Here is a 57,671-nt window from a genome sequence, read left to right on the forward strand (position 1 = left end):
TAAGATCCCTGAAAGATGATCAGGTTGATAGGTTCGAGGTGGAAGCGTGGTGACACGTGGAGCTGACGAATACTAATAGATCGAGGACTTAACCATATAATATGAAGCAAATGTTATCTAGTTTTGAAGGAATATACCTTCATAAGTCTGGTAATGATGGCAGAGAGGTCACACCCGTTCCCATACCGAACACGGAAGTTAAGCTCTCTAGCGCCGATGGTAGTTGGGACTTTGTCCCTGTGAGAGTAGGACGTTGCCAGGCTTACAATATTCCGCAGTAGCTCAGTGGTAGAGCTATCGGCTGTTAACCGATCGGTCGTAGGTTCGAGTCCTACCTGCGGAGCCAATTGGAGAGCTGTCCGAGATGGCCGAAGGAGCACGATTGGAAATCGTGTATACGTCATAAGCGTATCAAGGGTTCGAATCCCTTGCTCTCCGCCATAAAAAATTTGGCCCGTTGGTCAAGTGGTTAAGACACCGCCCTTTCACGGCGGTAACACGGGTTCGAATCCCGTACGGGTCACCACTTTGGAGGATTAGCTCAGCTGGGAGAGCACCTGCCTTACAAGCAGGGGGTCGGCGGTTCGATCCCGTCATCCTCCACCATATAAAATAATGAATAGTATCATCGCGGGGTGGAGCAGTCTGGTAGCTCGTCGGGCTCATAACCCGAAGGTCGCAGGTTCAAATCCTGTCCCCGCAACCAATGGTCCCGTGGTGTAGTGGTTAACATGCCTGCCTGTCACGCAGGAGATCGCCGGTTCGACCCCGGTCGGGACCGCCATTTGTATAAAGGCTCGGTAGCTCAGTCGGTAGAGCAGAGGACTGAAAATCCTCGTGTCGGCGGTTCGATTCCGTCCCGAGCCACCATTTTAAAATAAATAAGCCGGCTTAGCTCAATTGGTAGAGCAACTGACTTGTAATCAGTAGGTTGGGGGTTCAAGTCCTCTAGCCGGCACCATGTAAGTTTCGGAGGGGTAGCGAAGTGGCTAAACGCGGCGGACTGTAAATCCGCTCCTTCGGGTTCGGCAGTTCGAATCTGCCCCCCTCCACCATTTATATTTTATATAGGGGCATAGTTTAACGGTAGAACAGAGGTCTCCAAAACCTCCGGTGTGGGTTCGATTCCTACTGCCCCTGCCAACACAATATGGCGGCTGTGGCGAAGTGGTTAACGCATCGGATTGTGGCTCCGACACTCGTGGGTTCGATTCCCATCAGTCGCCCCATTTTTAAATATAACTTTACAAAACAAATTGATTGTGATAATATACTAAATGTCCGGTTCGGATATTTTAAGGAATAAAATAATTAATGCATCATATAATGTATTAATAACTCGGTGGGCTATAGCCAAGCGGTAAGGCAACGGACTTTGACTCCGTCATGCGCTGGTTCGAATCCAGCTAGCCCAGCCATTTTTGCGGAAGTAGTTCAGTGGTAGAATACAACCTTGCCAAGGTTGGGGTCGCGGGTTCGAATCCCGTCTTCCGCTCCAAATTTAATATGGCGGCATAGCCAAGTGGTAAGGCAGAGGTCTGCAAAACCTTTACCACCGGTTCAAATCCGGTTGCCGCCTCCATATTATGCCGATGTGGCGGAATTGGCAGACGCGCACGACTCAAAATCGTGTTCCGTAAGGAGTGTCGGTTCGACCCCGACCATCGGTACTGTAAATAGCTTTAAATCAAGGCTTCTCATATGTGAGGGCTTTTTTATTTTGTCTTTTTTTACACGACAGAAATAAGTAAAAATCGTGTGCATCGAATCAGACGCATAGGAGGTTTTTATAATGAGACGTCGTGGAGAACTGACAGATACTGAATTGAATTTAATCACACAAAAAATAAATGATGAAGAAGCATTATCTTTCTTTATTAAAGATTGCCACTTAAGAAATCTAAGACCAGCAACTATACAGTATTACCGAAGCGAGCTTTCGGTCGCAAAGAATACTTTAAATAAAGAGCTGGTGGATCTCCAACAGAAAGACATTGAGAATCTAATCCTCCAAAGTAAACAACAAATATCCATTACAACTATTAATACTCGTTTGCGTGCTTTACGAGCATTTTTTAACTTCCTCCATAAACAAAAATATATATCTAAAAATCCAATGAAGAATATAAAGCTGTTAAGAGACAGACAAAAAATAATTGAAACTCTTGATAAACATGAAATCGAAGCACTGATAAAGACGATAAGGAAACAAAAAACATTCATTGCTTTTAGAGATGAAGTTATTCTACTTATTTTTCTAGATACTGGCGTTCGATTGTCAGAGTTAGCAGGGATAGAAGTGCAGGACATACAAGGAAATAAGCTGATTATTCGTCAGACTAAAAATTTATTTGAACGAACGGTTTACTTGTCAGAAAGAACTCAAGAAAAGTTAGGAATATATCTAAAACTTAGAGGAAACCTTGAGACGAAAAAATTATTTGTTAACCATGATAATGGGGAATTTAAAGCAAGAGGAATTCAGGCAAGGTTTTGGAAGCATGGTCAAGATGCAAAAATAGATAAAAGAGTTAGTCCTCATACATTTAGACATACGATGGCCAAACGAATGATTCTTGCTGGAGTAGATGCTTTCACTCTTATGACGATACTTGGTCACTCTGATATGACGATAACAAAGAAATACGTAAATCTTTGGGGGCCTGATATTGAACAGAAGCATAAAGAATATGGAGCATTAAAAGGTTTGAATCTTTAGTTTTACGAATATTCAGATAAATTATATAATTAAATAAGAGATGGTATATGAGTTTGGCGGCTCTACCATCTCCTAATAAAAGAAACAGAAGATTGACCTCTGTTATAAAATTTTAGCATGTCTTCTTTTGTTGTGTCAAAAGGAGAAGGACAATGAAATTAATATCGATTTTATCAGGAAAAGGTTTTGTGATGTACAACAAAGAGCTTGCTCATTCAGTTTCAGTTAATGGAGCAATTATTTTTGGTCAGCTATGTTCAAGTTATGAAAGCTTTGGAAGTAAGGGCATGTTAACGGTTAGAGACAATAAAGAATACTTCTTTTTAACAAGTGAAACATTAGAGGAAGAAACAGCACTTACATATAAGCAGCAACTCAAGGCGGCTAAAGAATTAGAGGGAGCGGGTTACATTGAAACGAAAGTCATGGGAGTTCCATCAAAGAAATATTTTCATATCACAGATAAAATTGTAGATGAACTATTGGGAAATCCTAGCTCTTCCAAAAGGGAAGACCTGAATGTATCGACAAATCAAGAACAGGAAGTACAAAACGTATTTCCTAGGTATGACAAAAGGGAAAACCTAGAGTTACCCAAAGGGAATACTAAGCCTGTACAAAAGGGTTCAACTATTAAAAAGAAAAAGAAAAATAAAAAAGAACAATATAAAGATAATAAAGAATACATTGTTAACAATAACGCTGATGCTCAAGTTAACAATTCCACTTTAAATATGAATAAAATGTCTCTTTTTCAACAAAAGACTTTGGACGCGGCCTGTAAATACCAATCGGAGTTCAGTATTGGAAGATGGGACAAGAAAACATACTTAGATATTGTAAATAAATTTATGTACGAAGCTATCGAGAGAGGCATTCATTTAGAAGTTAAATGCGTTGATTCATACGTTTATGGATTCTTGAAGAAAACTGCCCATCATCATGATATGAAGTATGGGAAAAAGAAATTTGAAGGAAAGAGCGAGCGAATACCTTTGTATAACTGGCTTGAAGACAATAATGAAGAGTTACCTTTTTAGTCACTAACTAGAATAGCTCTCAGTAGCTCCAGAAAGCCCACGATTGCATTTTAATTTGAGGGATATATATAATTGTATTTTGTTTACAAATTATACAGATGAAAATTAGGAGGGAGAATAAAAATGGTAGATGAAAAAGTGATTTTAGAGAAAATTATAAGAATTAATCGAAATACGGTTTCAGGCATACATGAACGCTTTAACAAGATTGATTCTGAAATTGGAAGAAGTGTAGCTGTAATTGAAATAAATACTGATTCACTTGTGAAAACATTAGATACGTTAGGGAAAGAGCTTAGAGAACAATATTATTCTCTAGGAAGGAGAATTGATCTTTTAGAAATGCAGGTGATTAAATATCAAAATGAGAAGGAGTTAAACGGTAAACAAGTAACATCTAAAGAAATATTAAGTATGATCGAAAACTTAGAGAATGAAGAACGTTGGAAATTACTCAATGAGATGTACGACTTGTATTACAATAAAGATGAATCAACAAAAGGAATTCCTTTAGACTTAGATTATTGATTAGGCTATCTAACCTAATTTTATTTTTTGAAAAAAATTTTATGATTTGCTTTACACTTTTTTCAGAGAGGATATAAGTACCTCCGTAAGATGAAAACAAACTTTGGAGGTAATTAGTTATGGGATGGGAAAAATTCGAATTAGAAAAAGAAGTCAAATTACTTATCGATAAACTTGAGCCTTTTTACCAGTTAAGGGCGGGAATGGTCGATATTAGTACTGATTTAGGGAAATATAGAAGTGATGAAGAAGAAGCAATAAAAAGTGTTCTTAATCTTATTGCAGAACTTGAACCTTATTTCCAGTCAAGCACTATCGGTCTAGTTGTAAGTTTGTTAAAGAGCAGAATTCATGAAGAAAAAGATTTCGATAAGTTATTCCGAGAGGTTTATGGATGTACAGACTACGAAATCGTACAATCAACTGAACGTTTCTTAAATAAATATCGTATGGATAAAATTTTAAAGAACCAATATGGGGAGTCTTACTGGGACCAAGCTTAATGCTCGGTCTTTTTTCTAGGAGATAAGCAGGTTTTGCTTTATATAAACTTTTGATAAAGAGTACTAAGGAATTACAAGACGCTTTATAATAAACGAATAGGAGTTGTTGAAAATGGAAAAACAAATTCTTGAAATGTTAGTCGAAATGCAAAAGGAACAAAAAGAGTTCCAAGAAGAAACGAGAGTGAGTTTCTCTGATGTAAACAATCGATTGGACAGAATCGAAAAAAGACTTGATGGAGCTGGTCATCAGTCTGAGCAAGTAAGAGTAGAAGACATTAAAAAAAGATTAACAACAGTAGAGAGCGATATCTATCGAATGACAAGATAATAAAAACGAAATGAAAGCACTGGTTGAAAAACTGGTGCTTATTTTTTGTAAAAACGAAAACCGTCGCTCTAGCAAGGCGATAGCCGAAGCTAGACGTGACAGGAACGGAGTTATGTGAGCGTTCAAGGCGAAGCCTTGCGAACATAATGAAGTCTCCTGTTACGTAACTAAAAAGTGTTACAAAACTGTACATGAGTATATATACTGATGTACAAATTTGTAACAAATCTACATAATGTTTTCCGAAAAAGTTTTTCCTGATTGATTTACGTTTTTCACAATGCAGATACAAATGTATTGTGAGGAAATAAATTAATTGGAGGATAAACTATGAAAACACATCATGAAATGTATTTACAATCAATAAAACTCCAGCAAGGATTCAAAGCTAGATATGTCTCTGAATTAGTCTCTTACTTAAAAATAATCGATGGAATCATTAATTTGATTGAGTCTCCATGTGGCACTGGAAAAACAACATTCTTTATTAATGAAGTAGTTAAGAAAGCAAAAAACAAAGAACGAATTTTATATTTAGTGGATACATCAGTTTTAGAGGAATCATTACTTAGCAAGTATGAAGAATACTTAAAGCCTTATGACTCTTCGATTAAAGGAACTATGATTTACAATGAAGAACAACTTCCTAGTCATGGATTTGGAGTTCAAATTGCAGAACATAAATCTAAAGATAATCGAGCAATTTGTATGACATATGCTAAGTTTGCTCATGAACTTCAAAGAAGCAATGATGAAAACTTTTTAAACCAAATCAGATTTCTTTGTTGTGATGAGGTTCATAATCTGGCGAAATACATTGGGTTCAATCTTCAGCTAGGAGCAAAAAAGGAAGAAACAATCTTATATAAAGCTTTGGAAAAGATTGTTGAAGCTACTGATAAAGGAATATTTAAAACCTTGTTTATGACAGCAACACCTAAAAGAATAACTAAGCTTTTAAAGGGCAACTTCAATTACACTTGCAATAAGATCGTTTCTGAAAATGAATTACGAGGATATTTGTTCAACAGTCAAAGTGTTTACACGAATATTGATAACATTTTAAAAGAGCTTAGAAAATCCGATTTGCATGAAGACAACAAAATTCTGATGTACGTTGAAACAATAAAAAAATCATTGGAAGTCAGCTCGAAGTTAGAACAAAACGGCTTTAATGTTGCTTGCTTATGGAGCATCAACAATGAAAAGAAGATGGATAACTTTTCAAGGAAAGTTCGTGAACATATTATTGAACACGAGGAAATACCAGAATATGTTGATGTGGTCATAATCAATGCAGCGTATGAAACTGGATATAACATCTTCGATAAAGAAAACCTAGCTAAAACAGTAATTGTTCATAGCAGAAGTTCAGAAGTCATTACGCAAGTTCGAGGGAGAATAAGACATGACATTGAAAGTCTAGTTACTTTGAATCAAAGTGGAACGATTGAAACCGTCAAGCGTGATGAAACTGTTGCTGAATTATGTCCAACAAAGATTGAAAAATTCCTCGATGTTCCTTTGACGAAAGAAAAGAAAGAAGAACTGGTTCAGGAATTGAATATGATTAACGGGCATGGAAGACAAATGAAATGGACAACAATCAAGAAAATGCTAATTGAAAATGGGTTTAAGATAACTTCTGATACAACTAGAATCGGGGGAAAACAAGTAAGATTTGATGTTATCGAGAAAGGCTAAGTCTTCGAAAGATGGCTTATTTTTTTTGAGAAAGTTTACAAATCTCATTTACGTTTTTGATAAGGCAGATACAAATATATTACAACTAATAATTATACGGAGGAAATTAAAATGGGGAAATATTGGTATGACAATGATGAATTAACAAAACGAATCAATCGAGATGTTTCTCTTGAATCTCTTACAGAAGCTCAAGACGAAGACGGAAAAGAAATGGGAATGGAAGTACTTCACTTTCTTATAAGAAATCAAAAGAATCATAAAAAGAGAAAAATACAAGTAATAAGACAAAAAGACTTAGATCGTCAAGATTTACTTGGACAAGTTCTACGTGACTATCAAGATGGAATCAATCATCTTAAAAAAGATTTCCGAAAAGATGATGGTAAAAAGTTTGTTCGTTCTAGGGCAATTGGTCAAATGAAACAAGATATGATTTATTCAAAAGATGCTTTAGATGGAATCTTTGGTTACAGAACTGCTGTAAAAGAATCTACTGTACCAAATTTAAGTGTAATAGATTTGAAGAATCCTGCTCACGTAAAAGTTCTTCTTCCAATGAACATGGAATTCGACCCCAATAACGATTTAAGCTTTATCTTTTTAGATTTGGAAGAATTGATTCAAAATTTAAATGATGATGAAAAGCTTGTAGTTGATATGCTTCGAGACGAGCGCAATGTCAGTGAAATTGCTCAAGTTCTTGATATAACTTATAAAGCATGCCAATATAAAATTAGAAAAATCTGTGAAAAAATTGCTGGTTTTTAGGGGCGCAGCTATCCTTGAAACGACATATATAATATAAGAGTGTTGCTTATAAAAGCAAAAGAGATATAAAGAATACTCCGATTTGCTTTATATCTCATTCCATCTTTCTCCATGGAAGTTGGCTTCAATTTCAGTAGTTGAGTTTGAAAGTTTTGCAAAGCTTTTAAGGTTCATTGGGGAGTTGGTTAATCCTATTTCCACCTTCTCCTTCTTCTTTTTACAATTGTCATCTAGGGCTACTTCAAGTAGCTACTAATAATATAAAACGACAGAATGAGTTCTATCGTTTCCTATCGATTTTTTCTTGTTGAAGAGGCGTATCCTTCGTGGATGCGTCTTTTTCTTATTTTTGCCATTTTTCAGGTTTGCTTCGGCAAGCAAATTTTATATGGGAGTGAAAGAGACTATGAAAATGGAACTACGTTTTCAGGGCACTAAATTAAGTGCTAATGAAGATGGAAATCTCGTAGTGAGTGGCTACGTTAATAAAACGGGACAACTTAGTGAAGTTCTTGGATCAACAAAAAGATTCGTTGAAAAAATTGCAAAAGGAGTTTTCGCTCAGGCAATCAAGAATGCAAAAGAAATTGACTTTCTTGCTGAACATGATGCGAAAAAAATCCTTTCCTCAACGAGAAATAATTCACTTCGGCTGCATGAAGATGAAATTGGTCTTTATATGGAAGCAACAATCGTTCCTACAAGTTATGGAACAGATACTTATGAACTAATCAAATCTGGAATCTTTCAAAACATGTCATTTGGTTTTAAAACCCTTTCAGATTCTTGGAGGTCCCTTGGAAATGGTCTTCATGAACGAACTATTGAAGAGATGGAATTGTTTGAAGTCTCAGTTGTGAAAAATCCTGCTTATATGTCCAGCACAATTGCTGCTCGTGGTATCAACTTGATTGAAGAAGTTGAGATTCCGAGTTTAGCAGAAATTAAAAAAGAAGAGGAGAAATACAAAATGGAAAAAACAGAATTTAGATATGGTAGTTATAAAAATGAAGTAGAAGTTCGAAAAGAAACAGAAATCCGTGAGTTTAACGATAGCTTTCGTGATTTACAACTTACTTCTGGAAATGAAGCAGTTATTCCGACCGCGGTAGCTGACATGATCGTTGAAAAATTAGAAGAAACTTCTCCAGTATTTGCTCGTGCTCGTAAGATTCCATCTGCAAGCGGTTCAGTAAAGATTCCTAGAGAAACTGCTGTTGGTGTAGGTATGTTCGTGGGCGAAGCACAGAACTTATTAGAAGAATCAATGTCTCTTGGAGAAGTTTCTTTGAATCAAAAACGAGCTGGAGCCTACATTGCTCTTACAAATCAGCTAATTAATGATGCAGCAACGAACATGCATGAGTATGTTCCCAACTTACTTGCAAAACGTACATTCAAAGCAATTGAAAAATCAATCCTTCGTGGTACTGCTGTTGAAGAGTTTCGTGGAATCGTTCCTGATGTTACGGTTGAAAAGAAAACTCTATCTGTTGCTGCTACTGATGCTCAGTTACTAGATACATTGTTAGATATGGTTCTTAACGTACATCCTGAGCATCTTCAAAAATCTCAGTTCATTATGTCTAGACCATTCTACAATCGAGTTGCTAAGTTGAAGGATGCTTCGGGTCACTTTTATGTGCAGAACGGAATCGTCAATGGCAAACCAACTTATACTTTGTTCGGATTAGAAGTAGTTATCACTAATTCTTTAGATGCTGGCGATGTTGGACAAGTTCCATGTATTCTTGGAAGTTTAGAAGATGGATATGCAGTCATGGTGAAGAACGGTCCTAAAATGACTATGGTTCAAGATACTGACCATGCACTTCGTGGTTCAGTTGGTTTCTTGTTCGATGTTTATCTTGATGGTGCAGTTTACAATCCGGATGCGTTTACTAAATTAGAAATTATTGCGTAGTCTTATATGAAATATTTCATAAGTTAAGAAGTCAGAATCTTCGGATTTTGTCTTCTTTTTATTTTAAAAAACGAAACGAGGTAATATACAATGGCAAAAATGACGGGTATGAAATGTAAAGTATTCATTGAAGATGCTACAACTGGAAAGCTATTAGCTGGACAACGAAATGCTACACTAAGCCGAAGTGCTGAAACAATTGATGCTACGTCCAAAGACACCCTGGGATTCTGGAAAGAGTCTCTTGCTGGTTTTAAAGAATGGTCAATCGATTGCGACGGAGCATTCATCGAATCAGATACAGCTTACGGTCTTTTAGAAACAGCATTCATGAATTCTGAGAATGTTGTAGTTTATATCGAGTTACCATCAGGAACTAAGTACAAAGGTGAAACTACTATCACTGATTTCTCGTTGGAATTTCCATACGATGATCTCGTAACTTACTCCATCTCTCTACAAGGTTCAGGAGCATTGGAGACTATCACCGGAGCTTAATATTAGATAAGGCTAGGAGTAATACGCTCTTAGCCTTAATTTTTATCTGATATTTATAAGCTGCTGTTTTTTCACAGACAGTAATACAGATGCAGCTAATTTTAGGCTGATTGCAGTAGCACAGTTAAACGATAGAAAGGAGAAATACTAATGAGTGTTCATAACAAGCTATATCACTTAATACAAGTACGAGAGTATCTAAACTCAACACAGTATAGAGAAGCAGTTGCTTCTATCATTGCTAAAGACTTAGCAGAGAAGATTCAAGAGAGAGACCTTAAGGTTAAGAGAACAGTGGTATTAGATCGTACTAATCTACAGTTACGCTCGATGAAGCTACCTTCTGTAAGCTATGGGTTTATCCGTAAGTTCCTTTGATGATGATGATGTAGTTGAAGATGTTGATGAAGTAGATGATGATGATGCAACAGTCTGAGCAACAGTGATGTTGATGAAGTGATGTGGTAGTGTGAGTGTTTGTGAAATGATAAAGAGATTGTAATGCAAGTGTGATTCGAAAGTACAAACTAAAGTGAGCGAGCTGGTGGCACACCGCCTACCTTGTTTGAAAAAAAGCTAAAATATCATGTAATAACGTGGTGGTGTACACTCACAACAACTGAAATTTTTACCAAAAGGTGTTTTATGTAAAATTTTAACAAGGAGGTAAATATGAATCCTGAGATTAAGCAACTTTACGATAAGATTCTTGAACAAGTTGAACAGCTTGGTGAAGTTCGAGATACTGACAAGATAGTTATTGAACGACTAGCTTTCAATATCCATACTGTCAAAGAATGTGAAGCTCAACTTCTAAAAGAAGGATTTACGACTAATTCTTTACATGGAGTACGTGAGCATCCTTGCATAGCAGTTAAGAATAAATCAGAAGCGAAGATTCGTGAAGCTTACGTTCTGCTTGGATTAGATTTTAGTTCGCAGTTGAAGAAGAAAGCTTCTGAAGAAGGAAAAAATGAATGGAGCGACTTTTTATGATTTGGAGGAAAATGGTTAAGGAACTAAACTTACTTAATGAAGAAGAATTCATCAAACTATTGAAAAGATCTCCGTGCGAACCTCTTATCTATCTTATAAAAGTTCAAGACAAGGTTAAAGTCGAAGCACAAAATTATTACAAAATTCTTATGAAGAAGTATGAAGAAGAAGGAAATATGAGCATGTTCAAAGTAGTTCGTGAGTATGAATATCTTATGAGAGATGATAGAGAAAGACAGAAAGACTGGTAAGCCTAATCAAGACGAAGAATCTTGGTTAGGCTCTTATTTTTTTGCCTTTTTCTTGTACAAATTCCCCGACTTAAATACCCTGAAAATAAATTTCCGATTTTTGAAAGTTTTTATGTACGCGAACACAAGTTCTATTTAAAATAAAAAATGTGAGAGAGAAATAACCAAAAACAAATGATAACCACTGATTCCGCAGTATCCGCAGAAACTCCACGTTTCCTTGTATGGCCTCGTTTATCATTTGTTAAGTGTTTATATTAAACTCATAAAAAATATAATATAAGGAGATTTAAAATGCGAAAACATTATGATATTGCACAAGAAGAATTAAGTTTTTATGGAAATGAGGAGACAAGTCCACAAAACATTTTAGCAATCTTGATTGGAACTAAAGCAGATGCATCTATAACTGATACATTAGATGGAAAGTTTGTTTCACTCAAGGAAAAGGGGTATATTTAAACCAGTTGTTGCAGCAACTGACTCAAATAGAACTTTACTTGGAAAGTATAAATTATTTATGGCAAACAAATCAACTCAATAAAATCTAAATATTTCAAGAAAAGGACAAGGATATTGAAATATGTTAAAATATATTGCTAATGAAGCATTATTGGTTAATTTTCAACAGTATTTTATAAAGGAGTGGAAATATGAAAGACATCAATAAAAATAAGCACTCCTCATTATATTTTGGAGATTCACTTGATTATTATAACTTATGGCCAAAAGCTAATGTAATTGTTTCGGATGGACCATATGGGGTGGATGGATATAGAGGTGATGCTGGTAGTCCTAAAGATTTACCAGAACTATATGAACCGCATATTAAAAAATGGACAGAGCTATCACAACCAGGAGCCACTTTATGGTTTTGGAATACTGAAATAGGATGGGCTTTAGTTCATCCTATATTAGAAAAATATGGATGGGAATATAAAAGTGTTAATACATGGAATAAAGGATTAGGTTTTATTGCTGGGAATAGTAATAGTAAAACTTTATCAAAATTTCCGATTGTTACAGAAGTTTGTGCTCATTATACTTTAAAACCCAAGTTCTTTGTAGGAAAAGAAGAAGTTGAAGAAAAAGTTTGGCTAAGGGCTGAGTGGCAAAGGACTGGATTGCCATTATCTAAGACTAACGAGGCTTGTGGTGTTAAAAATGCTGCAACAAGAAAGTACTTCACTCAATGTCATTTATGGTACTCTCCTCCTGCTGAACAATTTGAGAAAGTTGTTGAGTATGCAAATAAGTTTGGCAAACCAGAAGGCCGACCTTATTTTTCACTTGATGGTGATAAACCCCTGACTCCTAAGCAGTGGAAGGATATTCACCCTAAATTTTATTGTCCAATAGGCGTTACAAACGTTTGGGATGAACCAATGGTATCTGGTAGCGAAAGAATTCGAAAAAAAGGAAGTAAGAAGGCTGCCCATTATAATCAAAAACCGCTATCGTTAATGGAACTTATCATTAAAAGCTCTTCCGATAGAGGGGATGTAGTATGGGAACCGTTTGGTGGATTGTGTAGTGCAATGTATGCAGCTATTGGCTTAGATAGGCAAGCTTATGGATGTGAAATTGATGAGGAATATTATAAACTGGCAAAAGAACGTTTACGTGAATTGGAAATGAACATAGAAACAAATACAGTTAGTGATTCAGAAGATGCTATAATTGATAATACCTTTTCTGTTAAAACTGATCAGTTACGTATTGTATTTAATTAAGAAAAAAGAAGGAGTGGCATACTCCTTCTTTTAATTTATTCTGTTATAGGGGCTGTTTCTCTCCATAAGTCAATATATTCAAGAATTACGTCATTACTCTTTGATATTTTTCTCCAATGGGAAATCGGCTTATTATGGAATAATTTAGCGTAAACTTGTTGCTTGAATTTTTCGATATCCTTATGTTCTATTCTATCTATTTTTGCAAAATTTGTATCTAGACGATATGAATATTTAGACCTCAATTCATTTACCTTCTGTACTATTTCAAGTGATGGAGAATAATTTGTTCTTAAACTTTCATCCCATCCTAGAACTTCTTTTATTGCTTCCTCTAGTTTAGCTTTCTGCTCCGGCTTATCAGCTTGAATTACATACCCCTCAACATTTGATTGTTGCAAATTAGCTGTCCTTTCCCCCGTTTCCTGGGGTTCAACAACTAAATAGTGAGGAGGATTATAATAATGATTATCTCTGCACTTTGCAACCTCGGAAGCTGGCCCTACCCAAACATCTATAATTTTAGGGCGGCCATGCAAAATGAATTCGGGAAGCCAAGCGATTAAGGCAACGTATGTGTTATCATCTCCACAATGTTGATAACTACCTTTAAAACGTGCGGTTATCTCAGTTGCAAATGGAAACCAAGCTTTTACTTCGATACCAGGTGTTTTTTCAAGGTAATCACTTTGGAAAATATTATCTGGAAAGCCTGGGTCTTGACGAATCCATTTCCCGAATGAAGAATATTTTCCATTTTTATTTAGATGATCAGCCATGCTCATTTCAATCATGTTACCCGTTATTGAAGATAATTTTGAAATGGTTTTTGACAAGAATTGAGCGTATTCTATGTCGGCGGGCTTATTAATACTTAAAACATCAAATGTGTGTCCTTCCAACTCTTTTAATGCTTCGGTTGCATCGTATATTACTTCTTTATATGTGGGTGCATTTTTGGAATCAAACATTTTTCCCCTCCTAAAAATTGTCTTCTCTAATATTATCAGAATTTAGCCTTATATAGGGGAAATTTAATATTTTTAAAGTTGAATATATCTTTCAGTAAGGGTTCAATGCAAAAAGAATAAAATAAAATATTAATTTTATCTAATATTTTTTATCCATATCTTTCTAAAAAACGCTAGTTATTGCCTAATATGTTATAATTATCTTATGCAAAATAAATAGTATAATAGAAGGGATAGGGAACCAAATGGCTAAAAAGAAGGTTTTTGTAAGTTTTGATTATGAAAATGATAAGAGCTACAAGTATTTACTTGAGGCCTGGGATGCAAATTCCGATTTTGAATTCACGTTTGATGATCGCTCATCAGGCGAAATTAATAGTTGGAGTATTCCAGTTGTAAAGGGAGCCTTAACAAAGAAAATCAATAGTGCTACCTATACTTTTGTGATTGTTGGCAAAGAAGCAAACAAACAGCACAAAGATCATAAAGAAATAGGATTTAAGAATTGGATTAATTTCGAAGTAAACCGAAGTAAAGCTAATAATAATAAGCTACTTGCAATTAAACTTGATAAGAGCTACGAATCTCCTGACGAACTATTAAATGCTGGTGCATCTTGGGCATATTCATTTACTAAAGATGCGATAATGACTGCTCTAAAGAATTTGTAAAATTGAGGTAATTCCATGGGTGAGGAAGAGACAAAATTTCAAATACTTCACGATCATTATAAAGATACGTTTGCTTTGCAGCGGGAATACCTGAAGCTTAGAGACCGATTATTCATTTACACTTTGTTAGTTTTTGCAGCTATGTTTATTCTTATCATTGTACCTGTTGATCCGTCAAAGGCTGTTTCAGATATTGTAAAGGAACAACTCAAAGTAAAATTGAGTATAAATAGCGATGCAATTCACACCATGTTATGGTTTGGGCTATTATGTTTGGTCGTAAGGTATTTTCAAACCAACATAGTAGTAGAGAGACAATATGATTATATCCATGAAGTTGAGGAAGAGTTGAATTCATCCTACGATCCTGAAGGGAATATGTTCACAAGAGAAGGAAAATCATACTTGAATAATTTTCAATCGTTTAGCACTTTAGCAGGCTATTTGTATATACTTGTTTTTCCGATGCTATTAATTATTGTAACAAGTTACAAATTATATACGGAAGTTATGGGAAAGGCTTCATTTGATGTAACCTTAATATTGGATGCCGTTTTTTGGGTGTTGATTTTTGTTTATACCATAGTTTATTCTATATCGTTGCATTTCAAAAAAATAAAGAAAATATGGTTGAAAGTTAAAAGTACATGGATAAGAGTTAGAAATAGATACTTATCAAGTTGATTTTTTATTCCTGTTGTAACGGGCAATAGGTTTATATTATTCACAAAGGTTCATTGTAACGTAGAGCCCTACAAAAATATCGTTTTTTCATTATTTGGTTTTAGTCTATCCTACGTATTCAATTCCACATTAGTTTTATTACTAATATCTTAACAAGTAAAAATAAAGAGGTCATATCTATTGTGAAGACATGCCCTCTTTATTTTTGTCTGTCTATTGATGCTAGAAGAATTATGGGTTAATTTTATGGCCCCTGTTAAAAAACGAATCCTCAGATTGTCTTGTATGGCTTTTTGTTCGGTTAGTTAATATATTTATATTTAAAACTAACAAAATGAAACATCGAGCTTTATAAGGCTTGTAGTGATTTCTTTGTTTTTTCGCACCTTTTTACAAATAATTTTAATCGGATATAAGGGTAAAGAGGTGAATGGAATGGAAAAACTACCAAATAAAAATCAACTTATTGAGCATTTATCGGAAAAAATGACTAATCAGGATATTGCAAGTATTTACGGAACTACTTTTCAAAAAATTATTCAATTAATAAAGAAGCATAATCTTAATCCCAGTGAGCTACGAAAAGTAAACAAATTTACTGTTTACGAGCATTGGTTTGATAGTAAAGTCGTTTATGTTGGAAGCGGAGTTTGGTATCGTTGTAGGAGATATACTAATAGAAGAAACTCGGAACATAGAAGCTTGATGAAGGAAGGGGAACTTACGTATAAGTTCGTGGCAGAGTTTGATTTGGAAGAAGACGCAAGAGAGTATGAAGCTAGTTTAATTCAGAAATATAAGAAGCAGGGGTTATGTAGGTTTAATAAAAAAACTCTTTAATTTCCTGACGAACAGAGGTATAATTAACAGGAATCTGATGCAACGATTTTTTCACGAATGTGATAAACCTTGATATATAGTTATTTATACAGATTGATGGTTTGAGTGGGACTCAAAATCGTGTTCCTTCTGGAGTGTCGGTTCGACCCCGACCATCGGTACTGTTTAGACGAGGTTACTCGTTTTTTTTTATGAACGTAAATAAATCGATTATATTAAGCGTTTTCTACTGTAGTAGAAGGCGCTTTTTTCTTTCTAGTCCTTAAAATTACAAATTTGTAAGGAAGTTGTAAGAGAAATCAATTGGATATTTTTAAAAAGAAAGGTATTCTTAAATTAAGAGTAATGAATGTTGAAAGGAATGGGGGTGTCTGTTGTGAAGGAACGAACAGCATATCGCACTTTGCATCATAATATTTCTTTAACTCCGATAGCAAAGATTTTTTATAAAGCCCTTATATTATTATTATTGCTAAGTTGTATGCTAGTGTTTGCTGGAAATAAAATGATTGAAAGTAAGGATATAAGTAAATTGACAGTACCTGCTCAATTTGAGTTACCAGAGCAATTAGGGAATGCATTTATCGCAACTGAGGATAAGAGGTTCTATCATCATAATGGATTAGATTATATTGCAATTGTTAGAGCTACAGTAGAAAATATAAAGGCTGGTGGTGTTGTACAAGGTGGCAGTACAATTACTCAGCAACTTGCAAAAAATGTTTTTTTAACAAGTGACCGAACATTTTCTCGTAAATGGAATGAAGTTTTCTATGCAAAAAAAATAGAGCGAACATTTACGAAAAATGAGATTTTAAAACTTTATGTAAGCAATATTTATTATGGAGAAGGAGCATGGGGCATTGAGAAAGCTGCGAAACTTTATTTTGATAAGCAGGTAGATCAATTAACATTAAGTGAAAGTGCTATGTTAGCGGCTGTTGTGAAAGCACCAGCTTATTATTCTCCAATACAAAATTATGATAAGGCTGTAGAAAGACGTAATATTGTGTTGAAGCTCATGGAGCGAGAAGGATATATTACTCATGCTGAATATGTACAAGCTGCAAGTGAAAAACTTGTTATTCGTCATGATATTCCTAATAATCAACCAGCAGAGCGTGTGAAAGCTGTGAGTTAAGAGTAAGTTCAAAAAGAACTTACTCTTTTTATGTGAATGAATAGAAACGAATTGAGACACAATATTGTCACATTTGTTTGATTTTGCTTATTTTATGAGCTACTTCAATGGACTGTTTATATGAGAATTGATATCATAAATATTGTATGTATAGTGGCATACAAAGAATAAAACATTAAAGAGGAATGTATATGAAGTCAAAAAATATTATGATTCTCGGTGTTATTTTTTCTGTTGCAGTGCTTATTGTAATTGGGACAATTGTATATAGTATTGTGAACGATAAGAAGGAAAAAGGAAAAGATACGTTTTTATATGGCTCGCAGCAATCTTTAGGAGAGAAAGATGCTACGATTCATATTGTTGAATTTGGAGATTTTAAATGCCCAGCTTGTCGTACATGGGATGTAACTGTATTGCCACGCTTAAAGGAAGAGTATATTAATAAAGGGAAAGTTCAGCTTCATTTCATTAATTTTCCTTTTATCGGGAAAGACTCTGATTTAGGTGCAGCAGCTGGAGAAGCGATTTATAAGCAAGATCCAAAAGCTTTTTGGACATTTTATGATGAAATATATCAAAATCAAAAGAATGAAAAAGAAGAGTGGATTACAGAGGATTTAATATTAGATATAGTAAAACAAAAGCTACCTACGATTGATGTAGAGAAGTTTAAAAAAGATGTAAAGAGTAAGGAAATAAAAGATAAAGTACAGAAAGATTTTGACCTTGCTCAAAAATTAAAAGTACAAGGTGCACCATCTATATATATAAATGGTAAACTTGTTAATCCAGATTATGATAGTATTAAGGCGGCAATTGATAAAGTTACGAAAAAGTGATGAGATATTCATCACTTTTTCGACTTTTTTCGATAAAATTATTGCACCGCCTTATATTACATGCTATACTTCTTAACATAAGTTAACCGAAAATTAATATTTTCTTAATATTTGCGGGTGTAGTTTAGTGGTAAAACAAGAGCCTTCCAAGCTCTGGTCGAGAGTTCGATTCTCTTCACCCGCTCCAGAAATTATTTCGTATTTTTATAATCATTGTGATCAACGCAGTGTTTCGTTTCTTAGATAAACGAGGCATTGCGTTTTTTTATGTTTTGAGTGCATGGATATATGTAAAAATAGTAATGTGTAATTCGTTATGATATATTGCAAATGCTTTTGACTAATGAGTAATGGAAGCAAAATGACTGCTTGTGAAATAAAATAAATATGCATGTTATAAGGAGAGTAAATGTGAATCTTGAACAATTAAAACAAGATGTTATTGCGTATAGTAAAACAATTGGTATTGATAAGATAGGGTTTGCGAGTGCCACGCCATTTGAGGAATTAAAGCAACGTCTTATTCAGCAGCAACAATTAGGATATCAATCCGGTTTTGAAGAATCGGATATAGAAAAGAGAACGAATCCGGAATTGTTATTGCCAGGTGCAAAATCAATTATTGCTATTGCATTGGCGTATCCTTCGAAGTTAAAAAATGCACCACAAAGCAAACGAGGAGAGAGACGAGGGATTTTTTGCCGTGCTTCTTGGGGACAAGATTATCATCTTGTTTTGCGTGATCGTTTAGAGAAGCTGGAGGCATATTTAATTGAACGTTTACCCAATATAGAAGTCAAATCTATGGTAGATACGGGAGAATTAAGCGACCGTGCTGTTTCAGAGCGAGCAGGCATTGGATGGAGCGGAAAGAACTGTTCCATTATTACGCCGGAATTTGGTTCGTATGTTTATTTGGGCGAGATGATTACAAATATTCCTTTTCCACCAGATACTCCAATTGAAGATCAGTGCGGGAGCTGTACGAAGTGTATTGATGTTTGTCCGACAGGGGCGCTTGTCCAAGGCGGACAATTAAATTCTCAAAAATGTATTGCGTTTTTAACGCAAACGAAAGGATTTCTTCCGGAAGAATATCGAGACAAGATTGGAAATCGCATTTACGGATGCGATACGTGCCAAACTGTTTGTCCGAAAAACAAAGGGATAGATTTTCATAATCATCCAGAAATGGAACCTGACCCTGAACTTGTAAAGCCGCTATTAAAACCCCTTCTGACCATTAGTAATCGCGATTTTAAAGAAAAGTATGGGATCATGTCTGGATCGTGGCGAGGGAAAAAGCCGTTACAACGAAATGCAATCTTGGCACTGGCTCATTTTAAAGACGAAACGGCCATTCCTGATTTAATTGCTGTAATGAAAGAAGATCCTCGTCCTGTTATTCGCGGCACAGCGGCATGGGCATTAGGAAAAATTGGCGGAGAAGGGGTGCAAGAGGCGATTGAAAAAACGAAAGAGCGGGAAAAAGATGAAGAAGTGCTTCATGAGATGAATCGTGGCCTTGAACTATTAGCTAAGAAAAAATAGCAGATTATCCTTCAGTCCCTCATATTGTAATAAGGGGAGGGGAGACTCTATGTCTGTAAAACAGCATCTTCAACAGTGTCTGCAAAGGAAATTGGATTATATAACAAATAAACGTATGAATGAAGCAGAAATTTCAGATGATATTGTTGACATGTTACACCGTAAAAAGAAGCTCTTTAAAAGACGTAATGCTCAGATTGTAAAAAGCAATGCTAACGTATCTTTTCTTAGACAGTTAAAAGGTGTGAACTATGATGAAGTAGATTATCAAATTCATTTTCAGTATTTTATTCGTCATCATCATTTATTTTATGTAGAGGAAGAACAAATGGAGAGGCGTTTACGATTAGAAGATGGATGTATCAAGCAAGATATAGCAATTGGAACGCCGATAGATGAACAGAAAGTTGGAACGTTAGAACGTGAAGTAACAAAGGGAAAAGGACAATATATTCCATACAGTTATAATCGCTTAGAGGCAGTGAAATATGCAGAGCGGTGGTGGGATGATCGGAATCCAGCTTATCAGAACTTCCAAGATAATTGTACAAATTTTATTTCGCAATGTCTGCATGCTGGTAAAACACCAATGACTGGATATCCGAATATTCGCAGTGGATGGTGGCAGCAAAATCGCCAATGGAGCTGGAGCTGGGCGGTAGCTCATTCTTTTCATTGGTACTTATCAAGTGATTCTCTAGGACTTCGAGCAAAGCGAGTTGAGAAGCCACAGGATCTAATGCTTGGAGATATCATTGTATACGATTTTGAAAATGATGGAAGATGGAATCATACGACAATTGTCGTGGCAAAAGATGCTAATGGTATGCCTCTTGTAAATGCACATTCTGCCAATAGTCGCAGACGTTATTGGGATTATGAAGATTCAAGTAAGTATACACCGCAAATGAAATATAAGTTTTTTCATATTCTTGATAATGACTAGAGATTTTTTATCCAAGTGGTATAATACGTAGTAGAAAAAGATTGAGGTGAACATTGTGGGAATACATGTTGTTTTATATCAACCAGAAATTCCAGCGAATACAGGTAATATTGCGCGTAGTTGTGCAGCAACAGGTGCAGAATTACACTTAATTAGACCGCTTGGATTTTCTACTGACGATAAAGCGTTAAAGCGTGCTGGATTAGATTATTGGGAACACGTAAAAATTACGTATTATGACTCTATTGAGGAATTTTATGAGAAAAATGAAAATGGTGAGTTTTTCTACTTAACAAAGTATGGAGAGAAAGCACACACAACATTTGATTATAGTAACGTAGAAAAAGATTATTATTTTGTATTTGGAAGAGAAACAAATGGTCTTCCAGCAAATGTTATTGAACATAATTTTGATCGTTGCTTACGCATTCCAATGACTGATAAAGTTCGTTCTTTAAACTTATCTAATACTGCCGCTATTTTAATTTATGAGGCATTACGTCAACAAAATTATCCAGGATTAGATGTAGAAATTGTTTATTAAAAGCTGTCATATGGAGAGACTTTATTTTATAACAGGTAAAAAGTGATGAGCAAGCTCATCACTTTTTATTTTGTTCTTGGTTTATCATTGTATCCTGATGTAAAAATAGCAGTAAGAAATGTGAGCATAACACCTAAAATTAATAAAAGCTTCATGAGAATAGCCCCCATTCATATTTATCTCTATCATTTTTATTATATCGAATTTTCTATCAATTTAGGTAATAAACTTTATAAAAGTTTGTGTATGATTTCATTTTGATTCGTATGAATGTTTAAGGACATCCTCGCATACTTTTATAATAATCCGCTTGAACAAGGAGATGGGGGAGGAGCTATAATGGATATTTTAAAGAAAATCGAACAGCACCGGGAAGCAGAAGAGCGTTTAAAGTGGGAAGGGACATTTGCTGACTATTTAGAAATTCTAAAAGAAAGACCATGGGTAGCACAAACAGCACATTCTCGTATTTATAATATGATAAAGGATGCTGGAATTGAAGAAGTAGATGGCAGAAGAAAATATAATTTCTTCAGTAATCAATTATTTGGGTTAGAAGAAGCATTAGAACGTCTTGTAGAAGAATATTTTCATCCATCTGCAAAACGATTAGACGTAAGAAAACGAATTTTATTATTAATGGGACCAGTTAGCGGCGGGAAATCTACATTAGTTACAATGTTAAAGCGTGGATTAGAGGCATATTCACATACTGATCGCGGTTCGGTTTTTGCAATAAAAGGTTGTCCCATGCATGAAGATCCGCTTCATCTTATTCCGCATCATTTACGTGATGATTTTTATGCAGAGTATGGAGTGCGGATTGAAGGGAATTTATCACCACTAAACTTAATGCGTTTAGAAAAAGAATACGGCGGCAGAATTGAAGATGTAATTGTCGAGCGTATTTTCTTCTCGGAAGATCGGAGAACGGGGATTGGAACATTTAGTCCATCTGATCCGAAATCACAAGATATTGCTGATTTAACAGGTAGTATCGATTTTTCTACTATTGCTGAATATGGTTCAGAATCTGATCCGCGTGCTTACCGTTTTGACGGGGAGTTAAATAAAGCAAACCGCGGAATGATGGAATTTCAAGAGATGTTAAAATGTGATGAAAAATTTTTATGGCATTTATTATCACTAACGCAAGAAGGAAATTTTAAAGCAGGTCGATTTGCATTAATCTCCGCAGATGAGCTAATTGTTGCTCATACGAATGAAACAGAATATCGTTCCTTTATTTCTAATAAGAAAAATGAAGCACTTCATTCACGGATTATTGTAATGCCAATTCCATATAATTTACGGGTAAGTGAAGAAGAGCATATTTATGAGAAGATGATTCATGAAAGTGATGTTTCTGATGTGCATATTGCACCGCATACATTTCGCGTTGCAGCGACGTTTACAATTTTAACGCGCTTAAAAGATCCGAAGCGGCCAGACATCGATTTAATTAAGAAAATGCGTTTATATGATGGTGAGATGGTGGAAGGATACAATTCTATTGATGTAGAAGAATTACAGCGGGAATATCAAGATGAAGGTATGAGTGGAATTGATCCGCGTTATGTAATAAACCGTATTTCTTCTACGATTATTCGTAAAGAAGTAGCGTCAATTAATGCCTTAGATGTATTACGTTCTTTAAAGGATGGATTAGATCAACATCCATCCATTAGTAATGAAGATCGTGAACGCTACATGAATTTCATTTCATTAGCGCGTAAAGAGTATGATGAAATTGCGAAGAAAGAAGTACAAAAAGCGTTTGTATATTCATATGAAGAATCAGCGAAGACACTTATGGATAATTATTTAGATAACGTAGAAGCATATTGCAATAAGTCGAAACTGCGTGACCCGTTAACTGGAGAAGAAATGAGTCCTGATGAAAAACTTATGCGTTCTATTGAAGAACAAATTGGTATTTCTGAAAACGCGAAGAAAGCGTTCCGTGAAGAAATTTTAATTCGCATTTCTGCATATGCTCGCAAAGGGAAGCGATTTGATTATAATTCGCATGAACGTCTTCGCGAGGCAATTCAGAAGAAATTATTCGCTGATTTGAAGGATGTTGTCAAAATTACGACGTCAACGAAAACACCGGATGAGAATCAATTGAAGAAAATTAATGATGTTGTAGCAAGGTTAATTGATGAACATGGCTACAATTCCACATCGGCAAACGAATTGCTCCGCTATGTAGGTAGCTTATTAAATCGATAATAGTCATAGTTGTAGAAAAAGAAAAGCTGTCTCTTATTTGAGGCAGTTTTTTTGTATCTTTTGTTCAACATATAAGTTACCGCTATGCAGAACAAAACATGCCCGCTACTTGCTTCCTTTGTTTAAAACATGGCAAGTGGCAGAAAAAGGCCCTGACCGCTTCTATGCATGGCCAGACGCTCTCGTCCTCCCTAAAAAGAAAAGGTTTTTTATGCCGTTTTTAACTGGAATTTATATATAGGTCATGCTTGTCCACTATGAATAAATTAAAATGCAATCTTATGAATTTATTTGTCAATTATTTTCACAATGAGCATATGATAGAGTAACCAACCATTCATACAGAAAAAAGTCAACACAATACAATATGTTGCCTAGCTGTAAAGTGTGCAACAATGCATTGTGTTTCTTTCTTAATTATGGAAGTGTATTTCTTCGTTGCTTATGTTCTAACTAAGAAGCTTATGTTTTAGGATGTATTTTAATGAAAGCATAAAAAACTATGTAAGGAGGGAAAGGAATGACAGAAGAAAATCAATCCAATTATACGATTTCACAGGAAAATTGGTCCCTCCATCGTAAAGGACATGATGATCAGCAACGTCATCAAGAAAAAGTACAAGAGGCAATAAAAAATAATTTACCAGACCTTGTTACAGAAGAAAGTATTATCATGTCCAATGGCAGGGATGTTGTAAAAATACCAATTCGTTCACTAGATGAATATAAAATTCGTTATAACTATGATAAAAATAAGCATGTTGGTCAAGGAACAGGTGATAGTAAAGTGGGTGATGTTGTAGCGAGGGATGGATCTAGCGGTCAAAAACAAAAAGGAGCAGGAAAAGGAAAAGGCGCAGGAGAATCGGCAGGAGAAGATTACTACGAGGCAGAAGTATCGATTTTAGAGCTTGAGCAAGCATTTTTTAAAGAGTTAGAGCTCCCTAATTTGAAGAGGAAAGAACTGGATGAAAATCGCATTGAACACATTGAATTTAACGACATTCGCAAAACGGGTCTTTGGGGGAACATTGATAAAAAACGGACGATGATGTCTGCGTATAAACGAAATGCAATGAGTGGCAATCCAACCTTTCATCCAATTAAACGAGAAGATTTAAAATTCCGTACGTGGAACGAAGTTTTGAAACCAGAATCAAAAGCTGTTGTGTTAGCAATGATGGATACGAGCGGTTCGATGGGCCTTTGGGAAAAATATATGGCTCGTAGCTTTTTCTTCTGGATGTCTCGCTTTTTACGTACAAAATATGAAACAGTTGATATTGAATTTATCGCACACCATACAGAAGCAAAAGTTGTCACAGAAGAAGAATTTTTCTCAAAAGGTGAAAGCGGTGGAACGATTTGTTCATCAGTATATAGAAAAGCATTAGAATTGATCGAAACAAAATATTCTCCAGACCGCTATAATATATACCCATTCCATTTCTCGGATGGGGATAATTTAACATCTGATAATGCACGTTGTGTCAAACTTGTGCAGGAGTTGATGAAAGTATCTAATATGTTTGGGTATGGAGAGGTGAACCAGTACAATCGCCACAGTACACTCATGTCAGCATATAAAAATGTGAAAGATGAGAAGTTTCGCTATTATATTTTAAAACAAAAAGCTGATGTGTTTCATGCGATGAAGAGCTTTTTCCGTGAAGAATCGAATGAAAAGATGGCTTGAACCCCTAAATACAGGGGTTTTTGTTTGTATGTGATTAAATAATAAACCATCTGTCGTATTATTTTCTTCTATTACAAAATCTTTCATATAATAAGAAAGTTACTCACCATATTTTGATTCTGTATTTAAAAGAAGTTCGTCTACAAAGTAACAGCCAAGTGGTAAATTATCGAGTAAGAGGCTATATAAATACAAATTAAAAAATCAACATAAAAACCCCTTTTCTTTTTTAGGAGGGCGAGAGCATCTGGCCGTACATAGAAGCGGTGAGGGCCTATTTCTGCCACATGCCAGGTTTAAAACAAAAGGAGAAGGCGAGTGGATTGTAAGAAAAAATTCCAATATATATATGACTTTACTTTTTGTGTAAAATTTTATATTATATAAATATATAATATAGTAGTTTATTTTCAGGAGGAGGCTGTCAACGTAGCTTTCTCCTGTTCTTTTTTGGAGTCTGCAGTATAAGGCTCTTTTTTCAAAAAACAAAATAACTGAAAATTAAGATAACAAAAAGGGGGGAGAATATATATTAAATAAGAACCTGTTAACAAGTTTCACTTATGTTGAAAGGAGTGAAGCAGTATGTTATTTAACTTTCCAATTGAAACAATCTATTTATATGGGCTTATTATAACTGCAGCTATTGCCATTCTTTATTTGCTTTTCGGTGACATTTTAGAATCCCTTTTTAGTATATCAAGCGGAGCCACTTCGCCTTTTACACTTTTATTTAGTTTTCTTGCGATGCTATGTGGATTTGGTTACATATTAGAATATATATTTCCATGGAGCAGTATTTCTATTTTTGTTATTTCTTTTTTTCTTGCACTTGTTGGTGTGATTACAATGAAAATGCTTGTTTTAGCTCCAATTTCTAAAGCGGAGCAAAATACAATGCACCGCATGGAAGAATTTATTGGTTGCAAGGGAGAAGTGATTATAACGATTCCGAAAGAAGGGCTAGGTGAGGTTTTGCTGGCTTCTCAATTTGGCAGTAATGCGATGCCAGCTAAGACGATAGGAAAGAAAGATATTTTACAAGGATCTTATGTCATTGTTGAGGCAGTGCAAGACGGTGTTTTACTTGTACAAAATTTAGCAATTTCTTTAAAGAAACCGAAATGATAAGGAGGAGTTACTATGGTTCCATTAATTATTGGTGGTGTTTTGTTAGCGATATTAGCTATTCTGATTTTAGTCTTTATTACGAAATATCGAACGGTTGGACCCGATGAAGCGTTGATTGTAACGGGAAGTGGTTTAGGAAGCGGGAAAAATGTTGTTACAACAGATGATGGCAAGAAGATTAAAATTATTCGCGGTGGCGGTACATTTGTTGTACCGATTATGCAACAAGCAGAACCTCTTAGCCTATTAAACTATAAGTTAGAAGTAGGAACACGTGATACATATACGAAGCAAGGTGTTCCGGTAACAGTAAATGGTGTTTCTATTATTAAGGTGGGTTCTACAATTGAGGAAGTATCAACAGCAGCAGAACAATATTTAGGAAAAGAAACAGAAGAACTGAAGGTAGAGGCAAAAGAAGTGTTAGAAGGACATTTACGAGCAATTCTTTCTTCGATGACAGTAGAAGACGCGTATAGTAACAGGGAACAGTTTGCCCAGAAAGTACATGAAGTTGCTTCTACTGATTTGAAAAAAATGGGACTGCGCATTGTATCATTTACGATTAAAGAAATTAGTGATAAAAATGGATATTTAGATGCGCTTGGTCAGCCGCAAATTGCGACGGTAAAACGTGATGCGCAAATTGCAAACGCAGAACGAGAAAAAGAAGCACGAATTGAGAAAGCGCGTGCCGAAAAAGAAGCAAAAGAAGCAGAGTATCAGCGTGATGCACAAATTGCTGAAGCAGAGAAACATAAAGAATTAAAGGTGCAATCATATAAAAGAGAACAAGAACAAGCACGTGCCGATGCGGACCTTTCCTATGAATTACAGCAAGCAAAGGCGCAGCAAGGTGTAACAGAAGAGCAAATGCGAGTGAAAATTATTGAGCGTGAAAAACAAATTGAATTAGAGGAAAAAGAAATTGCGCGTCGTGAAAAACAATACGATGCAGAAGTGAAGAAAAAAGCAGATGCTGATCGTTATGCAGTTGAGCAAGCGGCGGAAGCAGAAAAAGTGCAACAAATGAAACAAGCTGATGCCCAGCAATATAAAATTGAAGCAGAAGCAAAAGCGCGTGCAGAAGAAGTACGAGTAGAAGGTTTGGCGAAAGCCGAAATTGAAAAAGCACAAGGACAAGCAAAAGCAGAAGTACAAAAAGCACAAGGTACAGCAGAAGCAGATGTTATTAAACTGAAAGGTCTTGCTGAAGCGGAAGCAAAACAAAAAATTGCTGAAGCATTTGAACTATACGGCCAAGCAGCAATTATGGATATGGTATTGAAAATGTTACCAAGCTATGCGAAGGAGATTGCAAGCCCGCTTAGTAATATTGATAAAATTACTGTTGTGGATACCGGCGGCGGTGGAAAAAACAGCGGAGCTGGCAAAGTTGCAGGTTATGCGACTGACTTGATGGCAACGATGCAAGAAACTTTGAAGGCTTCTTCCGGTATTGATTTAAAAGAATTGCTGGAAAGTTTTGCGGAAAAAAGTACAACACAGCAACCTGTTAGTGAGAAGTCCGTTGTACAAGTAGGGGAAGAAAGTAAGAAGGAAAATAGTGAGCAGTAAAAAAATATATACGGGTTAAAAAACAATATAAAAATCCCCTTTCCTTTTAGGGGGACGAGAGCATCTGGCCGTGCATAGAAACGGTCAAGGCTTTTTCCTACTACATGCGATGTTTAAAACAAAAGTACAGGGCATGTTGTATTCGGTATAGCGACTTATATGTTGAAAAATAAAAATGGATTTATATAGTAAACCCTCTAGTGTGTCTAGAGGGTTTACTATTTTAGTATAGCTAACTAGAAAATGTAATACAATTCAAATCTTTTAAAATATAAAAGATCTGAAATAACAGTGATAGAATGGGTGAGGAAAATGAGATTTTGAATAGGAAAGCAAGGAGTAGAGCTCGTATGAAAGCAGTTATTGAAAGCATTTATAGCCCATGTAATGGAGTAGTAGAAGAAGTGTTAATTAATGAAAAGTCTTATGTATATGAATGGGAAAAGCTACTTATTATTAGAAATAATAAAGGGATATTAGAAGAAGCAGCGGTTGGGATTAGTGGAAATGTATTGTCTGTAGATGTAGTAGTTGGACAGGAAGTAGATACGAATACAATATTGTGTAAAGTAGAAGATGACTTGTTAATAACGGGCTGTGAATAAGTTTTATTTTATTAAAATATAAAAAAGACAAAAACGAGTATGTGTGTAGGTATACAAGTACTCGTTTTTTTTGTAATGAAAAATGATATACCGAAGGGTTCTATTTGTTGTTATCCATCAATATTTTTAATATTAATTAAAGATTGTTTTGTATGTATTTTTGTTATCATTTTTGATAATATAATCATAAGATGTAATAAAAGGGATAGGTGTAGATACATGAAAGAAAAAAAGATGGATATTCTGTTTCATCCGATCCGTTTTCAATTGATTCAAGAATTTATCGGAGGAGAGAAATTAACAGCAAAGCAGCTTGCAAAAAAGTTACCGCATATTCCACAAGCGACGTTATATCGCCACTTAGAAAAACTAACGACAGCACATATATTACAAGTTGCTCAGGAAACGCAAATACGAGGAACGGTTGAAAAGTTATATGCCTTGAATCACAGTATGGCCAGTGTTTCGCAAAAGGATTTACAAGACGTAACGAAAGAAGAACATATGCAATATTTTATGATGTTTGTCACCCATATTATGGCAAGTTTTAAAGATTACTTGCAGCAAGATCATGTAGATTTCGAAAAAGATGGAGTCGGATATCGGCAAGCAAGTTTTTATATGAGTGATGAGGAATTTAAAGAGTTTGCAGAGGAAATGAGTGGAGTATTTTTTAAAGCGATGGAGCGTAAACCATCTCCAGAGCGAAAGCGAAGAACGATTTCAACAATTATTATTCCTGAAAGAAATGGGAAGGGAGAATAAACAATATGGGGAAAGAATTGTTCGTTACAATTGAAAGTATAGTTTCACTTCAAGGAACGTTAACAATTCCAGCATATGATGCAGCAACATATCCAGCTATTTTACTTATTGGTGGAACGGGAAAAGGGGACCGGGATGGAAATGTTCGCGGTTTACCACTACGTTTATATAAAGACTTAGCGAACTATTTCACTTCGTTAGGATTTGCGACTTTTCGTTACGATAAGCGTGGTACGCATAAAAGTGAAGGGAATTATTATGAAACAGGTGTTACAGATTTAATTGATGATGGAGTTGCTTGTGTACGTTTTTTAAAGGAGCATCCACAAATTGATCCGAAGCGAATTGTAATTGTAGGTCATAGTGAAGGGGCTTTACTTGCGCCCGCTATTTATGTAAGAGAATCGGTGGCCAATTTGATTCTACTTAGCGGTGCGGCTGAACCTTCAAAAACATTACTGCCAAAACAAATGAAAATGGCAGTTAAAGAATTAGAAGCAGCATCCGGATTTCGAGGATGGCTATACCGTTTTTTAAAACTTCCACAACGTATGCAGAAACAAAATGAAGCAGTTATGGAAAAAATACAACAATCCTCAAAGCCTGTTATGCGAATTAAAGGAGTAAAGGTAAATGCAAAGTGGATACGTGAACAATTTCAATACAATGTCGTAGAGTATTTAGAGAGAGTTGAATGTCCTGTTTTAGCGATTACTGGAGATAAGGATATACAAGTACCGCCAGAGCAGGCAAGGGATATTGCGGAATATGCAGCAGGTGAGGCAGAGTGGCATATCATCCCTAATATGAACCACATTTTACGAGAAGTTGATAAAGATCATACAATGCTAGGGCTAATGAAAGAATATAAAGGGCTTGTGAATAAAGGGATTCAAGAGGAATTATTGAATGTTATGAAGGAATGGTTGGCAAAGTATAATCTTCCTTTTAAAAGTTAAGTTATTTTTGGCGGATTGTATGAAAAATACTGTTTTACAGGACGCAAAACAATTAAATTGTATGATTGCTGTAAAGATCAAAACATCAATCATACAAGAAGTATGTGGAAAAGACTAGCATCTAAATAGATGCTAGTCTTTTATTTTAATAATATCTTTCTAGTTAGAAAATTGCGATATTAATAAAGTCTCTCTATAATATAAATTAACTTTTATAAATTAGAAAGAAGGAAATACATATGAGAAGGACGCTTGTGATCAGTGATATTCATGGTGAACTAGAGAGATTTGAAATGTTATTAGAAAAAGTTGAATACACTTCAAAAGAGGATCAACTCATTTTGCTAGGAGATTATGTAGATCGTGGTCCGAATGCTAAAGAAGTAATTGAAAAAGTGATGCAATTAAAAGAAGCCGGCGCATTTGTCTTAAAAGGGAATCATGAAGATATGATGATAAAAGCTTTAACGACAGAGGAAGAAAAGTTTTGGAATCATTGGGTAAAGAGAAATGGAGGGAATCAAACGTTACATAGCTACGGTTTTTCTGAAAGTGATATTGCTGTAAATGAAGAGGAATTTATAAGACCGCAGTTACATTCTGAAGTGTTAGAGAAACATTTAGAATTTATCCAAGGATTAGACCACTATATTGAAACAGATGAGTACATTTTTGTTCATGCGGGCGTACAACCAATGACACCTATTTCTGAAACAGATGCGCATACATTGATGTGGATTAGAAATGAGTTTCATAATGGATATAATGGTGAGAAGACCGTTGTCTTTGGGCATACAGAAACGAAACTTCTTCATGGTGATAACGAGAATTTTGGCGTGTATTTTGGCGAAAATCGTATCATTGGTATTGATGGCGGGGCTGTATACGGCGGCCAGCTGAACTGTTTAGAATTGCCAGGTCAAAAAGTATATTCAGTGAAATAAGAAAGATCCAGCTATTAATGTAGGAAAGCAAAAGAGATAAGGGATTAAAACAATGATGAAACCTTATCTCTTTTTTGTGACTGTAAGGAAAATACTATGTTTTGCTACTTTCTTTTACATGCGTTCGGTTGCTAATTTTGGTTTTACTTCTTTTTCTGGCAGGGTCAAAAAAATGACTCATTCAACCAGATAATCGAAACAATAGCTGCTACGAGTGGTTCAATACTGGATAAAATGCTCGTTTCTGTTGCAGATAAATATTTTAGACTACCGATATAGAGAAGAAAAGAAAGTGTGCCACTTATAATGATAAGAATAAGTATAGAAAATGTACTTATCGTTAATGTATTTGCTATATGCTGAAAATGGAATTCTTGATTATATAGAAACAAGGAAATTCCTCCGAGTAACATCCCCAAACCAACGATTACCGATGTCCCCCACTGTTTAATAAGAGAAGCAGGATGGAGCGTGTAAAAAGCAAAGCCGATTGCTGTTAAAATACCAAATACTATTGCTTGTTTAGAAAGAATAATATTTTCAATTGATCCGTTGGTAATAAGAAAATACGTACCCGCTAATGCAGCTATGATTGCTATGAATTGCATAGTGGAAGGAAGTCTTTTGTGCTGCAGCGCAACGTAAATAGTAATAAGAACTGAACCAAGAAATTGAGGAAGCAGTTCAATTGCTTGGAAAATCATGGTTTAGTTGAAGGTATAGGAAAAGGGACTTTTACAAACAAGTCCCTTTTCCCTATTTGTTTTCTTCATGTAAAAACAACACCATATGCTCTTCATCCCAATATTGGTTATTATATTTTAACGAACGTTCTTGTACGCCAAATGTTTTAAAGCCTAACGATTCATAGAGCTTTTTTGCACCTTCGTTGCCAACGACAACATCAAGCATAAGTTGTTCTACTTCTAATTCTTTTGCTTTTTCAATTGTTGCTTGCATAAGTGCTTTCCCAGCGCCCATTCCACGCGCTTTTGGAGAGACATAAACAGAACCAATTTTCGCTTTATGTTCTTGCTTTAAAAATGATTTTGTTTCTAAAGTTGCCACGCCAATTAAATCGTCGTCTTTAAAAGCACCGAGCGTATAATTTTCATTTTGGTCTAATATTTGCGCTTTATATTCAACAGGATCTTCCTTATTAATAATATCTTCATAAGAAGAACTGAACGCTTCTGGATTTTGTTTTAATCCCTCGACACGAAGTGCTAAATAAATTTCTGCATCTTTTTTCGTTAATACACGAATTTCCAATTGTATCGTCCTCCAATTCTTTGGTGGTAATGCTATATTTTATATTAAAATCATCATACTTTCAAAAAATAGGCTCGATATATAAATCCATTTTAATATTTCTACATGAAAGCCACTGCTATGGAGAAACAAGTAGCCTGCGCTTGTTTTCTCTCTTTGTTTGAAACCTCGCCCGTGGCAGGAAAAGGTCCTGCCCGCTACTACGCATGGCCAGATGCTCTCGTCTATCTAAAAAGAAAAGGGTTTATATGTTGATGTTTCAATGGGTATTTATATATAAAATCCATTTTAATTTTTTAACATAAAAGCCACTGCTATGGAGAAACAAGTGGTCTGTACTCGTTTGCTCCCTTTGTTTTAACCCTTGTCCGTGGCAGGAAAAGGCCCTGCCCGCTACTACGCATGACCAGATGCTCTCGCCCATCTAAAAAGAAAACGGTTTTTATGTTGATTTTTAAAATTTTATATATAAATAAAAATAGCTATTTGATAGGCAATTCTATAGTAAATGTAGTTCCGATTCCGACTTCGCTTGTTACATGTATAGAACCACCATGTAATTCTACAATTTCTTTTGCAACAGCTAAACCAATACCTTTTCCGCCAGTTGCTCGTGTTCGAGATTTATCAACTCGATAGAAGCGGTCAAAAATATGTGGTAAGTCTTCACTTGGAATTCCTTCTCCTTCATCTTGTACTTGTATAAGAAAAGTATGCTCCTTTTTTAATACAAGTACTGTAATATGAGAATTTTCGTGGGAATGCTGATATGCATTATGTAATAAATTTAGCATGACTTGCTCCATGCGACGGTCATCTATGCAAGCATATAAATCTTCTTGGCAATATAAAGAGATATCTATTTGCTTTTTTTTAAGAGATGGTTTTATTTTTTCAACCATACGCTCGGCGAATGGTAACAGTACGATTGACTGTTTCTTTATCGTAAATTGGTGTTGTTCAAGCTGCGCAAGTTCAAATAAGTCTTGTACAAGTTCAGTAATATTTTCAGTTTCTTCTTCAATGATTTGTAAATATTCTTCTCGTTCTTCTTTAGATAAAGACTCTCTTTTTGCAACTTTTGTGTATCCTTTTACATATGTAAGCGGGGTTAGCAATTCATGTGCAACGCTTGCAAGAAACTCGTTTCGTTCTTTTTTCATGTATGTTAACTCACTAGAAAGCCGTTCAATTGTTTCTGCTAAGCTTCCTAATTCATCTTTACTTTTAATACCTAAAGTAATAGGCTCATTTTGTTTCATCATTTTTTCAGTTGCTCGCTTCATTTTAATAAGTGGGTTTGTAATGACCCTTGAAAATAAAAATACTAAAATTGTTGTGAGAGCTACTGTTAATGCACCAACGGTAACAAATTGTTTTGTTAATCGAAAAATCATTTCTTTTATAGATGTAGTTTCTAAAAACATATGGACATAGCCAATTACTACTCCATATTTCACAATAGGGCTAACTGTTGAAATATATTTTGATTCTTTCCAGCGATCTTCTGTTATCATTCCATCCCTAGGAATGTACGTAATTTTTTGTTCAAGTTGTTTGCGCATGTCTTTTGTAACGGCATCAGAGGAATCTATAATGTGACCTGTTGCATCTGTTATGACAAGTTTTGTATGAGCAGGAGAATTAGATTCCATCGCTGCTACACGTTCAAAAATTCCTTCTCTATAGCGTTTTTCTATAATGTTACAATACCAATTTCCTTTTTCTAATAAGGCCGTAGTTTCTTCGTTTACACGCATTTGTGCTAGTGTTGTATGAAAAGATACAAATAGTACGGATTCAATGCAAAAAGCTAATAATAAAAAGTACGTCCCAAGCTTTATAGAAAGTTTATTCATTATGATTCACAACCTTTTCCTGTACTAACAGGCAGTAAGCTCTCTACCGTAAAGTTATGAAGAAACAACGAAATTCGATAGAAGAAAAACTACTATATAAATACAAATAAAAAATCGACATAAAAACCCTCTTTCTTTTTAAGCGGGCGAGAGCATCTGGCCATGCATAGAAACGGTCAAGACCTTTTCCTGCCACATGAAAGGTTTAAAACAAAAGAAGAAGGCAAGTAGCGGTCATGTTGTATTCTGCATAGCCGCTGGAGCTGGATCTTAAAGAAAAGCGGAGCCGACTGTTTAAGCCCATTGGCTAAGGTTCTTTCACACAGAAGGTGTTTTTTACCTTCTTGCATGGAAGATTCTTAGACATGAGGGCTTAGGAGGCAGAGCTAGACAAAGCTGTCGAAAAATTAAAATGAATATATATAGTATATGCCTGATTAGTTGAACTTTATTTTTATCCCGCTACTTTAGGGCAGTAAGACTCCCGCCTCAAGATTCTGAAAAAACATTGTCCAGCTCCAGTGGCTAGAATGTTCGGTGGCTTCGCTTCTTCCTACGAGGCAAAAAACCCCTCTACGTCAGAAGCTCCATCCTCCTCACATTCTGAACGAGCCACTTCCGCTTTTCTTAAGAAGATAGGTGGGAGATAACTACCCGTAAGAGCCTGATTAGGTGGGCTTTCCATCAGTGGGGGATGAAGAAAAACCCCCACTGATGGAAGTTTCACTTTATGAAGATTCACCTTTCCATTTGTAACCTATTTTATAAACAGTTTCTAGGTAATCTTCGATAGGAAATCCTGCTTTTCGAAGCTTTTCACGTATATTACGAATGTGAGAATCAACGGTACGATATTCAATATCTGTTTGAAATCCCCATATTATTTCAATAAGTTCATCACGGCTATAAGCACGGTTTATATTTTGTAAAAAGAGTCCAAGTAAGGAAAACTCAATTGGCGTAAGAGAGAGTTTTTCATTATATACAGTTACGGTATGTCTAGTTTTATCCCATTCAATGCCGTTAAAGTTTACAAATCCCTCTTTCTTCGTACGGCGGAGTACAGCTTCTATACGAGCAATTAATACTTGCTCATCAAATGGTTTTGTAATATAGTCGTCAGCGCCTAATGTAAGCCCCTTCACCATGTCATAATTTTGATTACGCGCTGTTAGCATAATAATGGGGACGTTACTTATTTGGCGAATTTGAAAGCAAGCCTCCCAGCCGTCCATTTTTGGCATCATCACGTCTAGCAAAATAAGATCAAATTCTTTTTGCTGAACGAGTTCAAGAGCATCTTGTCCTGATGTTACTTTCATACAAAAATGTCCACGTGGGCTTAAGAATAAATCTAATAAGCGAAGCATGCGTTCTTCGTCATCCACTAATAATAGTTTTGCCATAACGATGTACACCTCAAGTTTTCATTATTTATGTTTATCCTGTATTAAGAGTTAGAAGGAAAAGGTAAGAGAATCAAACTCTCACTAATAGAAGTTTCCTTTATATTATTCTACATGAACTTTATAAAAAACACTGTTCATATGGTAAAGAAAAGGATAATTGCCATAAAAAATGCACTACTTTTGCACATTTTTTTTTTATAATAAGCAATGTAGCAGCACAAAAATACCCTATGTTGCGACATAACGTCATGTCATTTTGATTTCAAAATGACAAATTCCATTCTATTGTGTACGTGAGATAGAGAACATTTTTCGTATTCACCTCGCATCGGATAAGAAAAATTTCTATCTCACGGCTTTTTTTTGAATGTAGATAAAGGGGATTTGGATAGTGAACAAAAAAGACCTTGAAAAGCAGAAACAAGAACGAAATGTAGTTATAATCTGCATTGCGGTATCAATGATGATTATCGTTGTTTGTGCTAGAAAGTTTTTTTGGTTGTTATAAAATAAATTGATTTGTTATAGATAAAAAGCCTCACACCGATTGTGTGAGGCTTTTGTAATGTAAAAATAATGATACATGAGAAACACCCACTTCAAGATTTGCAGGAGAGTGGGTGATTTTATGTTAAAAGAAGATTTAAGCATTGAGAAATAACATCATATGCTCTTCATCCCAATATTGTCCGTTATATTTTAAAGCACGTTCTTCTACACCAAATGTTTGGAACCCCAGTGATTCATATAGTTTCTTTGCCGGTTTATTTCCGGAAACCACATTAAGCATAATTTGTTCTATATCTAATCTAGGGGCATTTTCAATGATAGTTTCAATTAACGCTCTTCCAGCACCAAGACCGCGTGCTTTTGGAGAAACATATACAGAGCCAATTTTCGCCTTATGCTCTTGTTTGACAAGTGGTTTTATTTCAAGAGTGGCAATACCGATTAATTCATCTTCTTGAAAAGCACCTATCGTAAACTTTTCAGGGTTATCTAACCGTTTTGCAATGGCAGCAACGGGATCTTTTTGTTTCATAATATCTTCATAAGAGGAACCAAATGCTTCTGGATTTTGAGTTAATCCTTCTATGCAAAGCGGTAAATATATATCTGCATCTTCTTTTGTTAATACACGAATGTTCATATCAGTTACCCTCCTAATGGTTTTTATGTAATGAAATTATATATTAACTTTATTAACTATTCAATAGATATATATGTTACATTTTTATAACTATACGTGTATAAGTAAAAAAGTGACATGAAAACCCTCTTTCTTTTTTAGGGATGGAGAGAGCAACTGGCCGTGCATAGAAACGATCAGTGCCCTTTTCTGCCACGTGCCATGTTTTAAACAAAGGGAGCTAGACAAAGATGTCGAAAAATAAAATGAATTTATATCAAAAGATTTCTCATACGAGAAACCTTTTGGTCGCTTTATTTACGTTTACTGATACCCTTCAATTCGCTCTGGGTGCGTGTAAATATTACAAGAATCACCACGAATAAAGCCAACGACAGTAATTCCTAAATCATGAGCAAGTTCTAGAGCTAATTTTGTCGGAGCGGATTTTGATAGGACAATTTCACAGCCGATTTTTGCAACTTTAAGTAAGATTTCAGATGAAATGCGTCCGCTAAAGGCAATTACTTTTCCTGTTATCGAAATGTTGTTCCGTAAGCAATAACCGTAAATTTTGTCTAAAGCATTGTGACGACCAATATCCATTCGTGAAACGAGAATTTGTTTTTTATCACATAATGCGGTGTTATGTACACCACCTGTTTCTTGGAAAGTAGTAGAGGATTGCTGCAGATCATTCATGAGGCGAAAGCAATCTTCAGGTCCCAAGGTAATCTGAATATCGTGCATCGTTTTGGCTTTTGCCGCATCATTTACAAAGACAAAGCCTTGTCTGCTTTTCCCGCAGCACGATGTCACGTATCGTTTGTTATAGCAAGTTTGATAGAGTGGATTTGTTTGCGTTGTTGTGACATGCGCAAATCCTTTTTCTTTTTGGATCCATAATTGTTCAATATGTTTATAGGAAGGAATAATACCTTCTGATACTAAGAAACCAACGACCATATCTTCAACATGATCAGGTGTACAGACAATTGTTACATATTCTTCACCGTTTAGTTTAATTGTAAGTGGATATTCTGTTACAACCTCATCATCCTTTTGATGAAATGTCCCACCTTGGTAACGAACCATTGTATATGTGCTTTGAACAGACTCCATACGATTTTCCCCTTTATCAATTATTCTCCCATGTTTATCATAAGCCAATAAAAAAAGAAAAGCATGCGTTTTATATATATCCATTTTAATTTTTCGACAGATAGATTGCAGCTATGCAGAAAAAACATGGCCTCCTACTTGCTTGCTCCTTTTGTTTTAAACCATGCATGTGGCAGAAACAAGCCCTGACCGCTACTATGCATGGCCAGATGCTCTCGTCGCCCAAAAAAAGAAAGGGTTTTTTAAGTCATTTTTTCATTTTGTACTTCCATACATTCCTTGGTTATTATTTGTATTCTACGATATAATAGAATCGTAGTCATATACATCAATTGTAAGCTTATTTTATACATCAAGAATCTACTTCTAAGAACAGTTTTTTTTGTTTTGAAAAAGAGCGTATAGCAACATCGTTTTGAAAAAGTATTCAAAATGTGTTGTATGGTTGGTTGTAAGGAGAGGGTAAAGATGTCGGAACACAAAATTCGTGTAACTGTCGATGGTACAGAGTATATTTCATCTAGTAAGAAAACGATATTGCAGTTATTAAACGAAAGAGAACTTGAACACCCGCAAATTTGTCACGTACCAGAAGTAGATCCAATTCAGACATGTGATACATGTATTGTTGAAGTAAACGGAAAGTTGATACGCGCTTGTTCAACAAACCTTGAAGAAGGTATGCATATTGAAAGAAAATCGAAGCGAGCGGTTGAAGCCCAAACAGAGGCGATGGATCGCTTACTTGAAAATCATTTATTATATTGTACTGTTTGTGATAATAATAACGGAAATTGTAAAGTCCATAATACAGTGCATATGATGGGAATTGAAGAACAGAAATATCCGTACGAACCGAAAGTAAGCGCTTCGGAAGTGGATATGTCCCATCCGTTTTATCGTTACGATCCAAATCAATGTATTGCATGTGGTCAATGTGTAGAAGTGTGTCAAAACCTACAAGTAAATGAAACTATATCCATTGATTGGAGCTTAGATCGCCCGCGTGTCATTTGGGATGACGGCGTAGCAATTAATGATTCCTCTTGTGTAAGTTGTGGACAATGTGTAACGGTTTGTCCATGTAATGCCTTAATGGAAAAATCGATGCTTGGAGAAGCTGGTTTTATGACCGGGCTAAAACAAGATGTATTAAATCCAATGATTGATTTTGTGAAAGATGTAGAACCGGGTTATAGCAGTATTTTAGCTGTTTCGGAAGTAGAGGCAGCGATGCGTAAAACGAAAATCAATAAAACGAAAACCGTTTGTACGTTTTGTGGTGTCGGATGTTCATTTGAAGTGTGGACGAAAGATCGTCACATTTTAAAAGTACAACCGTCATCGGATGCGCCGGTAAACGGAATTTCAACGTGTGTAAAAGGGAAATTTGGGTGGGATTTTGTAAATAGTGAAGAACGTATTACAAAGCCGCTTATCCGTAAAGGAGACATGTTTGTTGAAGCAACTTGGGAAGAGGCACTAGAAGTTGTTGCAGCAAATATGAGTCATATTAAAGAGCGATACGGCAGTGATGCTTTTGGATTTATTTCTTCCTCTAAAGTAACGAATGAAGAAAATTATGTAATGCAAAAGTTAGCGCGCCAAGTATATGGGACAAATAATGTGGACAACTGTTCTCGCTACTGTCAATCACCAGCAACAGATGGTTTATTTAAAACAGTAGGCATGGGCGGTGATGCAGGAACAATTAAAGATATTGCAGAGGCAGGACTTATCATTATTGTTGGAGCAAATCCGACAGAAGGTCATCCAGTTCTTGCAACGCGTGTGAAACGCGCCCATAAACTGCATGAGCAAAAATTAATTGTGGCTGATTTACGTAAGCATGAAATGGCAGAGCGTGCCGATCTGTTTGTTCACCCAAGTCAAGGTACAGATTACGTTTGGCTAGCAGGTGTAACAAAATATATTATTGATCAAGATTGGCATGATAAAGCATTTCTAGCTGAAAACGTAAAGAACTTTGATGAATATAAAACAATGTTAGAGAAGTATACGCTTGATTATACAGAAAGTGTAACGGGCATTTCGAAAGATACATTAATAGAAATGGCAAAAATGATTCGTGATGCAGATGGCACATGTATACTTTGGGGTATGGGAGTGACGCAAAATACAGGTGGAAGTACGACATCAGCTGCAATCTCTAATTTACTTCTTGTAACAGGGAACTATCGTCGTTCTGGTGCAGGAGCATACCCGCTGCGCGGACATAATAACGTACAAGGTGCTTGTGATATGGCAACATTACCAAACTGGCTGCCTGGTTACCAAGCAATATCCGATGATGCACTGCGCGCGAAATTTGAAAGAGCATACGGCGTTTCGATTCCGAAAGAACCAGGATTAAATAACATTGCGATGCTGATTGCTGCAGAAGCAGGGAAATTACGTGGTATGTATGTGATGGGAGAAGAAATGGCATTAGTCGATTCTAACGCGAATCATGTGCAGCACATTTTAGAAAATCTTGATTTCCTTGTTGTGCAAGATATGTTTTTAACGAAGACAGCTCGTTTTGCAGATGTCATTTTACCAGCAGCGCCAAGTTTAGAAAAAGAAGGAACATTTACGAATACAGAACGTCGTATTCAGCGTTTATACGAAGTTATGCCGCCGCTTGGTGATTCAAAACCAGACTGGTGGATTCTTCAAAAGGTAGCTCGTGCATTAGGTGCAAATTGGAACTATGAACATCCAAGTGAAATTATGGATGAAATCGCATCACTTGCTCCTTTATATTCCCAGGCAACATATGATCGTTTAGAAGGATGGAACAGTTTATGCTGGGGTAGTCATGACGGCAGTGATACACCATTATTATATGTAGATGGATTTAATTTTCCTGATAAAAAGGCACGTCTATCACTTGATGAATGGGTACCGCCAGTCGAGGCACCAGAAGAATATGATTTATTATTAAATAATGGCCGCATGCTCGAACATTTCCATGAGGGGAATATGACAAAGAAATCGGCAGGTATTTTATCGAAAATGTCAGAGGTGTTTGTTGAGATATCACCAGAACTAGCGATGGAGCGAAATGTGAAGGATGGAAGTCTTGTAGAACTTGCATCACCATTTGGAAAAATAAAAGTTCCAGCGCTTGTTACAGATCGTGTAACTGGAAATGAACTATATTTACCGATGCATGCAACAGTAAATGAAGAAGCAATTAATATTTTAACAGGAACGGCAACTGATCTTTATACATGTACACCAGCATATAAACAAACGCGTGTCAAAATGCGTGTGCTGCGTGAAAAAGGAAATCGTCCACTTCCTGCTTCCAACCCGCGAAATAAAAAGCGCCATCCGCAAAATGGTGTCGAAGTGCAGAAGAAATGGCAACGAAAACAATATGTATCACTTGTGGATGAAAAATAGGGGGGGAGCATTGTGGCAAAAGAAATTACAATGATTCAAAAAACGGTTGTAACAGAGGAACAAAAGAAACAACAAGTTTCTGAGGAATTATTACAACAATTAGGAGAGAATCAACAGGCAATTGAAGAAACGATTCATTTGTTAGCACAGCTTCAAAAGGCTGGTTTGTTAGATGCGGCAGTAAGCTTGCTGGCAGCGAAAGAAGATGTTTCGAAAATTGCGATTGAACAACTAAACCGTGAACCAGTAAAAAATGCATTAAATAATATAATGGGTGCAGGAGAAGCGCTATCTTCAGTAGACCCAGAAGTGACTAAGCAAGTAACATCCAGTTTAGTGACAGGTTTACAATATGCAACCGATGAATTAAAAAAAGGTGAGAAAACAAGTGTGATGGATTTCTTTAAAGTATTACGAGACCCAGACATAAACCGAGCAATTACATTCGGATTTAACTTTTTGAAAGCATTTGGTCAAGAGTTAGAAAAGAAGAATTAATAAGAAAAAGAGCGGTGGATTTAGAATCTATCGCTTTTTTATGTGTTTATATGAGTATTCATGTTTAGTAAAATATATTATGATGAAAAAATAGCTTTTAAATATATCGCTATTTTCATTTTTAAGCAGTGGAATACAACATGACTTTTAATCTTGTATGTGGTAGAAAAAGGCCCTGGCCGCTTTCATGCGCGGCCAGATACTAGCCCACCTCTTCAAAAATAGGGGTTTTATATTACTTTTAATTTATATATATGAATATATTTTGACATAAAGATTGCTACTATGTAGAAAAAAGGGAGCCTGCTACTGTTTTTCTCTCTTTGCTTTTACTTGGCATGTGGCAGAAACAGGACCTGACCGCACCTATGTGCGGCCAGATGCTCTCGCCCCCCTAAAAAAAGGGTTTTTATGTTTTTTAAACTTAAATATGGTTTTAGAATATGGAGGAATCTATGCTACACCGAAAAAAAATATCTATACCAGGGGTAATGAAACATTCCTTTCAAACAGTAAGGTTTGCCTTTGGAAATGTATTAGCGTTTCAACTTATGTATAAACTTCTAGCAGCAATTGTCTTTATCCCACTATTCGGTATGATTTTTAATAAGCTATTATACTGGGGTGGATATGCAAATGCGACAAATGATGAATTGCTTGCGTTTTTTAAAACACCGTATGGAATCGCGGCTATTTTCATTTTATCTGTGCTAGCACTTTTTCTTATTTTTATCGAATTTGCAGTGCTTATTATTATTTCGTATTTTGCACATAAACGACAAAAGGTGAGACTGCGTCCAATTTTATATAAAACGGTAACGTATTTACCTTCTTTTTTCACATATTGCTTACCAGGATTTATTTTGTATGTTGTAGTTTTACTACCTCTTTTAAGCATCGGTTATAAATCCGCACTTCTTCCTGAAATTCAGATTCCTAATTTTATTACAGGCGAATTACTGAAAACAACAATGGGACAAGTCGGATATTATTTCTTTTTCGCCGTAGTTGCCTATGTAAATCTTCGTTGGATTTTTGTGTTACCTATTATTGTTTTAGAAGAAAAGCCGTTTCGCGTAGCTGCTCGTCAAAGTGCAATGTTAGTAAAGGAAAACTTTTTGAAAGTCCTGTTCTTTTTCATTGGATTTTTTATTTCGATAGGCATTGTTTTTCTGCTTTTTACAGGTGTTTATTTATTGTTACTGCTCGGGGTATATAAATTTACAAATCCAGAAGGAACATTTGCTTTATTAGCACAATCTACTCTATCTGTATTTTTAACGAGTACATTTTATATATTTAGCTTTATTGTCACCCCGTTTTACATTATGGCACTTATAAGGTTGTATTTACAGAAAGTTCCCGTTGAAGCTGTTTTAGTAGAAGAGGGCCTTGACTATTTTAAAACAAAAGCAGAGAAATGCTTCTTTCAAAAGCATCGACTGAAATTTATTGGTGTATATATTTGCGGGGTTGTTGTAATGGGAATGGTTTTGGCCTTTATTGTAACCTTTATTACGAATTCTTATAAAGAGCCTATTATTATGGCGCATCGTGGTTACATATCTAAAGGCGTAGAGAATACAAAAGAGTCAGTCCAAGGAGCGATTGATGCGAAAGCCGATTATGCGGAGATTGATGTATTGCAAACGAAAGATGGAGAATTGGCCGTTATACACGATTTGAAATTAAAGCGTCTTGCGAATGCAAATGTACAAGTGTCAGAATTAACGATGGATGAACTTCGAAAGCTTACGTTAAGGCAAGGTGAATTCTCAGGAGGAATCAGTACACTTGATGAAATTATTAAACTTGCAAAAGGGAAGATTAAGCTTAATATAGAAGTGAAGCTCCATGGAAAGGAAAATGAAAAGGATTTTGTAAAGAAAGTTTTAAAAACCATTGAGAGAAATGAATTTGAAAAGCAATGTGTAATTCAAACATTGCATTACCCGCTTATTAAAGAATTTAAACGTGCAAATCCCGATATAAAAGTAGGATATGTCCTATATGCAAGTGTAGCAAATTTAAAACATGTTCCAGCTGATTTTTATGTAGCGGAAGAATATATGTTGAATAAGCGCTTAGTCCAATCAGCTCGTAAATTAAATAGACCGATTTATGTATGGACTGTAAATGATATGGAAAACTTAAGGGGATATTATAAATTGAATGTGGATGGAATTATTACAGACTATCCAGAAGATGCAAGGGAAACAATTAAAATACTTAAAGAGCAAGAGGAAAATGAAACGGACATGGTTGATAAAATTATGGAAACGACAGAAGACTTATTTGCAAAGCTATTTATGTAAAAAGAGGCTGCTAGTGAAACACTAGTAGCCTCTTTTTTTGTATGGAGAGATCTGTACTAAATTGTTAGTCGTATAAATAGGATGGTAGAAGAGCAGAGCAAAGCAAAGGAGGCCGAGAATGGAACGGTATCGTGTCATAGGGAAAAGTGTGAAGCGAAAAGAAAGTGCTGATAAAGTAACGGGAAGAGCGAAGTATATTAATGATGAAATAGAGGTTGGCACGCTATATGCAAAACTTCTTACGAGTCCATATGCACATGCTTATATTAGGAGTATAGATATTCGTGAAGCGAAGAAAGTACAAGGCGTACATGCTGTGGTAACGGGAGCGGATTATCCTATTCTTGTCGGCTCTAGTATCGTTGATCGTCCTTTGTTAGCCTTTGAGAAAGTACGGTATTTTGGTGAACCTGTTGCACTTGTTGTGGCGGATACTGAAGCAATTGCAAGAGAAGCAGCAACACGGATCCGTGTTATATATGACGAGCTCCCGATTATTCGTTCCCCTTTGCAAGCCTATAATGAATCAAACATTTTAGTCCATGAGCATGTGGAACGATATAAGTTAGAAGAAAAGGTGTACCCAAAGCCGCATACAAATATCGCAAATCGGACGAAAATTCGTAAAGGGGATGTTCAAAAAGGATTTACGAACAGTGACGCGATTGCCTGTGAAACATTTTCTTTTCGGCAATCTGATCATGCAGCAATGGAAACGCGGTGTGCTAGGGTAGAAATGAAACCGAATGGAGATGTGATTGTTCATTCTACATCACAGGCTCCTTTTGAAATAAAGAGGCAGTTAAGCGAAGCGTTTGAAATTGATGAAGGGAAAGTTATTGTACATGTGCCGTTAGTCGGGGGGGCATATGGTGGAAAAACAGCAGTTCAGCTTGAATTTTTAGCATACATTGCTTCAAAAGTAGTAGGAGGAAGACGAGTTACTCTTCAAAATAGTAGAGAGGAAGATTTCATAACGTCTCCTGTTCATATCGGTTTACAAGCAAAAGTAAAGCTTGGGTGCACAAAAGATGGAAAGCTGCAAGCGGCAGAGATTTTGTATTTATTTGACGGCGGTGCTTATGCTGATCGGGCGGTAACGATGAGTAAGGCGGCTGGGCTGGACTGCACGGGCCCATATGCGATTGAAAACGTATGGTGCGATTCGTACGGTATGTATACAAATCATACTTATGCAACGTCTTTTAGAGGTTTTGGACATTCGGAGTATACGTTTGTAATGGAACGAACAATTGATATTCTTGCTCAGAAATTAGGAATGTGTCCGCTTATGTTTCGTATGAAAAATGCAATTGGGCCAGGGGATACAACACCGACACAAGTACCTGTCACATCAAGTAATACGGGAGATGTGACAGCGTGCCTACAAAAATTAAAATCACTTATAAATTGGGAAGAGGGAAATAAAGTTATTCTATCTAACGGCATGGTACGCGCAAAAGGGGTTAGCTGCTTCTGGAAAAATTCGACTACGCCAAGTAATGCCGGAGCAGGTGCGGTATTAACCTTTAACGGTGATGGTAGTGTCAATATCAATTGTGGTGCCGTTGAAATTGGGCAAGAAACAAAAACAGTGCTAACGCAAATGGTTGCCGAGAAAATGAACATGGATGTTGATGATGTGCATATCATAATGGAAGTTAATACACAAGTTGCTCCAAAGCATTGGAAAACAGCAGCGAGCCGAACGACACTCCTTGTTGGAAATGCGGTTGTAAGGGCGGCAGAAGACGCAATAAGGCAGCTCTGCCAAACGGCTTCAAATTTACTTGGGTACCCCGCAGAAGAGTTAGAAGTTGCAGGGAAAGGAGTCTATGTCAAAACGAACCCAAATATACATGTGCCCTTTTCGAAAATTGCGTTTGGGTATGTAGATTCAAATGGAAATGTAAAAGGAACAGAAGTGGTGGGAAGAGGGAGTTACATACTTGAGGGAATTACAGATATTGATTATGAAACAGGGAAAGGAAGACAAGGGCCGGAGTGGGGAGTAGGAGCGCAAGCAGTCGAAGTGGAATATAATCCTAAAGATTTTACATACCGATTGTTGAATGCTGTAACAGTGGCAGATGCGGGAACCATTTTAAATAGAAAGGGAGCAGAAACGCAAATTATGGGAGCCATGAGTATGGGGCTCAGTTTTGCAACGCGAGAAACATTTCATTATGATGCGAAAGAAAGAAATTTGAATCATCAGTTTCGTTCTTATAAAGTCATCCATTACGGGCAACAGCCAAAATATATTGTCGATTTTGTAGAAGTACCACATAAAGAAGCTGCATTTGGTTCTAGAGGACTTGGGGAACATGGAATTATTGGCATGCCAGCAGCTTTAGGAAACAGCTTATCCATCGCAACTAGTATTTCATTACGAAACTTACCGCTTACGCCAGAGTTAATTTGGAAAGAGACGCAAAAAGGAGAAGGGATGGAATGATACCATTTGATTTTGAGTATTATCGTCCGGATTCTATTCAAGAGGCTATTCGATTATTTCACCAACTAGATCAAGAGGGGAAGAAGCCGCTCTACTATGGGGGCGGCACAGAAATTATTACGATGGGACGTTCGCAACGCATTCGAACAAAAGCTGTTATTGATATAAAAGATATTCCAGAATGTAATGTTTGTGAATGGCAGGATGACAAACTTTTGCTAGGTGCAACATTGACGATAACAAATGTTCAGGATGCGAAAGTCTTTCCGCTCCTTGGGGAAACTGCTGGCCGGGCTGCAGATCGCACGGCAAGAAATAAAATTACAATTGGCGGAAATGTTGCGGGAAGGATTCGCTATAAGGAAGCTGTGCTGCCGTTTTTATTAGCTGATAGTACATTTGTTATTGCAGGAACAGCGGGTATGAAATATGTACCTGCTCATCAAGCTTTTGTGGAAAAATTACAATTACAAAAGGGTGCGTTTCTTGTACAAATGATTACAGATCGGCAGTATGTGACAGCACCGTATTATAGTGTAAAAAAACGCCAACTAGAAAAAATTGATTATCCCCTTGTAACGGTTGCGTCGATTAAATATGATGACGAAATTCGAATGGCGTGCAGTGGCTTATGTGTGTTTCCATTTCGTTCACTTCAGATGGAGACAGATTTAAATAATAAGCACATTCCATTTGAGAAAAGAATTGAACACGCCTTAACCCATATTCCAGCTCCTGTATTAGATGATATAAGAGGCTCGCGTGCTTATCGGACATTTGTATTTCAATCTGTACTGCAAGATATATTGCGAAATTTTGCAAAGGGGGACGAAAGATGAGAAACGTCCAGCTCATTTTGGATGTCAATGGAGAAACGCGAGAGGTAGTTGGAAGAATGGCTGATACGCTGTTACATATATTACGTCACGAACTGGATTTAACAGGAGCAAAGCCTGGCTGTGAAAATGGTGATTGCGGTGCTTGTACAGTTCTTGTTGAAGGGATACCAATCAAGTCTTGTATTATGCTGGCTGTTGAAGCGATTGGAAAGCAAATTACAACGATTGAAGGATTACAAGCAGCTCCTATTCAACAAGCTTTTGAAGAGAAATGGGCGTTCCAATGCGGATACTGTACACCAGGATTTATTATGAATTGCCATGGACTTGTGTCGCAAAGGCCTGATGCAGATGATCATGTTATTGAAGAATGGTTAAGTTCTAATATTTGCCGATGCACGAGTTATCAAGAGATTGAAGAAGCTGTAAAGTCTGTATTACAAAAGCAGCGAGGGGATTCAAAATGACTTCCGCATACGGTGTATTAGAAGCGTTGTTATGTTGCGAGAAACGCTGTGCATTAGCGACAATTATTCATGTTGAAGGATCGGCATATAGAAAAGAAGGAACGATGATGCTTTTTCAAGAAGATGGCACAAAAGTAGGAATGCTAAGTGCAGGGTGCATTGAAGAAGAGCTTTTCTATTATGCTGTGGATGTTATGGAGCAAAATACTTGGGCGATTCATACATTTAATACAAAGGCAGAAGATGATTTGTCCTGGGGAGTAGGATGTAATGGTGTTATTCATGTATTAGTGGAACATATAGATGATACCTATAAAGCGATTTTACAAGACTTATATATTCACCTTGCCAATGGTTCCTCGGCTTGGATGGTGAAAAATCTTTCGTTAGAGCAAACTGCACTTATATATAATAATGGTAATACGTGCGGTAATTGGGAAGGGACTATTCCACAGGCAACTTACTTGAAAAATGGGTTACAAGATGAATATTATAGCCAACATTTTATACCAAAGCCCCGCCTGTTTATTTTTGGAGCAGGAGAAGATGCAAAGCCACTCGTTCGTTTTGCGAAGGAAACGAGCTTCTTGGTAACAGTTTGCGATTGGCGGGAGGCCTTATGTAATACGGATCAGTTTCCAAGTGCTGATGCATGTGTGGTTGGTTTTCCAGTAGAAATGATACAAAAACTTTCATTACATCCAAGCGATTTTCTTGTCATTATGACGCATCACTTTGAAAAAGATCGACAATTACTATCTCTTTTATTAGAAAAAAATGTTCGTTATATAGGTGTTTTAGGACCGCGTCATCGTACGGAGCGCTTATTAGACGGTAAACCAATTCCTCCTCATCTCCATTTTCCTGTTGGAATTTCAATTGGTGCACAAGGTCCAAGTGAAATTTCCGTTAGTATCATGGCTGAAATTATCGGGCAATTACGGATGAAGTGAGATGAAAATCATTGGTGTATACTTGGCGGCTGGAAATAGTAGACGAATGGGACCGGGAATCCATAAACTTTCTCTTCCTTTACACAATGAACCACTTGGTAATGCAGCCCTCAAAACTGCTTTGTCTTCAAATCTCGCAGGTATTATTATTGTCACAAATGATGAAAATTGGGTTTCACAATCATTACGACATGAGAACGTACACCTTCTTTCTTGTTTTGATTCTAGTCAAGGACAATCACATTCACTGCGCTGTGGTATTAAGAAAGCAATGGATATGAAAGCGGATGGAATTGTTGTCTTACTTGCTGATCAACCTTTTATTAAAACAGAGGTAATTAATGAATTACTAGATTGTTATAAACAACATAAAACGGTCTATTATGTAGCAGCAAAGTATCGCGGAATTGTAAGGCCGCCTGTTTTATTTGCAAAGAAAATATTTCCTTTCTTGCAAACATTAAAAGGTGATCAAGGAGCTCGCACTATTTTTCAACAGTCATTTATAAAGGGGATAACGATATCGTATGAAGAAGCGACCCTTTTTTATGATGTGGATAGTTGGAGTGATTATCAGAAAATGATACAGTATTACGGAAAGTGAAAAACGAATTGTTTTATAGAGCATTTACAATCAAATCTTATTACTCAATTTCATCGGGCTTATCCAACAGGGATAGGCCTTTGCTATTGAGTGATTTTTAACATATATAAGTGAAACAACGACATAAAAATCCCCTTTCCTTTTAGGGGGGCGAGAGCATTTGGCCATGCAGGAGTTTCCTACTACATGCAAGGTTTAAAACAAAAGGAGAAGGCAAGTAGCGGTCATATTTTGTTCTACATAGCAGCGGCTTATAGGTTGGAAAATTAAAATGGAATGGTCCATCTTCATAAATTATATCGATAAACAAATATTCAACAGGTTGCAAAAGTTTTGTAAATCGTTAAGTAGGAGTTTATAGAAATTATTGATGGATTTTTGTATAACATTTATTTGTTAAAAAACTTTCTGAAAATAATAAATATAGAACGGTGAAAAAGAAAAAGAGCATCTATTTCCTAATGAAATTAATTTACATTATTTACACTATTTCAAATATAAAAACTTTTATTTTTTCATATGATAGCGTTTTCATAGATTGGAAGTTATGCTAGAATAAGTTCATAAGTTATTAACTATTACAAAAAGAAGAAAGAATTACTTTTTTCTGTTAATTATAAGGGGGCATTTCATTATGCGTATTGGGGTACCAGCAGAAATTAAAAATAACGAAAACCGTGTAGCTATGACACCAGCGGGTGTTGTACATTTAATTCGTAACAATCACGAAGTATTCATTCAAAAGGGTGCAGGATTAGGATCAGGTTTTCCTGATGAGCAATATGTAGAAGCAGGAGCAAAAATCGTAGAAACAGCTGAAGAAGCTTGGGCTATGGAAATGGTAATGAAAGTTAAAGAGCCAATTGCAAGCGAATATAAATATTTCCGTGAAGGCCTAATCTTATTCACTTACTTACACTTAGCTCCAGAACCAGAATTAACAAAAGCATTAATTGAAAATAAAGTAGCAGCAATCGCTTACGAAACAGTTCAATTAGAAAATCGTTCTTTACCATTGTTAGCGCCTATGAGTGAAGTTGCTGGTCGTATGGCAGCACAACTTGGTGCACAATTCCTTGAGAAAAATAAAGGTGGAAAAGGTATTTTATTAGCAGGCGTTCCAGGAGTAAAACGCGGTAAAGTAACAATTATCGGCGGTGGACAAGCTGGTACAAATGCTGCTAAAATTGCAGTTGGTCTAGGTGCTGACGTAACAGTTATCGACTTAAGCGCAGATCGTCTTCGTCAATTAGATGATATTTTCGGTAACCAAGTGACAACTTTAATGTCTAATCCTTACAATATTGCACAAGCTGTAAAAGAGTCTGATCTTGTAATCGGTGCAGTATTAATTCCAGGAGCAAAAGCACCAAAACTTGTAACAGAAGAAATGATCAAGTCTATGGAGCCAGGTTCTGTTGTAGTTGATATCGCAATCGACCAAGGTGGTATTTTCGAAACAACTGACCGTATTACAACACATGACAACCCAACTTATGAAAAACACGGCGTAGTTCACTATGCAGTTGCAAACATGCCTGGTGCGGTTCCACGTACATCTACACTTGCATTAACAAATGTTACAGTACCATACGCAGTACAGATCGCAAACAAAGGTTACAAAAAAGCTTGCTTAGAAAATACTGCATTATTAAAAGGTATTAACGCATTAGAAGGCTATGTAACATTCGAAGCTGTTGCAGAAGCACACGGTGTAGAATATAAAGCAGCAAAAGAATTATTAGAAGCAGAAGCAGTATCTTGCTAATCTAAATATCGAACAATATTTTCATACAACAAGATGAGAGCTAAGAGAAGTGCCTCTTAGCTCTTTTTAACTAGAAGGGGGCAAGAGTCGTGGCCAACTTATTTAAAAAGAAATCCGTGACACAATTGTTAAGCCAAAGTCAAAGTAAAACTTTGACAAAAACATTAGGGGCATTTGACTTAACGATGTTAGGAATTGGAGCGATTATCGGTACAGGAGTACTTGTATTAACTGGATTAGTAGCAGCAAGAGATGCTGGTCCAGCTGTTATTTTCTCGTTTATGATTGCAGCAATTGTTTGTGGCTTTGCAGCATTATGTTATGCAGAAGTTGCCACAGCACTTCCTGTATCAGGTAGTGTTTATACGTATGCATATGCAACGATTGGAGAATTTGTTGCCCATTTAATGGGATGGACATTATTGTCAGTTTATGTTTTAACAACGGCAGCGGTAGCTGGCGGTTGGACGGGTTACTTTAATAATTTAGTAAGCGGATTGGGATTAGAAATTCCAAAACAACTGTTAACGATTCCAGCTCACGGCGGAATTGTGAACCTTCCAGCGATTTGTATTACGTTAGTATTAACATGGTTACTATCTCGCGGTACGAAAGAAAGTAAACGTGTTAATAATGCAATGGTATTAATTAAAATTAGTATTGTTGTATTGTTTATTGCAGTGGGTGTATTCTATGTAAAACCAGTAAACTGGACACCATTTGCACCGTATGGTATAAGTGGGATTTTTGCCGGAGGAGCTGCAGTATTCTTTGCTTTCTTAGGATTTGATGCATTAGCAACTTCAGCTGAAGAAGTAAAAAATCCACAGCGTGATTTACCGATTGGTATTATTGCATCGCTTGCTATTTGTACAGTTATTTATATTGCAGTTTGTCTTGTTATGACAGGAATGGTGTCATACAAAGAATTAAATGTACCAGAAGCGATGTCTTATGTATTAGAAGTTGTTGGGCAAGATAAAGTAGCAGGTGTTATCGCAATTGGTGCAGTAATTGGGATTATGGCCGTAATTTTTGCTTATATTTACGCAACAACACGTGTATTCTTTGCGATGAGCCGTGATGGTTTACTTCCAAAATCATTTGCGAAAATTAACCAAAAAACAGAAGCGCCGGTATTTTCAACATGGTTAACAGGTATCGGAAGTGCTTTAATTGCCGGATTTGTCGATTTAAAAGAATTGTCAAACTTAGCGAATATTGGAGCATTATTAACATTTGCGATGGTAGGTGTTTCTGTACTGATCCTTCGTAAAACACATCCGAAATTACAACGTGGCTTTATGGTGCCGCTTGTACCAGTATTGCCGATTATTTCAATCGCATGTTGTCTGTTTTTAATGGTTAACTTACCACTTACAACATGGTTATACTTCGGTGCTTGGCTTGTACTAGGAGTTATCGTATACTTCGTATACTCTAAGAAACACAGCCACCTGCAACAAGATAAAAGTTCGCAAGATCATCTAAAACAAGCAAATTAAAGGGATAAAGCCTTATGCGTTGGGGAGCGCATAAGGTTTTTTTATGTTTTTGAAGGGATTCTAGGAAACCTCATAGAAATGTATATGTCGAAAGATGGAAAAGAGGGATAATAATGGTTGTAAAAGAGGGAGTAAAAGTTGTAGTTGGTGCAGAAGGATATAATAACAATCCAGGGTGGTTACATACACAAGAAAATGAACTAAATTTATTAAAAAGAGAAGATTGGGTGAAAAAATTTGCTCCAAACTCTATAGCAGCAATCTTAGCAGAGCATGTGTGGGAGCATTTAACATATGAAGAAGGAAGAGAAGCAGCAAAAATTTGTTATGAATTTTTACAGCCGGGTGGTCATCTTCGCTGTGCCGTACCAGATGCATTTTTCCCAGATGAAGATTATCAAGCAGGCGTACAAGTCGGCGGACCAGGTCCATTAGATCATCCGGCAGCGAGTCATAAAATTGTTCATAATCATAAAACGATGACTTCGATGTTTGAAGAGGCTGGTTTTGAAGTGAAATTATTGGAGTATTGTGATGAAAACGGAGCGTTTCATTATAATGACTGGAATGAAAAAGACGGCCTTATTTATCGCTCAAAACGTTTCGATCATCGCAATCAAGATGGACAGCTTGTTTTTGTTTCGTTGATTGTCGATGCGGTTAAACGTAAATAAAAGGAAAATAATATATCAGCGATTTTTGCAATATATCGACCGTTTTTTAGGATATATCGGCGATTCGACACGGGATAAAGACCTTTCGACACGATATAAAGACCCTGCGAAGATATTCGACATACTGAACGCATAAAAAAGCATTGATGGTAATTTCAATGCTCTTTTTATAGTAAATTGAATCGTTTTCCATCCGAAAAGAGAACCCGTTAATATAAATAAAGGGTTCTTTTTTCATTTTTTAAAAGCACAATACGATAATTACCGTGAAAAATAGAAGGTTCTTCATATTGAATGGTAAGCGGTAATGTTCCTAAAATATCACTCAACTTACGATTAATATTCGTGCCAAGTCTTTTGGTCAGAAGGTTCATAAATTTCCTAGATGGAGATAGCTGTTTTTTTTCAGGAAGAAATTTATCTAGGATGACAATGTTTCCACCTTCTTTCGTGACACGTAGTGCTTCTGAAAGTGCAATATGAGGGTGTTCAACAACGCTTAAAATGAGATTTAAAATAACAACGTCAAATGAATCATCTGGAAATGCGAGTTGTTCAGCATTCATTTGTTTATATATGACATGAGGATAAGGGTACTTTCTTTTCGCTTTGATTAGCATATGTTCTGAGAGGTCAATTCCAGTGATGAGGGTGTTTGTCGGAAGAAGAGGGATATCTTGCCCTGTACCAACACCAACTAATAATACTTGTTGATTTTCTGTAAAGGATACAAGAGAAAATGCTCGTTTTCTTGCTTGAATAAAGAAACGGTTTTGCATGAACAAATCGTAAAAGTGAGACCATAATTTATAAATTTTTTGGTTTTGCTTATTTTTCATAACGCTCCTCCATTTTTCATGAAATTTTCCAAAAATAAAACCAGAAATAATTGACACATATGAGCATTCGTTCATATAATAAAAGCATAACATATATGAACAATTACTCATATGTTCAAATGAAGAGGTGAGCTATTGTGACGGAACAAAAAGTAGAAACAAATGAAGAAACGTGTTTACAAAATGTCATTCATCAAGAAGTTGTTGAAAAAGTAAAACAAACGATTCCACAGGATGATAGCTTAAGTCAAGTAGCAGAGTTATTTAAAGTATTAGGAGACCGTACGCGCACACGTATTTTACACGCCTTATTTGAGGCAGAAATGTGCGTATGCGATTTAGCATATTTACTCGGAATGACGCAGTCGTCTATTTCCCATCAATTACGCGTATTAAAGCAAGCAAAGCTTGTTAAAAATCGTAAAGAGGGAAAAGTAGTGTACTATTCACTTGCAGATCACCACGTTATTCATATTTTCGAGCAAGCATTTGAGCACGTAAACGAGGAAAAATAGAAGCAGCACAAGGAGGGAGAAAAATGGGGGAAGCATTGGTAAAACGGAAACTTGTGTTAGACGGATTAGACTGCGCAAACTGTGCGATGAAAATTGAAAAAGGTGTAGGAGAATTAGAGGATGTATCATCGTGTTCTGTTAACTTCGTCACGAAAACGATGACGGTAGAAACAGCGAAACAAAACGAAGAACATGTTGTCAAGGAAGTAACGCAACTTGTAAATAAATTAGAACCGCATATTCATGTGAAAGAAGAACAAAAAGCGAGAGCGGCAAAAGAAACATTTATACTAGAAGGTTTGGATTGTGCAAACTGCGCGATGAAAATTGAAACAAAAGTAGGCGAAATGCCTGCAGTTACATCGGCATCTGTTGATTTTGTTTCTAAAAAATTAAGAGTAGAAATCGCAAATAAACAAGAGTTAGAGACAACTGTTGCACATATAAAAGAAGTCGTGCAGAAATTAGAACCCGAAGTGAACGTAGTGCGTGAGAAAGAGCAAACAGAACATCATCATAGTCATGATCACGGAGAAGCGAATACGAAAAAAATGATTTGGCGGTTATCGATTGGGGCGATTTTAACTGCTATTGCTGCACTAGCTTCATTACCGCAAATGATCACAATTCCACTTTTCGTGATTGCTTATATGATTATAGGCGGCGATATAGTTTTACGTGCTGCAAAGAATATTGTACGCGGACAGGTGTTTGACGAAAACTTTTTAATGGCGATTGCGACACTTGGTGCTTTTGGGACTCAAAACTATTCAGAAGCTGTCGCGGTAATGCTCTTTTATCAAGTAGGTGAACTGTTCCAAAGCATTGCGGTAAATCGTTCCCGTAAGTCGATTAGTTCATTAATGGATATTCGACCTGATTATGCAAACTTAAAGCTAGGAAATGAAACGAAACAAGTGTCGCCAGAAGATGTACAAATTGGTGATTTCATTATCGTTAAACCGGGTGAAAAAGTACCATTAGACGGTAAAGTAATCGAAGGAGCATCAATGGTAGATACATCGGCGCTAACAGGAGAATCTGTACCTCGTGAAGTAGAGATCGGCAGTGATGTATTGAGCGGTTTTGTTAATCAAAATGGTGTATTAACAATTGAAGTAACGAAAGAGTACGGTGAATCTACTGTTTCGAAAATTTTAGATTTAGTGCAAAATGCAAGTAGTCGTAAAGCACCGACAGAAAACTTTATTACGAAGTTTGCTCGTTATTATACACCAGCTGTCGTCGTTACAGCTGCAGTATTAGCTTTTGTTCCACCGCTTATTATAGAGGGGGCAACGTTCTCAGATTGGATTTATAGAGCGCTCGTCTTTCTTGTTATCTCTTGTCCTTGTGCATTGGTTGTTTCGATTCCACTTGGGTTCTTCGGAGGTATTGGCGCAGCATCTAAGAGCGGAATTTTAGTAAAGGGCAGTAACTATTTAGAAGCATTAAATGATGTAAAACATATCGTATTTGATAAAACAGGTACGTTAACAAAAGGTGTCTTTAAAGTAACAGATATGCAGCCAAGCGAATTTGTGACGAAAGAAGAATTGTTACAGTATGCAGCATTTGCAGAGGTATATTCGAATCATCCAATCGCGCAGTCCATTCGAGCTGCATATGGAAAAGTAGTCAATGAGCATATGATTGAAGAGTATAATGAAATTTCTGGTCACGGCACAGTTGTGAAAGTGAACGGAAAAGAGATCTTTGCTGGAAACGCAAAGTTAATGAGAAAAGAAAATATTCCATTTCAGCAACCGCAAACTGTTGGAACACTTGTACACGTAGCTGTAGATGGTATGTATGCTGGATACATTGTCATTTCTGATGAAATCAAAGAGGATGCTAAGCAAGCAATTCAATCGTTAAAACAACTTGGTGTAAAAAGAACCGTTATGTTAACCGGCGATGCAAAATCAGTCGGAGAAGCAGTTGGGAAACAACTGGGGATTGACGAAGTCCATGCCGAACTGTTGCCGCAGCAAAAAGTAGAAGAAATTGAGAAAATTGATGCGATGAAACATCCGAAAGAAAAAATTGCGTTTGTTGGAGACGGTATTAACGATACACCTGTATTAGCAAGAGCGGATATTGGGATTGCGATGGGTGGTTTAGGATCAGATGCAGCAATTGAAGCAGCCGACATTGTCATTATGACAGATGAACCTTCGAAAATAGGAGCGGCTATTCAAATTGCGAAACGCACGCGTAGTATCGTATGGCAAAACATCATCTTCGCCTTAGGGATAAAAGGAGTTGTTCTTTTATTAGGGGCATTCGGCATTGCAACGATGTGGGAAGCAGTTTTCTCAGATGTTGGGGTAACTTTGCTGGCTGTGTTAAATGCGATGCGTGTATTGAGGGTAAAAGAATTGTAAAAGGAGAGAAGCGAGGGCTTCTCTCCTTATTTTTTCATAGAATTTGCAATTTGTTCTCGCACAGTTTGAATATAATTCATTTTATGATCCCAGCACACTTGGCTTAAATCGACTGGATATTCTTCTGGATTCAGCGTCCGTTTATACTCTTCCCATAAGAATGATAAGCTGCTTTGTGCATGGCGCTGAATATGAAGGATGTCAGGTAATTCGTATGTGAGCTGCCCGTTCACAAATATATCATGATGCAGCTCTTTTGCTTCAAAGTTCGTGACAAATTTACTAATATACGTATGAACAGGGTGGAACATTTTTAAACGCTCTTCTTGCTCTGGTTCTTCTGTGTCTAATGCAATATAATCGCCTTCTGCATGCTGATTGATACGATTGATAATACGATAGATACGCTTTAATCCTGGTGTTGTAATTTTTTCAGGATTGGACGAAATTTTAATTGTGTCGTTTAGTGTACCGTTTTCATCTTCGATACAAACTAATTTATAAACAGCGCCTAATGCTGGCTGTTCAAACGACGTGATTAGTTTT

Annotated in this window: 51 protein-coding genes, 16 tRNA genes, 2 rRNA genes and 2 pseudogenes (1 of these 71 running past the window's edge); 61 read left to right on the plus strand and 10 right to left on the minus strand. The window is 36.2% G+C overall.

Annotated elements, in window-relative coordinates:
• The 31 genes from ACIGHG_RS15555 to ACIGHG_RS15705 all read left to right on the plus strand — a co-directional run.
• Window positions 1-96, plus strand: a 23S ribosomal RNA gene (locus tag ACIGHG_RS15555); the annotation flags it as partial.
• A gap of 50 nt (window positions 97-146) precedes the next feature.
• Window positions 147-262, plus strand: a 5S ribosomal RNA gene (rrf, locus tag ACIGHG_RS15560).
• A gap of 9 nt (window positions 263-271) precedes the next feature.
• Window positions 272-346, plus strand: a tRNA-Asn gene (locus ACIGHG_RS15565).
• A gap of 3 nt (window positions 347-349) precedes the next feature.
• A tRNA-Ser gene (locus tag ACIGHG_RS15570) sits at window positions 350-441 on the plus strand.
• A 10-nt stretch (window positions 442-451) separates the two neighbouring features.
• A tRNA-Glu gene (locus ACIGHG_RS15575) sits at window positions 452-526 on the plus strand.
• Between the two features lie 4 nt (window positions 527-530).
• Window positions 531-606, plus strand: a tRNA-Val gene (locus tag ACIGHG_RS15580).
• 23 nt (window positions 607-629) lie between these two features.
• Window positions 630-706, plus strand: a tRNA-Met gene (locus ACIGHG_RS15585).
• 2 nt (window positions 707-708) lie between these two features.
• Window positions 709-784 (plus strand) — tRNA-Asp (locus tag ACIGHG_RS15590).
• Window positions 785-794: 10 nt separating this feature from the next.
• Window positions 795-870 (plus strand) — tRNA-Phe (locus ACIGHG_RS15595).
• 15 nt (window positions 871-885) lie between these two features.
• Window positions 886-961 (plus strand) — tRNA-Thr (locus ACIGHG_RS15600).
• Between the two features lie 10 nt (window positions 962-971).
• A tRNA-Tyr gene (locus ACIGHG_RS15605) sits at window positions 972-1,055 on the plus strand.
• Between the two features lie 14 nt (window positions 1,056-1,069).
• Window positions 1,070-1,143, plus strand: a tRNA-Trp gene (locus tag ACIGHG_RS15610).
• Window positions 1,144-1,153: 10 nt separating this feature from the next.
• A tRNA-His gene (locus tag ACIGHG_RS15615) sits at window positions 1,154-1,229 on the plus strand.
• A gap of 114 nt (window positions 1,230-1,343) precedes the next feature.
• Window positions 1,344-1,418, plus strand: a tRNA-Gln gene (locus ACIGHG_RS15620).
• Between the two features lie 5 nt (window positions 1,419-1,423).
• A tRNA-Gly gene (locus ACIGHG_RS15625) sits at window positions 1,424-1,498 on the plus strand.
• Window positions 1,499-1,508: 10 nt separating this feature from the next.
• Window positions 1,509-1,582: transfer RNA gene (locus tag ACIGHG_RS15630), tRNA-Cys, on the plus strand.
• 6 nt (window positions 1,583-1,588) lie between these two features.
• Window positions 1,589-1,670 (plus strand) — tRNA-Leu (locus ACIGHG_RS15635).
• Window positions 1,671-1,792: 122 nt separating this feature from the next.
• Window positions 1,793-2,719, plus strand: coding sequence for a tyrosine-type recombinase/integrase (locus ACIGHG_RS15640; RefSeq protein WP_396549287.1), 927 nt, complete (start codon window positions 1,793-1,795; stop codon window positions 2,717-2,719).
• A 152-nt stretch (window positions 2,720-2,871) separates the two neighbouring features.
• Complete coding sequence (locus ACIGHG_RS15645; protein ID WP_396549289.1) at window positions 2,872-3,759, plus strand: hypothetical protein; 888 nt, start codon at window positions 2,872-2,874, stop codon at window positions 3,757-3,759.
• 123 nt (window positions 3,760-3,882) lie between these two features.
• Complete coding sequence (locus ACIGHG_RS15650; protein WP_396549291.1) at window positions 3,883-4,287, plus strand: hypothetical protein; 405 nt, start codon at window positions 3,883-3,885, stop codon at window positions 4,285-4,287.
• Window positions 4,288-4,406: 119 nt separating this feature from the next.
• Window positions 4,407-4,790, plus strand: a complete 384-nt coding sequence (locus ACIGHG_RS15655) for a hypothetical protein (RefSeq protein WP_396549293.1) — start codon at window positions 4,407-4,409, stop codon at window positions 4,788-4,790.
• Window positions 4,791-4,902: 112 nt separating this feature from the next.
• Window positions 4,903-5,121 (plus strand): hypothetical protein, encoded by a 219-nt coding sequence (locus ACIGHG_RS15660; protein WP_396549295.1) that lies wholly within the window; start codon window positions 4,903-4,905, stop codon window positions 5,119-5,121.
• 330 nt (window positions 5,122-5,451) lie between these two features.
• Complete coding sequence (locus tag ACIGHG_RS15665) at window positions 5,452-6,825, plus strand: DEAD/DEAH box helicase family protein (RefSeq protein WP_396549297.1); 1,374 nt, start codon at window positions 5,452-5,454, stop codon at window positions 6,823-6,825.
• Between the two features lie 111 nt (window positions 6,826-6,936).
• Complete coding sequence (locus ACIGHG_RS15670) at window positions 6,937-7,596, plus strand: hypothetical protein (protein ID WP_396549299.1); 660 nt, start codon at window positions 6,937-6,939, stop codon at window positions 7,594-7,596.
• 412 nt (window positions 7,597-8,008) lie between these two features.
• Window positions 8,009-9,520: a phage major capsid protein gene (locus ACIGHG_RS15675; RefSeq protein ID WP_396549301.1), complete on the plus strand. Its 1,512-nt coding sequence runs from the start codon at window positions 8,009-8,011 to the stop codon at window positions 9,518-9,520.
• A 90-nt stretch (window positions 9,521-9,610) separates the two neighbouring features.
• On the plus strand, window positions 9,611-10,018 hold the full coding sequence (locus ACIGHG_RS15680) for a phage major tail protein, TP901-1 family (protein WP_396549303.1): 408 nt from the start codon (window positions 9,611-9,613) through the stop codon (window positions 10,016-10,018).
• Window positions 10,019-10,168: 150 nt separating this feature from the next.
• Window positions 10,169-10,396, plus strand: coding sequence for a hypothetical protein (locus ACIGHG_RS15685; protein ID WP_396549304.1), 228 nt, complete (start codon window positions 10,169-10,171; stop codon window positions 10,394-10,396).
• 294 nt (window positions 10,397-10,690) lie between these two features.
• Window positions 10,691-11,014, plus strand: coding sequence for a P27 family phage terminase small subunit (locus ACIGHG_RS15690; RefSeq protein WP_396549306.1), 324 nt, complete (start codon window positions 10,691-10,693; stop codon window positions 11,012-11,014).
• Window positions 11,015-11,025: 11 nt separating this feature from the next.
• Entirely contained in the window at window positions 11,026-11,265 is a 240-nt protein-coding gene (locus tag ACIGHG_RS15695) for a hypothetical protein (RefSeq protein ID WP_396549308.1), read from the plus strand.
• Between the two features lie 294 nt (window positions 11,266-11,559).
• A complete protein-coding gene (locus tag ACIGHG_RS15700; RefSeq protein WP_396549309.1) occupies window positions 11,560-11,727 on the plus strand; it encodes a hypothetical protein in 168 nt (55 codons plus the stop codon).
• Between the two features lie 191 nt (window positions 11,728-11,918).
• Entirely contained in the window at window positions 11,919-12,998 is a 1,080-nt protein-coding gene (locus ACIGHG_RS15705) for a DNA methyltransferase (RefSeq protein ID WP_396549311.1), read from the plus strand.
• A 35-nt stretch (window positions 12,999-13,033) separates the two neighbouring features.
• Here ACIGHG_RS15705 and ACIGHG_RS15710 read toward each other — a convergent pair whose 3' ends face one another.
• The gene (locus ACIGHG_RS15710) at window positions 13,034-13,969 is read right to left on the minus strand and encodes a hypothetical protein (RefSeq protein ID WP_396549312.1); all 936 of its coding nucleotides are present in this window, start codon (window positions 13,967-13,969) and stop codon (window positions 13,034-13,036) included.
• Window positions 13,970-14,214: 245 nt separating this feature from the next.
• Here ACIGHG_RS15710 and ACIGHG_RS15715 point away from each other — a divergent pair, with 245 nt between their 5' ends.
• The 11 genes from ACIGHG_RS15715 to yhbH all read left to right on the plus strand — a co-directional run bounded on the left by ACIGHG_RS15715 (window position 14,215) and on the right by yhbH (window position 25,119).
• Entirely contained in the window at window positions 14,215-14,640 is a 426-nt protein-coding gene (locus ACIGHG_RS15715; protein WP_396549314.1) for a TIR domain-containing protein, read from the plus strand.
• A gap of 15 nt (window positions 14,641-14,655) precedes the next feature.
• A complete protein-coding gene (locus ACIGHG_RS15720; protein ID WP_396549316.1) occupies window positions 14,656-15,324 on the plus strand; it encodes a hypothetical protein in 669 nt (222 codons plus the stop codon).
• A gap of 435 nt (window positions 15,325-15,759) precedes the next feature.
• Window positions 15,760-16,164 carry a hypothetical protein gene (locus ACIGHG_RS15725; RefSeq protein WP_396549318.1) on the plus strand — a complete coding sequence of 135 codons (405 nt, stop codon included), beginning with the start codon at window positions 15,760-15,762 and terminating at the stop codon, window positions 16,162-16,164.
• 376 nt (window positions 16,165-16,540) lie between these two features.
• Window positions 16,541-17,305 carry a transglycosylase domain-containing protein gene (locus ACIGHG_RS15730; protein WP_396549320.1) on the plus strand — a complete coding sequence of 255 codons (765 nt, stop codon included), beginning with the start codon at window positions 16,541-16,543 and terminating at the stop codon, window positions 17,303-17,305.
• Window positions 17,306-17,496: 191 nt separating this feature from the next.
• Window positions 17,497-18,147, plus strand: a complete 651-nt coding sequence (locus ACIGHG_RS15735; RefSeq protein WP_336473663.1) for a DsbA family protein — start codon at window positions 17,497-17,499, stop codon at window positions 18,145-18,147.
• Window positions 18,148-18,260: 113 nt separating this feature from the next.
• A tRNA-Gly gene (locus ACIGHG_RS15740) sits at window positions 18,261-18,334 on the plus strand.
• A gap of 224 nt (window positions 18,335-18,558) precedes the next feature.
• A complete protein-coding gene (gene queG / locus ACIGHG_RS15745; RefSeq protein ID WP_396549322.1) occupies window positions 18,559-19,698 on the plus strand; it encodes a tRNA epoxyqueuosine(34) reductase QueG in 1,140 nt (379 codons plus the stop codon).
• Window positions 19,699-19,747: 49 nt separating this feature from the next.
• The gene (locus tag ACIGHG_RS15750; RefSeq protein ID WP_396549323.1) at window positions 19,748-20,644 is read left to right on the plus strand and encodes an amidase domain-containing protein; all 897 of its coding nucleotides are present in this window, start codon (window positions 19,748-19,750) and stop codon (window positions 20,642-20,644) included.
• Between the two features lie 55 nt (window positions 20,645-20,699).
• On the plus strand, window positions 20,700-21,188 hold the full coding sequence (trmL, locus tag ACIGHG_RS15755) for a tRNA (uridine(34)/cytosine(34)/5-carboxymethylaminomethyluridine(34)-2'-O)-methyltransferase TrmL (protein ID WP_090918783.1): 489 nt from the start codon (window positions 20,700-20,702) through the stop codon (window positions 21,186-21,188).
• A gap of 339 nt (window positions 21,189-21,527) precedes the next feature.
• Window positions 21,528-23,423: a PrkA family serine protein kinase gene (locus ACIGHG_RS15760; protein ID WP_090918788.1), complete on the plus strand. Its 1,896-nt coding sequence runs from the start codon at window positions 21,528-21,530 to the stop codon at window positions 23,421-23,423.
• 520 nt (window positions 23,424-23,943) lie between these two features.
• Window positions 23,944-25,119, plus strand: coding sequence for a sporulation protein YhbH (gene yhbH / locus ACIGHG_RS15765; RefSeq protein ID WP_396549325.1), 1,176 nt, complete (start codon window positions 23,944-23,946; stop codon window positions 25,117-25,119).
• A 24-nt stretch (window positions 25,120-25,143) separates the two neighbouring features.
• On the opposite strand, the pseudogene ACIGHG_RS15770 reads toward yhbH, so the two are convergent.
• Window positions 25,144-25,308: pseudogene (locus ACIGHG_RS15770) on the minus strand (S-adenosylmethionine decarboxylase related protein); the annotation flags it as partial.
• Between the two features lie 396 nt (window positions 25,309-25,704).
• Between ACIGHG_RS15770 and ACIGHG_RS15775 the strand changes: the two are divergent.
• The 6 genes from ACIGHG_RS15775 (at window position 25,705) to ACIGHG_RS15800 (ending at window position 31,101) form a co-directional block, all read left to right on the plus strand.
• Window positions 25,705-26,247 carry an NfeD family membrane protein gene (locus ACIGHG_RS15775; RefSeq protein ID WP_396549327.1) on the plus strand — a complete coding sequence of 181 codons (543 nt, stop codon included), beginning with the start codon at window positions 25,705-25,707 and terminating at the stop codon, window positions 26,245-26,247.
• 15 nt (window positions 26,248-26,262) lie between these two features.
• The gene (locus ACIGHG_RS15780; RefSeq protein ID WP_396549328.1) at window positions 26,263-27,828 is read left to right on the plus strand and encodes a flotillin lipid rafts scaffold protein FloT; all 1,566 of its coding nucleotides are present in this window, start codon (window positions 26,263-26,265) and stop codon (window positions 27,826-27,828) included.
• Between the two features lie 350 nt (window positions 27,829-28,178).
• Window positions 28,179-28,433, plus strand: a complete 255-nt coding sequence (locus ACIGHG_RS15785) for a hypothetical protein (RefSeq protein WP_396549330.1) — start codon at window positions 28,179-28,181, stop codon at window positions 28,431-28,433.
• A 219-nt stretch (window positions 28,434-28,652) separates the two neighbouring features.
• Entirely contained in the window at window positions 28,653-29,198 is a 546-nt protein-coding gene (locus ACIGHG_RS15790; protein ID WP_396549332.1) for a helix-turn-helix domain-containing protein, read from the plus strand.
• Between the two features lie 5 nt (window positions 29,199-29,203).
• Window positions 29,204-30,157 carry an alpha/beta hydrolase family protein gene (locus tag ACIGHG_RS15795; RefSeq protein ID WP_396549333.1) on the plus strand — a complete coding sequence of 318 codons (954 nt, stop codon included), beginning with the start codon at window positions 29,204-29,206 and terminating at the stop codon, window positions 30,155-30,157.
• A 239-nt stretch (window positions 30,158-30,396) separates the two neighbouring features.
• The gene (locus tag ACIGHG_RS15800) at window positions 30,397-31,101 is read left to right on the plus strand and encodes a metallophosphoesterase family protein (protein WP_396549335.1); all 705 of its coding nucleotides are present in this window, start codon (window positions 30,397-30,399) and stop codon (window positions 31,099-31,101) included.
• A 114-nt stretch (window positions 31,102-31,215) separates the two neighbouring features.
• Here the strand turns inward: ACIGHG_RS15800 and ACIGHG_RS15805 are convergent.
• From ACIGHG_RS15805 to fdhD, 6 genes and pseudogenes are all read right to left on the minus strand, one after another.
• Window positions 31,216-31,775: pseudogene (locus tag ACIGHG_RS15805) on the minus strand (EamA family transporter); the annotation flags it as partial.
• Window positions 31,776-31,857: 82 nt separating this feature from the next.
• Complete coding sequence (locus tag ACIGHG_RS15810; RefSeq protein WP_090918824.1) at window positions 31,858-32,373, minus strand: GNAT family N-acetyltransferase; 516 nt, start codon at window positions 32,371-32,373, stop codon at window positions 31,858-31,860.
• A 482-nt stretch (window positions 32,374-32,855) separates the two neighbouring features.
• Complete coding sequence (locus tag ACIGHG_RS15815) at window positions 32,856-34,232, minus strand: HAMP domain-containing sensor histidine kinase (RefSeq protein ID WP_396549337.1); 1,377 nt, start codon at window positions 34,230-34,232, stop codon at window positions 32,856-32,858.
• Between the two features lie 728 nt (window positions 34,233-34,960).
• Window positions 34,961-35,638: a response regulator transcription factor gene (locus tag ACIGHG_RS15820; protein WP_336473674.1), complete on the minus strand. Its 678-nt coding sequence runs from the start codon at window positions 35,636-35,638 to the stop codon at window positions 34,961-34,963.
• 646 nt (window positions 35,639-36,284) lie between these two features.
• Window positions 36,285-36,791 (minus strand): GNAT family N-acetyltransferase, encoded by a 507-nt coding sequence (locus ACIGHG_RS15825; RefSeq protein WP_336473675.1) that lies wholly within the window; start codon window positions 36,789-36,791, stop codon window positions 36,285-36,287.
• 303 nt (window positions 36,792-37,094) lie between these two features.
• On the minus strand, window positions 37,095-37,892 hold the full coding sequence (gene fdhD / locus ACIGHG_RS15830; RefSeq protein WP_396549339.1) for a formate dehydrogenase accessory sulfurtransferase FdhD: 798 nt from the start codon (window positions 37,890-37,892) through the stop codon (window positions 37,095-37,097).
• Window positions 37,893-38,360: 468 nt separating this feature from the next.
• Here fdhD and fdhF point away from each other — a divergent pair, with 468 nt between their 5' ends.
• The 11 genes from fdhF to ACIGHG_RS15885 all read left to right on the plus strand — a co-directional run bounded on the left by fdhF (window position 38,361) and on the right by ACIGHG_RS15885 (window position 53,384).
• Window positions 38,361-41,303 (plus strand): formate dehydrogenase subunit alpha, encoded by a 2,943-nt coding sequence (gene fdhF / locus ACIGHG_RS15835; protein WP_396549341.1) that lies wholly within the window; start codon window positions 38,361-38,363, stop codon window positions 41,301-41,303.
• 12 nt (window positions 41,304-41,315) lie between these two features.
• Complete coding sequence (locus ACIGHG_RS15840; RefSeq protein WP_396549342.1) at window positions 41,316-41,801, plus strand: helical membrane plugin domain-containing protein; 486 nt, start codon at window positions 41,316-41,318, stop codon at window positions 41,799-41,801.
• A 455-nt stretch (window positions 41,802-42,256) separates the two neighbouring features.
• A complete protein-coding gene (locus ACIGHG_RS15845; RefSeq protein WP_396549343.1) occupies window positions 42,257-44,116 on the plus strand; it encodes a glycerophosphoryl diester phosphodiesterase membrane domain-containing protein in 1,860 nt (619 codons plus the stop codon).
• A gap of 118 nt (window positions 44,117-44,234) precedes the next feature.
• Window positions 44,235-46,574 carry a xanthine dehydrogenase family protein molybdopterin-binding subunit gene (locus ACIGHG_RS15850; RefSeq protein WP_396549344.1) on the plus strand — a complete coding sequence of 780 codons (2,340 nt, stop codon included), beginning with the start codon at window positions 44,235-44,237 and terminating at the stop codon, window positions 46,572-46,574.
• Window positions 46,571-47,413 carry an FAD binding domain-containing protein gene (locus tag ACIGHG_RS15855; protein WP_396549346.1) on the plus strand — a complete coding sequence of 281 codons (843 nt, stop codon included), beginning with the start codon at window positions 46,571-46,573 and terminating at the stop codon, window positions 47,411-47,413. Before ACIGHG_RS15850 ends, ACIGHG_RS15855 begins: the two co-directional genes overlap by 4 nt.
• Window positions 47,410-47,880 carry a (2Fe-2S)-binding protein gene (locus tag ACIGHG_RS15860; RefSeq protein WP_336473683.1) on the plus strand — a complete coding sequence of 157 codons (471 nt, stop codon included), beginning with the start codon at window positions 47,410-47,412 and terminating at the stop codon, window positions 47,878-47,880. The genes ACIGHG_RS15855 and ACIGHG_RS15860 overlap by 4 nt, the downstream gene beginning before the upstream one ends.
• On the plus strand, window positions 47,877-48,833 hold the full coding sequence (locus ACIGHG_RS15865; RefSeq protein ID WP_396549348.1) for an XdhC family protein: 957 nt from the start codon (window positions 47,877-47,879) through the stop codon (window positions 48,831-48,833). The genes ACIGHG_RS15860 and ACIGHG_RS15865 overlap by 4 nt, the downstream gene beginning before the upstream one ends.
• A gap of 1 nt (window position 48,834) precedes the next feature.
• The gene (locus tag ACIGHG_RS15870) at window positions 48,835-49,437 is read left to right on the plus strand and encodes a nucleotidyltransferase family protein (RefSeq protein WP_396549349.1); all 603 of its coding nucleotides are present in this window, start codon (window positions 48,835-48,837) and stop codon (window positions 49,435-49,437) included.
• A 634-nt stretch (window positions 49,438-50,071) separates the two neighbouring features.
• Window positions 50,072-51,205: an alanine dehydrogenase gene (ald, locus tag ACIGHG_RS15875; protein ID WP_090917584.1), complete on the plus strand. Its 1,134-nt coding sequence runs from the start codon at window positions 50,072-50,074 to the stop codon at window positions 51,203-51,205.
• Between the two features lie 89 nt (window positions 51,206-51,294).
• Window positions 51,295-52,710 carry an amino acid permease gene (locus tag ACIGHG_RS15880; protein ID WP_336473687.1) on the plus strand — a complete coding sequence of 472 codons (1,416 nt, stop codon included), beginning with the start codon at window positions 51,295-51,297 and terminating at the stop codon, window positions 52,708-52,710.
• Window positions 52,711-52,823: 113 nt separating this feature from the next.
• A complete protein-coding gene (locus ACIGHG_RS15885) occupies window positions 52,824-53,384 on the plus strand; it encodes a class I SAM-dependent methyltransferase (RefSeq protein WP_396549351.1) in 561 nt (186 codons plus the stop codon).
• Window positions 53,385-53,593: 209 nt separating this feature from the next.
• On the opposite strand, the gene ACIGHG_RS15890 is transcribed toward ACIGHG_RS15885, so the two are convergent.
• The gene (locus ACIGHG_RS15890) at window positions 53,594-54,223 is read right to left on the minus strand and encodes a class I SAM-dependent methyltransferase (RefSeq protein ID WP_396549353.1); all 630 of its coding nucleotides are present in this window, start codon (window positions 54,221-54,223) and stop codon (window positions 53,594-53,596) included.
• Between the two features lie 137 nt (window positions 54,224-54,360).
• On the opposite strand from ACIGHG_RS15890, the gene ACIGHG_RS15895 reads away from it, so the two are divergent.
• Both ACIGHG_RS15895 and ACIGHG_RS15900 read left to right on the plus strand, forming a co-directional pair.
• Window positions 54,361-54,738: an ArsR/SmtB family transcription factor gene (locus tag ACIGHG_RS15895; RefSeq protein ID WP_396549355.1), complete on the plus strand. Its 378-nt coding sequence runs from the start codon at window positions 54,361-54,363 to the stop codon at window positions 54,736-54,738.
• Between the two features lie 23 nt (window positions 54,739-54,761).
• Window positions 54,762-57,125, plus strand: a complete 2,364-nt coding sequence (locus ACIGHG_RS15900; RefSeq protein ID WP_396549357.1) for a heavy metal translocating P-type ATPase — start codon at window positions 54,762-54,764, stop codon at window positions 57,123-57,125.
• A 26-nt stretch (window positions 57,126-57,151) separates the two neighbouring features.
• On the opposite strand, the gene ACIGHG_RS15905 is transcribed toward ACIGHG_RS15900, so the two are convergent.
• Window positions 57,152-57,671, minus strand: the final stretch of a protein-coding gene (locus ACIGHG_RS15905; protein ID WP_396549358.1) for a nicotinate phosphoribosyltransferase. The gene runs 944 nt beyond the window's last position; 520 of the gene's 1,464 nt are visible here — the last part of the coding sequence; its start codon lies beyond the right edge, outside the window; its stop codon occupies window positions 57,152-57,154.

This window comes from Bacillus sp. NPDC077411 (genome assembly GCF_044543425.1).
Classification (GTDB): Bacteria; Bacillota; Bacilli; order Bacillales; family Bacillaceae_G; genus Bacillus_A; species Bacillus_A bruguierae.

Bases quoted from the DNA above. Each gene is read 5' to 3' on its own strand.
- ACIGHG_RS15640 (WP_396549287.1), top strand. From the start codon at position 1,793: ATGAGACGTCGTGGAGAACTGACAGATACTGAATTGAATTTAATCACA.
- ACIGHG_RS15645 (WP_396549289.1), top strand. From the start codon at position 2,872: ATGAAATTAATATCGATTTTATCAGGAAAAGGTTTTGTGATGTACAAC.
- ACIGHG_RS15650 (WP_396549291.1), top strand. From the start codon at position 3,883: ATGGTAGATGAAAAAGTGATTTTAGAGAAAATTATAAGAATTAATCGA.
- ACIGHG_RS15655 (WP_396549293.1), top strand. From the start codon at position 4,407: ATGGGATGGGAAAAATTCGAATTAGAAAAAGAAGTCAAATTACTTATC.
- ACIGHG_RS15660 (WP_396549295.1), top strand. From the start codon at position 4,903: ATGGAAAAACAAATTCTTGAAATGTTAGTCGAAATGCAAAAGGAACAA.
- ACIGHG_RS15665 (WP_396549297.1), top strand. From the start codon at position 5,452: ATGAAAACACATCATGAAATGTATTTACAATCAATAAAACTCCAGCAA.
- ACIGHG_RS15670 (WP_396549299.1), top strand. From the start codon at position 6,937: ATGGGGAAATATTGGTATGACAATGATGAATTAACAAAACGAATCAAT.
- ACIGHG_RS15675 (WP_396549301.1), top strand. From the start codon at position 8,009: ATGGAACTACGTTTTCAGGGCACTAAATTAAGTGCTAATGAAGATGGA.
- ACIGHG_RS15680 (WP_396549303.1), top strand. From the start codon at position 9,611: ATGGCAAAAATGACGGGTATGAAATGTAAAGTATTCATTGAAGATGCT.
- ACIGHG_RS15685 (WP_396549304.1), top strand. From the start codon at position 10,169: ATGAGTGTTCATAACAAGCTATATCACTTAATACAAGTACGAGAGTAT.
- ACIGHG_RS15690 (WP_396549306.1), top strand. From the start codon at position 10,691: ATGAATCCTGAGATTAAGCAACTTTACGATAAGATTCTTGAACAAGTT.
- ACIGHG_RS15695 (WP_396549308.1), top strand. From the start codon at position 11,026: ATGGTTAAGGAACTAAACTTACTTAATGAAGAAGAATTCATCAAACTA.
- ACIGHG_RS15700 (WP_396549309.1), top strand. From the start codon at position 11,560: ATGCGAAAACATTATGATATTGCACAAGAAGAATTAAGTTTTTATGGA.
- ACIGHG_RS15705 (WP_396549311.1), top strand. From the start codon at position 11,919: ATGAAAGACATCAATAAAAATAAGCACTCCTCATTATATTTTGGAGAT.
- ACIGHG_RS15710 (WP_396549312.1), bottom strand. From the start codon at position 13,969: ATGTTTGATTCCAAAAATGCACCCACATATAAAGAAGTAATATACGAT.
- ACIGHG_RS15715 (WP_396549314.1), top strand. From the start codon at position 14,215: ATGGCTAAAAAGAAGGTTTTTGTAAGTTTTGATTATGAAAATGATAAG.
- ACIGHG_RS15720 (WP_396549316.1), top strand. From the start codon at position 14,656: ATGGGTGAGGAAGAGACAAAATTTCAAATACTTCACGATCATTATAAA.
- ACIGHG_RS15725 (WP_396549318.1), top strand. From the start codon at position 15,760: ATGGAAAAACTACCAAATAAAAATCAACTTATTGAGCATTTATCGGAA.
- ACIGHG_RS15735 (WP_336473663.1), top strand. From the start codon at position 17,497: ATGAAGTCAAAAAATATTATGATTCTCGGTGTTATTTTTTCTGTTGCA.
- ACIGHG_RS15750 (WP_396549323.1), top strand. From the start codon at position 19,748: ATGTCTGTAAAACAGCATCTTCAACAGTGTCTGCAAAGGAAATTGGAT.
- ACIGHG_RS15760 (WP_090918788.1), top strand. From the start codon at position 21,528: ATGGATATTTTAAAGAAAATCGAACAGCACCGGGAAGCAGAAGAGCGT.
- yhbH (WP_396549325.1), top strand. From the start codon at position 23,944: ATGACAGAAGAAAATCAATCCAATTATACGATTTCACAGGAAAATTGG.
- ACIGHG_RS15775 (WP_396549327.1), top strand. From the start codon at position 25,705: ATGTTATTTAACTTTCCAATTGAAACAATCTATTTATATGGGCTTATT.
- ACIGHG_RS15780 (WP_396549328.1), top strand. From the start codon at position 26,263: ATGGTTCCATTAATTATTGGTGGTGTTTTGTTAGCGATATTAGCTATT.
- ACIGHG_RS15785 (WP_396549330.1), top strand. From the start codon at position 28,179: ATGAAAGCAGTTATTGAAAGCATTTATAGCCCATGTAATGGAGTAGTA.
- ACIGHG_RS15790 (WP_396549332.1), top strand. From the start codon at position 28,653: ATGAAAGAAAAAAAGATGGATATTCTGTTTCATCCGATCCGTTTTCAA.
- ACIGHG_RS15795 (WP_396549333.1), top strand. From the start codon at position 29,204: ATGGGGAAAGAATTGTTCGTTACAATTGAAAGTATAGTTTCACTTCAA.
- ACIGHG_RS15800 (WP_396549335.1), top strand. From the start codon at position 30,397: ATGAGAAGGACGCTTGTGATCAGTGATATTCATGGTGAACTAGAGAGA.
- ACIGHG_RS15815 (WP_396549337.1), bottom strand. From the start codon at position 34,232: ATGAATAAACTTTCTATAAAGCTTGGGACGTACTTTTTATTATTAGCT.
- ACIGHG_RS15820 (WP_336473674.1), bottom strand. From the start codon at position 35,638: ATGGCAAAACTATTATTAGTGGATGACGAAGAACGCATGCTTCGCTTA.
- ACIGHG_RS15825 (WP_336473675.1), bottom strand. From the start codon at position 36,791: ATGAACATTCGTGTATTAACAAAAGAAGATGCAGATATATATTTACCG.
- fdhD (WP_396549339.1), bottom strand. From the start codon at position 37,892: ATGGAGTCTGTTCAAAGCACATATACAATGGTTCGTTACCAAGGTGGG.
- fdhF (WP_396549341.1), top strand. From the start codon at position 38,361: ATGTCGGAACACAAAATTCGTGTAACTGTCGATGGTACAGAGTATATT.
- ACIGHG_RS15845 (WP_396549343.1), top strand. From the start codon at position 42,257: ATGCTACACCGAAAAAAAATATCTATACCAGGGGTAATGAAACATTCC.
- ACIGHG_RS15850 (WP_396549344.1), top strand. From the start codon at position 44,235: ATGGAACGGTATCGTGTCATAGGGAAAAGTGTGAAGCGAAAAGAAAGT.
- ACIGHG_RS15855 (WP_396549346.1), top strand. From the start codon at position 46,571: ATGATACCATTTGATTTTGAGTATTATCGTCCGGATTCTATTCAAGAG.
- ACIGHG_RS15860 (WP_336473683.1), top strand. From the start codon at position 47,410: ATGAGAAACGTCCAGCTCATTTTGGATGTCAATGGAGAAACGCGAGAG.
- ACIGHG_RS15865 (WP_396549348.1), top strand. From the start codon at position 47,877: ATGACTTCCGCATACGGTGTATTAGAAGCGTTGTTATGTTGCGAGAAA.
- ACIGHG_RS15870 (WP_396549349.1), top strand. From the start codon at position 48,835: ATGAAAATCATTGGTGTATACTTGGCGGCTGGAAATAGTAGACGAATG.
- ald (WP_090917584.1), top strand. From the start codon at position 50,072: ATGCGTATTGGGGTACCAGCAGAAATTAAAAATAACGAAAACCGTGTA.
- ACIGHG_RS15885 (WP_396549351.1), top strand. From the start codon at position 52,824: ATGGTTGTAAAAGAGGGAGTAAAAGTTGTAGTTGGTGCAGAAGGATAT.
- ACIGHG_RS15890 (WP_396549353.1), bottom strand. From the start codon at position 54,223: ATGAAAAATAAGCAAAACCAAAAAATTTATAAATTATGGTCTCACTTT.
- ACIGHG_RS15900 (WP_396549357.1), top strand. From the start codon at position 54,762: ATGGGGGAAGCATTGGTAAAACGGAAACTTGTGTTAGACGGATTAGAC.